Origin of the sequence: Chryseobacterium lathyri, from assembly GCF_003290185.1 — a bacterium.
GTDB lineage: Bacteria > Bacteroidota > Bacteroidia > Flavobacteriales > Weeksellaceae > Chryseobacterium > Chryseobacterium lathyri.
In genome coordinates, this window is record NZ_QNFY01000004.1 from 115,344 (window position 1) to 173,014 (window position 57,671).

The following is a 57,671-nucleotide window of genomic DNA, read 5'->3' on the forward strand; positions in this document are numbered from 1 at the left end:
AGAAAAACTGGTTTTCAAAATAGACTGGAATTATAACATCCCCAACAGGATTAAGATGGGCGGTCGTGGCGGCTATGAAAATTTTGCTGAAGACGGAAATGATCTGTACACCATGACACAATGGTATCCGAGAATGTGCGTATACAGTGATTTTCACGGATGGCAGAATCACCAATTCACAGGGCGTGGTGAATTTGCATTGGTATTCGGAAATTTTAAAGTTTCAATGAATGTACCCGCAGACCATATTGTGGGCGGAACCGGAGAATGTAAAAATTATGAGCAGGTTTTAACTTCGGATCAGATGGCAAGATACCGAAAGGCTGAAAATGCTGCTGAACCTATAGAAATAGTAACATTAGACGAGGCGAAAAAAGCTGAAAAAAATCATTCTAAACAGAGAAAAACATGGAGCTTTGAAGCCAGTGATGTAAGAGATTTCGCATGGACCTCATCCAGAAAATTTGTCTGGGACGGAATGCGTGTTACCATTCCAGAAAACAACAACAAAGTAATGGCAATGAGTTTCTATCCAAAAGAAGCTTATGGACTTTACAGAAAATATTCAACAAAAGCAGTTGCCCATACCATCAAAACCTATTCAGAATTCACGATTCCTTATCCATATCCTGTAGCGCAGTCTGTAGAGGCAGCCAACGGAATGGAATATCCTATGATCTGCTTCAATTTTGGCAGAACGGAAAAAGACGGGACCTATTCCGAAGGGACCAAAAATGGAATGATCGGAGTTGTGATTCACGAGGTTGGTCACAATTTTTTCCCCATGATCATCAATTCTGATGAAAGACAGTGGAGCTGGATGGATGAGGGATTGAACACCTTCACAGAATACCTTACAGAAGAAAAATGGGACAATAAATTCCCATCCAAAAGAGGCCCGGCCTGGACGATTACCGATTATATGAAGCTTCCTAAAGATCAACTGGAACCAATCATGAGTAATTCTGAAAATATTATTCAGTTTGGCCCGAATGCATACTCAAAACCGGCTACCGGATTAAATATTCTTCGTGAGACAATCATGGGAAGAGAATTATTCGATAAAGCTTTTAAAACCTATGCAAAAAGATGGGCATTCAAACACCCTGAACCTGCAGACTTCTTCCGTACCATGGAAGATGCCAGCGGTGAGGATCTCGACTGGTTCTGGAGGGGATGGTTCTACGGAACAGATCCTGTAGATATCGCTATTGATAAAGTAACTGTAGCAGTTCCGGACCTTAATACTCCTCCAAAAGAAGCTAAAGAAACAAAATATAAGATGGAAAAACCTCTTCAGAATACTTTTGAAGATATTTCTAAAATCAGAAATAAAGAGGATAAAAACATTACGTTCTACGTAGATAAAGATAAAGAGCTGCAGGATTTCTATTACCGATATGACAGAGGTCAGGAAAAATTAGATACTGAAAAAGAATACACCGTAAAAACGGAAGCAGGTATTCCTCTGGATGCTAAGGATAAAGAGAAGTTCAAAAATCTTACCGGCTACCAGATCGACTTTGTCAATAAAGGCGGACTCGTAATGCCAATTATCCTTGAATTCACTTTTGAAGACGGAACAAAACTATATGATAAATCATCTGCACAGATCTGGAGACAGAATGAACAGAAGGTTTCCAAGACTTATTATTTTGACAAAAAAATCAAGTCGATACAGCTTGACCCGATGAGAGAAACAGCGGATATTGACACTTCCAATAATGTATGGAGCAGTAACGGTACAGATACTCAGGTTTCAAAATTCCAGCTGTTTAAACAGAAACAGGGAGAAGGCCCGGTAAGAGGAGGTGCCAGCGGAAAGGTAAATCCGATGCAGGCCGGAAAAAAATCATAACATAAAACATAAAACATAAAAGGTTGTCCATATTTGAGGCAACCTTTTTTATTAAACTTAGCGGGTTAATCATTTTGGCTAAAGCCATTTTTCCGCAAAATTGTTAAGCGGGCTAAAGCCCTCTCCTATTGAATTATATAATTCCGAAAAAGAAAAAGATCTGCTTAATCTGCGAGCTTTTTTAAACGCAAAGTTTCATCTATATTCCGACAATTCAAGTTTGCAAAGGGTGAATCATTTTTTTAAATTGATTGATGAAGCTGTTGTTAAAATTAGTTCAGGTAAGCTTTCAAAGAATTTTTATAGGTCCTTCCAAGCGGAAGCTTCTCCCCATCTTTAAGATACACATGAGCCGTATCATACGAACTGATATGGGAAGAAAGAACAATATAAGATTTGTGAATTCTAATAAATCCCAAGTTCTGAAATTTCTCTTCAAAATTTGACATCCGATCAAGGATCATATACTTTTTAAGATGGGTCATCAGGATGATATATTCTCCAAATCCCTGTACCCACCGTACATCATCCAAAAGGACTTTATGCATCACATAATTGGATTTGAACATGATAAAGTCTTCCTTCTTCTGCTGTTCCGCAGAGTTTTTAAACTGAAGAAAATCCTTTGCCTTGTTAATCGCTTTCCGGAATGTTTCAAAGTCCACAGGCTTTACAAGATAATGTACAACATCCAGTTCAAAAGCTTTGACTGCATACTGCGTTTCCAGAGTGAGAAATATGCATAATGGTTTATAAGGTAACTGATGTAAAAGCTCAATTCCGTTGATGTAGGGCATATTGATATCCAGAATCACCAGGTCTACCCTGTTCTGCTTAAGATATTCCAATGCTTCTTCCGGATCCTGAAAAAACTTCAGCAGATCTACATCTTCCATTTGTCCGCAATATTTTTGAATAAGCTGAAGTGCCGGATATTCATCATCTACACTTACGATCGTCAGATTAGCCATTACAATTTTATTTTTAAAATAGTCTGATAGTTGTTGCTTTCCACAGGTTCGGAGATAAAAGTAAATCTTCCTGCATAGTTTTTTTCAAGAATATTGATAACGGCTTCGTTTCCCAAACCGCTGTCATTCATATTCCCGACAAGATTCTTCTTCCTGGATATAGAATTTATGATCTCAAATAAAAGTTCCTGATTCCTTATTTTATAGCTTACATGAATATGGCTCCCCTCCTCTATTCCCACCGCTGAATGTTTCAGGGCATTCTCAAATAGAGTAAGGCATACGGAAGGCGGAACATCAATCAATTCAAGGGTTTCTTCATCTTCAATCGTAAAAGCAATATTCAATACATTATTATATTTTAGCTGATACAAGCCTGCAAGAGAACGGATCGATGAAAGTTCCTGAGCCATGGAAATTTTCTCTTTACTGGTGTCATAAATTATATACTGAAGCAGTTTACTGAGCTGTAATATAGATTCTGAGGTATTTTCTGAGGGCTGGAAACTTTTGGAATAAATATTATTGAGGGTGTTCAGCAAAAAGTGGGGATTCATTTTAGATTTTAAAAGATCAAGATACAGCTGGTCTTTTTCTTCGCCAAGATCTTTAAAATCCTGTTCAATGAGGAATTTATCTTTTGTAATCCCCAGGAATGAGGCAACAAGTATGACAATTCCCTGCGCCGTATAGACATTATATAAAAATTTGGTATTGGACAGGCTTTCATTAAAACTCATATTAAAAACCGCCGGTTCCAGCAGAATTCTGAAAAGGCTGGAGACAAGAAAAGTGATCAGCGCAAAGAGAATGAACTCAGGATATTTATTGGAAAGATAAAATTCCGGGACCAGATAAAAATAGACAAGACTGTAAATTCCGACATTAAAAATAATCACAGATAAAACACTCCAGATAAGTTCCGGAACATCCAAAAAGTAGTTTTCGGTAAAAAAAGTGATGATAACGAAGATCAAAAGGAAAAAAATATGCTGAAACTTCAGTAAAAACCCCCAATGATATTCCATCAGTCTTTTCAAAACCTTTGCATTAAACAAAACCCTGAAAACCAACAATATAAATACAATATTGATAATTAAAAACATCTAAAAACCCCAATTTTCAATCTTTCAAATATACCATCTTTTTCTGCCCATCCTGCAGTTCACTGATAAAAACTGTCATTGATTGAAAAATAAATCCGCGGCTGGTTCTTATAAATATATTTGAGACATCAGGATGTTAACTCAATATTACATGAAAATTAAATTCAAATTAATCATTATTCTACTGTTTGGAATGATCCGCCTGGCAGATGCACAAAGCCGGGACAACTACAATATGTGGTTCCAGTATCTCATGTCGGCAAGGCTAACGGATAAAAGCACCTTGACCGCTCTATCCCAATACCGTTCTTTTGATTTCGCTTATGACACCAGGCTTTTTCTGGTATCTGCCTATGTAGATTACGAAGTAGCCCATGAAGTAAAGCCCGCTGCCGGATTTATGTTTCTGGTACTGGATTCCTATAAATCTGACAATACAAAGAAAGAGAGGTATGAAAAAAGGCCTTTCCAGCAGGTGACACTGGGAAGTAATATCGGGAGAACTTCGGTTTCACACCGTTTCCGTGTAGAAGAAAGATTCATAAGCAATCCTGATGAATTCATCGTCAGGCTGCGTTATCTGATTTCACTGAGAATTCCTTTTAACAGAGCGGGAGAAAAAGAAAAACTATACGGCATTCTGAAAAATGAAATAAGAATGAATGTAGTGAAGGATGAACCGTTTGACAGTAACCGCCTAACGGCCGGCATCGGAGTTAAAGTGGGGAAAAACTCTGCTATTGAAGTAGCTTTTATCAACCAGCTGGAGACCGGATCTACAAGCAACTACGGCTATATCGGCTACAGAAACAGCTTCGACTGGAGAAAAAACAAAAATAAATAACTATAAATCAAATCATCTATGCTTACTTTCCTTGGATTTCTCATGATCCTGATCTTTATGGTCCTGATCATGAACAAAAAAATGACTCCGCTCACAGCCTTGGTCATCGTACCCGTAACCATAGCCCTTTTTGCGGGTTTCGGTCCTGAGCTGGGAGATATGATGAAGAACGGTGTAAAAGAGATCGCACTTACAGGGGTGATGCTGATCTTTGCCATCCTATATTTCAGCTTAATGATCGACACGGGACTTTTTGAGCCCTTAGTAAATATAATCTTAAAAGCTGTTGGGGACAATCCTATTAAAACCACAATAGGAACCGCCATTCTTACGGCCCTGGTATCACTGGACGGTGACGGTTCTTCCACTTATCTGATTGTGGTGGCCGCCATGCTTCCGCTTTACAAAAGACAGGGTATGAACCCGTTAATCCTGACCTGCATCATTATGCTTGCCGGGCAAATCATGAATATTCTTCCATGGGGAGGGCCTACGGCAAGGGTAATGAGCTCACTGAAGCTTGGGCACACAGAAATTTTTGTCCCTATGATCCCCATTATGGCGATAGGCATTCTATGGGTGATTTTTGTGGCTTACATTCTGGGAAGAAGAGAAAAAATAAGGATTGAAAAGCATGGGAAATTTACCAATTACAACAGCAATGATATCATTGGCGAGGCAGATCCGAAGCTCCGTCGTCCGAAACTGATCCTGATCAATCTTGCCCTTACCATCACACTTTTAGTGGTCATGATCCTGGATATTGTTCCTTTGGGCATTGCTTTTATGATCGCGTTCTGTATCGCTTCCATTATCAATTACCCTAAACTGAAAGACCAGCAGAAAATAATCTCCAAACATGCAGGAAATGCTTTATCTGTGGCAGGAATGATCTTTGGAGCCGGAATTTTTACCGGAATTCTGAATGGTTCAGGTATTATGCAGGCAATGGGAAACAGTATGATAGAAATAGTTCCTAAAAGCTGGGGAGGCTATCTGAATATTGTAACAGCACTCTTCAGTATTCCGCTTACTTTTTTCCTTTCCAATGATGCTTATTATTTTGGAATATTGCCTATTATTGTGGCTACCGGGCATCAGCTGGGGATTTCACCGGAAATTCTGGGAAGAGCGAGTCTCATTGGTCAAGGTTCACATCTTTTAAGCCCGCTGGTTCCATCTACTTATCTGTTAGTATCATTGGCAGGTGTAGAATTTTCTGATCATTTGAAATATACTTTAAAATGGGCATTAGGATCCTCCATTGTGATGCTGCTGGCAGCACTGATTCTTGGAGTTATCTGATCATTAAAGATTGGAAGCCGGAAGAAGGGGGATGGAAGTTAATATTGGATGCTGTTATAAAATTAATGGGCAGACTTTTAAAGATTAATAGAAACTGGCTGGAAGCTTTTATTTCCAACTTCAATAACTTCGTTCTTCCAGCCTCACGTTTCCCTACCCTTACTATTTATTATATTTCAGATGTAAAAAAAACAACAGATCTTTGTACGGAAAGCATAAGCATATTCAGATGAACCTTTTTGAAACAAAAAAAACATTCACAGGAAGATATTTAAAAAATCTTACCTTATATGTATTTGCCGCAATTCTCGGTGGAGTGCTTACAGGATATTATGCGCCTGAGGCAAGCATTCAGCTGGGAATGGTAAGCCGGTATTTTTTCATGATTCTGGAAATGCTCATCCTTCCCATTATTTTCATGGCGATCATGTATGGTATCTGCCAGCTGTCAGGAATCAAAAATGCGAGCAGCATTGTATGGAAAACTATTCTGTATTTTCTTATCATAAGCTCTGTTGCTATTGTTTTAGGATTTATTTTCGGTTTTGCCGTAAAACCCGGAGCCGATACGGGAATTGATCCTGCGAGGATCAGTAAATCACTTCCCAGAACATTTGAAATTGACAATACAAGTATATCGGGTATCCTGTACCTCAACAGACACGGTATTTTTCTTATCGTGTCCATTGTCGCCGGGATTTTCATGAATCTTTCCAGTGCAAGAGAAAAATTCCTGAATCTATTGGACCGTGGTCTCAAGGTTTTTTATACGGTGATCAAGTATCTCTACCTTATTCTGCCCGTTATCATATTCTGCAACATTGCATACGGAGTTTCTGTATATGGCATCAATACGCTTCTACCGCTCAGTAAAGTTGTTGCAACAGTATATCTGGCTGATATTGTCTTTATTTTTGGGATTTTGGGAGTTGTCTCTTATCTGTTCAAAATCCGGCTTTGGAAGTTTTTACTTGATTTAAAAGAAGAAATTATCCTTGTAGTTACCACATCATCTTCCAAAACAGCATTTCCGCTCATCTTTGAAAAAATGGAATCTGAAGGCTACAGCAGAAAAATTTTAAGGTTTGTCATTCCTTTGGGATATAATTTTAATCTTTCAGGAGCCTGTATTTATATTGCCGTGACCTGCTGCTTTCTTATTCAGTTTTATAACATTTCTTTGACTGTCACCGATTATCTGTGGCTTTTCGTCATTATTTCCGTAACCTCGAAAACAGCATCAGGTGTTCCGGGCTCAGGATTTCTGGCCCTTATTTTCACTTTAAACAGGTTTGGAAAAATTCCGTTAACGGATATTGCTCTCCTTTACAGTGTGGACCGTTTTATGAATGAGGCGAGATCTGTCACCAACTTTATCAGCATTGCAGTTTCCGGGGCTGTGATTTCAAAAATAAATCAGAATCAGAAAAATAAAACCCACTCTATTTGAGTTACTGCATACTACTTTACTGACAAGGAAAAATAAGGCTGTAACTTTTTGAAAATGAGTAACACTTATTAATAAAAAATCATGAGGACATTTTTTGTATTGTTATTAATAAGCAGTGTTAATTTATTTTCCCAAAAACTGCTCACCCCAGCCAACAGCGCTATTGATCCTAAGCTGATCAAAGATGAAACATCAGAAGCGGTCTGGTATGCTGAAAATGCAGGAACAAAAATGGAAATTGGGAGCATTATTACAGAACTCAAAAAATTAAACAAAACGGATCTCCTCATCAAAACTACTGTAAAGCTGAAAAAGGCACCTGATGCTAAATGGACCGATTCTACCATCGTAAAAACTGCTAATTTCCAGCCAGTCTATCATTCGTCTTTTAATATGATGAGAGATATGGTTCTGAAATCAGGGAAGGCTAAGGTAACAGGATATTATCTGGATAAAAAATCCAAAAAAAAAGACCCTATCGAAATGGATGCTGCAGATTATTTTGACAGCAGCAGCTACCCTATGCTGATCAGGTTTTCTCCCCTGAAAGAAAATTATACTGCTGACCTCTCTATTTTCGATTATAACCCGGATGCTAAGAAAGGACTTATTAAAGCCTATATACTGGACGTAAAGAAAACAGATTACAACGGAAAAAAAGTATGGGCTGTAAAAACAACCGATGATATTAAAGATAAGACAACGATTGTTACTTATTACATAGATACCGAAACCCGGAAGATCCTGAAACAGGATATGGACCTCGGCGGTAGAAAAATGACATTGGAAACCATTCAATAATGGATCTACAAAGTTTACCGTAATGGTAAACTTTTACTTTTTAATGTTGAGTACTGCTAAGAAGCCTATGCCAGGAGCCTTTTACAAAGCAATCAATAAAACACTGAAAATCAAAATACAAACTCCATAAATAAATCTACAAACAGTGTATAATCTGATCATATTTTTTTTTATCTTTGACATACACTATCACATCAAATCGTCAAAATCCTGATTGACATTAAATGTTCAGGCATGTACAATAAACAAAATATTACCTATGAAAAACGCTAAATCATTAAGCAGAGAGGCTCAAAAATCCATCGTTGGAGGCGCAGCCGGAATTGTTTGCTGCGAATGGAACGATCAGGGAAAATGCATCCTTTGGATCGGGCCGGGACAGCACTGCCCTTAGTTTACTAATTATTAGAGTTAAATACAAAAGCCGGAGGTTTCCGGCTTTATTTTTTTTCATTTTTCTGCCAAATTTTCACACTGGGAAATAAAATTCTGCCATTTCATCCACAGATCTCTCATGGCATACATTTAGAGAATTATAACGGAGAATTAATTAAAAATAAATATATTATGTCAGTAAACTTTAAACCATTAGCAGACAGAGTTTTGATCGAGCCGATCGCTGCAGAAACTAAAACAGCTTCAGGTATTATTATTCCGGACACCGCAAAAGAAAAACCACAGGAAGGTACAGTAGTAGCAGTAGGTCCAGGGAAAAAAGATGAGCCTACAACTGTTCAGGTAGGTGACAAAGTTCTTTATGGAAAATATTCAGGTTCTGAATTAAAATTAGACGGAAAAGATTTCTTAATCGTTAAGGAAGGTGATTTACTTGGTGTAATCGGGTAAGATTTGTAAAAAGTACGATGTACAGAGTACAACGTATTTTAACAACGTTTAATCAAATTATTTAAAAATAAAAAAGTACATTTTACATTGTACATAATAATACAATAATACAGCAAAAAATGGCAAAAGAAATAAAATTCGATATTGAATCAAGAGACGCTTTAAAAAGAGGGGTTGATGCATTGGCTAATGCAGTAAAAGTAACGTTGGGACCAAAAGGTAGAAACGTAGTGATCGAGAAATCTTTCGGTGCACCTCACGTAACTAAGGATGGTGTTTCTGTAGCGAAAGAAATCGAACTTGAAGACAGAGTAGAAAATATGGGAGCGCAGATGGTAAAAGAAGTGGCCTCCAAAACCAATGATATTGCAGGAGACGGTACTACTACCGCTACTGTATTGGCACAGGCTATCGTAAGAGAAGGTCTTAAGAACGTAGCTGCAGGTGCTAACCCAATGGATCTGAAAAGAGGGATCGACAAGGCGGTAACTGCAGTTGTTGAAAACCTTAAATCTCAGTCTAAAACTGTTGGAGATTCTACAGAAATGGTGAAGCAGGTAGCTTCAGTTTCTGCAAACAACGACGAGACTATCGGATCTCTGATCGCTGAAGCTTTCGGAAAAGTAGGTAAAGAAGGGGTAATCACTGTAGAAGAAGCTAAAGGTATTGATACAACGGTAGACGTTGTAGAAGGTATGCAGTTCGACAGAGGATACCAGTCGCCTTACTTCGTGACTAACCCTGAGAAAATGGTAGCCGAAGTAGAAAACCCATACATCCTTTTGGTAGAGAAGAAAATCTCTTCCATGAAAGAATTGCTTCCAGTTCTTGAGCCGATTGCACAAGGTGGAAAATCTCTTTTAATTATTTCCGAAGAAGTGGAAGGTGAAGCTTTAGCTACTTTGGTGGTAAACAAATTAAGAGGTTCTCTTAAAATTGCTGCTGTAAAAGCTCCTGGATTCGGAGACAGAAGAAAAGCAATGTTGGAAGATATCGCGATCTTAACTGGCGGACAGGTGATTTCTGAAGAGCAAGGTTTCACTATGGAAAACATCTCTCTGGATATGCTTGGAACTGCTGAGAAAGTAACGATCGATAAAGATAACACGACTATCGTAAACGGTGGTGGTGATGAAGCTAAAATCAAAGGAAGAGTAGCTCAGATCAAAGCTCAGATGGAAACTACAACTTCTGACTATGACAGAGAAAAACTACAGGAGAGATTGGCTAAATTAGCTGGTGGTGTTGCCGTACTATACGTAGGTGCAGCTTCTGAAGTTGAAATGAAAGAGAAAAAAGACAGAGTAGATGATGCCCTTCACGCTACAAGAGCAGCCGTTGAAGAAGGTATCGTTGCAGGAGGTGGTGTTGCTTTAGTAAGAGCAATCTCTGCTCTAGAAAACCTTACAGGGATCAATGCTGACGAAACTACAGGGATCAGAATCGTGAAAAGAGCGATCGAGGAGCCATTAAGACAAATCGTTGCCAACGCAGGTGGTGAAGGTTCTGTAATCGTTGCTAAAGTAGCAGAAGGTACAGGAGACTTCGGATACAATGCTAAAACTGACGAGTATGTAAACATGCTTGAAGCAGGAATCATTGACCCTACCAAAGTAACAAGAGTTGCCCTTGAAAATGCAGCTTCTGTTTCAGGAATGCTTCTTACTACTGAATGTGTAATCACTGAAGTGAAAAAAGACGAACCAGCTATGCCAATGGGTGGTGGAATGCCGGGAATGATGTAACGGTCAGCGACCGAGGCAAATTAATATACTAACCGTTCTACTTTTTGTAGGGCGGTTTTTTTGTTTGGATTATGGTTTTCCGTAAGGAAATAGTATATTTATATTTTATATTTAATGATTAACAAATAGATAGCTAAAGCCAAAATAACATCAGCGCAATTTTATATATTATATATTAATGCAATTCGTAAATCTGGATGTTAGCTGTAATTTTATAAAAATTTCCGTTAAAATGAAACAACTTTTTCTGACCTTCTTTTTCTTAAGTCATCTTGTATTATTTTCACAGAAAAAAGACACTTCAAATGTAAATAATAGTATTGTTAATCATAAAAATGGAGTACAAAAAATTGAAATCAAAAATGAAGCATTAGAAAAATATTTTAATAATTTGTCTAATAAAAAAGAATCTGAAAATTCAATTTGGGAAACCTTGATTCCATTATTAATTGGTGCTTTTTTGACTTTAGGAACCCAAGTATTTTTTGATTTTAGAAAAGAAAAAAAAGAAAAAACAAATCAAATTCTTGAGTCTAAATCTGAGTTAGAAAAATTAATTTTTCTAATAAAACACAATTACGATGAACTTGCAATGCATAAAGCACATAAGCACTATTGGTATGCACAATATCAATATGAAGAAAATCTAGAGAAACCTAACGAAAATGATGTAATTAAGTTCTATAATTATCACATTGAATCAGGAAATAAAGCTATACAAACAGAAAATATAATTGCGGAAAATTTTTCTAATTTTACGAAAGAGATTTCAAAAATTCAACAGCTAACAAAACAAAATACAGAAATTAACGAGCTGTATACAGCATATCTATCTTTTCGCCCACAAAAACCAAAAGATATAATGTCCGTAAATAGAGCTGAATTATATGATTTAGGAAGCGACGAGGAAAGCAAGTTAAAACAAGAGTATGAAGAATACATTAAAATTTTAAACAAGATAAAGGCAAAAATATAAATTAACTTAGTGCAAGATTAAAAGTCTTGACTTTCTAATCCACCACTATCGCCAATCCGCAGTTCGTTACTTGCAATTTTAATACAACAATATGTCATTTGATTTTAAAAAATATATAAACCATCTAGCAGAAGAATTAATCAGGAATTTTGATTATGCTAGTAATGCAACAACACCGGTTTTAATTGGAAGTGCAAAAGAAAAAGAAGTTATTAGAAAATTAGAAATGTTATTACCTAATTCAGTGGGTATCGGTTCTGGTTGTATAATTGACAGTTACGGCAATTGTAGTAAACAGATAGATATAATAATATATGAAAAAGAATTCTGTCCTGTATTTTGTATTAATGAATCTCCAGAAACTACATATTATCCATGTGAAGGAGTTATTGCAGTAGGTGAAGTAAAAAGCTCTTTAACATCTAGAGAACTAGAAAATATCTTCGAAAAATCCAAATCAGTCAAAAAACTTATACGCCATTCGGAACTAAAAAAAAGCGGATTCCCTGGAAATGATAAAATGTATTATTCTTTTAGAAAATATAATTCAAAAACGTCATTCGAAGGCTCTAGAGATGAAAACTATGATCAAAAAAATAAATTTCTTGACCAAATCTTTTTCTTTTCTTTGTGTGGTAATCTAGAGTTAAATCCTGAAACTTTTGTCAATAAATTTGAGGAAAATCTTAAATTATGTAATAATAATGAGGAGATTAATTTAATTTCAATATTAAATAATGGGTTAATCTTTTACAGAAATAAAGAAGAAAATAAAATTGTTTATCTAAAAAAAGATGCTAATTCTTTTTATTTTTTACAACAAGAAAAAGAAAATTTTCAATTCTTATTACATACAATTATTAATTATATATCAAGTGGAAGAACTGTACCTGTACATGCATTCAATAGATACTTAAGTACTGGTAACAGTATATATATACTTGAAGGAATAAATGGGATAAATAGAAATATATAAATTTTCGGAATGCCTTTTTGCTTAAAGTCCCTTGGCCTTGGCCTAGATAAATAAAAACAAGCTCCGAAGTCTGAAGGCTTCGGAGCTTGTTTTTATTTATCTAATTCAGAATAATATCCTTCAAAATCAAAAACAATATCAAATAATTCCTTAGGATGTATTCTTAGTCCGGTTGCAATTTCAATAAAAGTACTAAGTTGACAATCAATCTTGTTATTAGCAACATCACTAATTCTTGCAGCTGTAACATTACATCTTTCAGAAACCTTAGAATAAGGAGTGTCTCCTTTTATTTCTTTTATTTTTTCTGAGACCATTCTTTTGATTTCATCAGTCTTAAACTCGTTCATAATCGCACTGTTTAGTGCAAATTGTAATTATTAGTATAAATTACCATTACCGAATTCGGTAATATTGAATATTTTTATTATATTTGGAAAAGATTACTCATTAGAGTAATTTTGCGATACTTCAAAGAAATATAGAAGCTATTGCTTAGAATCTCGACTTGAAAACTGGTAATTTAAAAGCAACGAGAAGATAAGCAAGAAGCTCACGACCTAGGCGTGGGCTCTCTTATCTGTTGCACGGTATACCAGTACCTCAAGTCGGATATTGTAGAGTCTCATGCCGTTTTTATTTTTCATGCAGTTCTCTTTTCTACAATCATCCTTTTCTAAGCCTGCTTTACATCATAAAGTATCATGATACGGTACAATGGGGTGTACAATCCATTGCGGCTTTAGGGCTTTTAGAAAAACACAAATTCTATCATATGCATTGGGCCTGTATGAGCAGGAAGTTCAGGCGCGCTTCCTCCTTTACGGCCAGTAAAATCGTACAGTATAAAAATACAAACTCATGAAAAAAAACAGAACAGACCTTCAATCCCGGCTTGGTAAAGACCGGAAGAAACATCGCGGCATACAGCTAATGGAAAACTATTTTCAGCTTAATGATCTGGCAACATCCAAAGAGCTGTTAAACGACATTATAAGTTATGCGGTAAAAAGAAATAGCTGGATAAAAGAACATCCGTCCGCCATATTTCATTTTCAGCAGGCAATGCAGTCATTCATCCGTGCAGGATACGTCATCACATTACAGGAAAAGAAAAGGGCCGTCAATGCTCCGTTGGAAGATGTTTCTCCGTTGTTTCTTGGCTTGCTTTCCGAGAAGGAATACCAAAATCCTCTGTTGGTCTTTAAAAAAGCATTCAAAGAATACAGCATCAAGGAATTCGATTATTTTATTTCTGGGATGGTCTATCTCTCACTGGGAGTCTATGACAATCTGCCGGAAAGGAATATAATAAGCCCATACATACATCTGACCAAAATGCTGGATGCAGCGTACCTTATTATTGAAAGAAAAAATAAAGATAACCCCACCTTAAGTTAACTGTTTCGCCATCAGTAGGGGCCTAATGGATAGCATTTCATTACAAACACTATTGCGGGAAACAAAACACAGTTGTATTTTGTTTCCCGCAAGTTGCGTAAGACATTCTGAGAACAGATTTTAATAAAAACAAAGTTGTTTGTAATCAACGGAGAAAGTATTTGATTACAAACAACCTTGTTTTTAAGATAAAATATATTGCATAGATTACAAACATAGCTGCGACAGGTTTCCGAAATTTTTGATTTTACTGCTTCGTAAAATCTGGAGACTTCGGAAAGCAAAAGCAGTTGATTCAGAAATAGCAACAATAATCCTCAATATATTTTTACAATATAGCACTACATTATAAAACAATTTTGTTTTATATAACGGTTTTTTATCAACCAATATATTATTCTAATTCGTAGATTTGATACCTAATAGTCGTAATATGACTGCTCAGGAATTTGAAATCTAATAGTTGGCAACCATATACAAAAAACACTATGATTAAAATGAACCTAAATTTTAGGAATACTAAAATTGATGAAGCAATCAGAGAAAACTCAAAAAGAAGTTCTATGATACTGGATTTAGTCAATACTACTTCGTGGATAACTGATGAAAAATTATTCTTTGGCAGAGAGTTTAAAAATAGACTTGAGGTTACAAGAATAAAAACTCCTTTCACGACAATTCTTCCTACTCTAATTATTGTTTTTAAAAAGAAAGACCTTCAAAACCCTAAATTGAGATTAAGCTTTTTCGGATATGCATGGTTCTCTATTCTCTTGTTGATATTTTTGTTTGTTATCATCAAAAAAATTATTGATCCTGATTTTCAAGGAGACCTTGCATTTACTATACTTTTAGTATCATTTTTTTTCTTACTATTCGCAATAGAATTCTATATCACCAAAAAAACTTTTAATCGGCTAAAATTAAGAATCAAGGAATAGAATTTTAAGATAGTTTTAGTTTTAGAGCTACTCCAAAGTCAGAAAAAAAGCCATATTCTATTATAAAAATTGATAAAATGACACATCTCCCGATCGATAAAATTAAAGATGCATGGACAAGTGAAAATATAAAATTGAATCCACCAGCAACACCAGAATCCATTAAAGCAACCGAAGAAATGATCAACTTCCAGTTTCCAGATGATTGTAAAGAATTTTATTTAAAACTGGATGGTTTTGTAGATTGGGACTGGACAAAGAATATGTTTTCCATCTGGCCCCTAGCAAGAATTCTGGAAAATTATCACAACGAAAGCGATAAGAGCTTCATTGTATTTGCTGACTACCTGATCAATTCGCATCATATTGGCTTTGTGAAAGGGAAAAGTGGAGTGTTTAAAAATATTGCTGAAACACCTGAACATATCGCAGACACTTTTTCTGAAGCTATTTTTCTTATCCATTCAGATGCAGATATTTTGTATTGATATAAATTAAGTTATAAACAAAACCAATGGCCAAAGAAAAAAAATTAAATATGCAGTATTGTAAAACACTATTTTTATATTTCATTCTTCTCCTAATTCCCATAAATATCACATTCGCCCAGATAAACAAAATCAGCCAGATAGATTCCCTGATGAAATGGTCAAATCAGATTGGAGTATTTAATGGAAACGTTTTGGTATCAAAAAATAATAAAATCATTTACAACGCTTCTTTTGGCTTTACAGATGCCACAAAAACGAAAAAACTAACGCCTGATTACAGGTTCCATATCGGTTCCATTACCAAAGAATTTAGTGCCGTGGCATTGATGCAGTTACAGGAGCAGGGCAAATTGAACATAGAAGATCATGTTTCCAAATACATTCCGGAGTTACCAAAATGGGCCAATGAAGTCACTATAAAAAACCTATTACAATACACAAGCGGCATTCCAGATGTAAACTGGAAAAAGATTAAGAATGATAAGGATCTTTTTGATGGCTTAAAGCTAGTGGATTCACTGGATTTCAAACCCGGCACCCATTACGATTACACCATCAATAACCTGTTTTTACGCCAGTTCATTATTGAGCGGTTAACCGGAGTGGGCTTTAAAACGTATGTAGAAAAATTCATTTTCAAACCCTGTAAAATGACTTCTTCCGTGATGACCCTTTTTGAAAATGAAAAAAACATAGCCAAAGCATTTGATAATAATTTGGTGGCAGACAAAGAAGAATTACCAATAACAGGCGGAACCTATTTAACCACTAAAGATTTGCTGAAATGGGGAGATTGCCTTCATTCCAATAAAATAATCAGTGCCAACTCAGTGTTTGAGCTGGGGCAGCATTTTGATCTGCCGGATACCCAATCAGCTTTGGGACAGGCAAAATACAGAAATAGAAAATTAATTGAGCATGTACACGATGGAAGAGCCGGAAGATATGAAGCCCTTTTAGTTTCTGATCTGGATCAAAAATTTACAATTATTCTATTGGGAAACAACTACAACGGAAGATTATTTGAAATTTCCGATGCCATTACAGCCATTCTGAAAAACGAGAAATATAGTCTTCCTCAAAAAAACAATCCATAAAACAAAAAGACCTTTGAATTCCTTAAACTACTTTGCTTTTAACGATAATAATTAAGTTGAATTTTGAAAAAAATAATTGCGATAAGCTGTATCATTTTAGCATTGATTTTTCTCAACTATCCTGTTTTTGACAGTGAAGGAATATCTTATCTTATTATTTTCACCTGCTTTGTTGCTATTTGTTTTTCAGGAGCAAAAATATATTCTCCCAGGGCTGAAAATTATGACTCTGTTGAAAAAGAAGCCGATCAACTAGAGAAATATGATGGTGATTTCCAATATACAAATGAAGGATTTTACAATAAACAGAAAAAACCGGTAGAGCTTATAAAGTGGGATGAAATTATTTCAGTATATTCATTTAGTATTCCAGTTTCAAAACATAAAAGAGAAACAGGCCTGGAAGTAATTACCTACAAAAATAGTTATGAATTCAGTAGGTCTACACCCGGAATCAAAAAGTTAACCAATGAAATGTATAATCATCTCCCAGATTGGCAATTAAATTCTCCAACTATTAGAATCAATAATCACGGACTGGAAAAAACAAAACTGTATGAAAGACACCATGAAAAAAACCTTTGAATTCCTAAAACACTTAGAAAAAAACAACAACCGTGAATGGTTTACTCAGCACAAAGCGGAATATGATTCAGTGGTAAAAGAAAACAAAGTTTTTTTTAATCAGGTCTATACTGAACTTCAGGAACACGATAATTTAAAAGGAATCCATATTTTCAGGATTTACAGGGATGTTCGCTTTTCCAAGGACCCTACTCCGTATAAAACCAATTTCGGGGTTGGCTATTCCCGTTCAAAGCCAATGCTGAGAGGAGGATATTATATTCAGCTGGAGCCCGGTAACAGTTTTGTAGGTGGCGGTTTCTGGGGACCTGAGGCTAAAGACCTGCTCCGTATCCGTAAAGAATTCGAGCTCAATACCACAGAAATTGAAAAGATCACTTCTGATGAAACTTTCATGCAATACTTTGGAGAAATTAAAGGCGATGCTGTAAAAACAGCTCCGAGAGGTTTTGATAAAAATCACCCAGCCATAGATCTAATCAGGAAAAAACAATATGTAGTAATGCGGAAATTTACCGATAAAGAAGTTCTGTCTGATGGTTTCCAGAAAGAAGCGGTTCTCACCTTATTGGCCATGCGTCCTTTTTTTGATTATATGAGTGAGGTGCTGACTACGGACTTAAATGGAGAACCTTTATATTAAAACATAAAGAAAGATCGTTTAGGAATTTTCTGTTCTCATAAAATCCGGTTAATATTTTACTTATTTTTATAACACTAAATCACCAAACAAAATATTAATCATCATGAATTTAAAAACATTAATCACGCACAGTGTTCAGTACAACAATTGGGTAGTTAACAAATATATCGACTGGCTTTCCACAAAATCTGATGAGCAGCTTAACCAAGAGGTTATTTCAAGTTTTCCGACGATCTTAGCAACCCTGCATCACATCTGGCAGACCCAGCAATACTGGTGGGCTTATATTGCCGAAAACGGCGATTTTGATTTTGCTGAAATTTCAGCTGCAGTGACTAAAGAAGAGATTTTCAATGGCATAAAAAACAACTCCCAAAAGTTGATGGATTACGTGGAAACCTTATCAGAAGAAGACCTGGCAAAAAACGTAAAAATTGAATCCCAATGGTTCCAGTGTGACTTTTCAAAATTTGAATATATTCAGCACGTGATCATTCACGGGACTTATCACCGGGGACAGATCGTTACTATGGGACGGAATGTTGGAATAACAGATGCTCCAATGACGGATTACAACTTCTGGAATGTCTATAAAAATTCAGAAGCAACATCCGAAGCATAGCTAAATAACCTAATATCTGTAATTGTTAAATTATAAAACATCTACTAAAACATGACAGATCCTGAACTCTGGGAGGAAGAATTAACAACAATATGGAATCAGCTGGGAAAAATATCCAATGATGATTTTATTGAAAAAATAAAACGACATACGGATAAGATCTCTGATGATCATCCTGCCATTGCAGATTTTGAAAGAGCGTGTGCCTACGATTCTACAGGATTTGAAAAACATGCAGAACCCCTTTACAGATCTGCTTTAGAATTGGGTCTTGCAGGATTGCGGAGAAGAAGGGCAAGAATTCAGCTGGCAAGTACTTTAAGGAATAATGGAAAATTCCATGAAAGCATAGAAATACTGAGAGAGGAAAAGGAAAACTATTCCGATGAGCTGGATGATGCTGTCAATGCATTTTTGGCGCTGTCGCTTTCCTCGGTCAATAATGATAAGGAAGCATTGTCTTTAGTTCTGGAATCACTATCCGCACATTTGCCGAGGTATAATAAATCGGTGTATCATTATTCAAAAGAACTCATCAAATAAACAATAGACGTAAATACGCAAATAAGTGCAGGTTCTGTTGTAAATTTAACTGTTAAAAGCTGGAAGATCCTAAATCACTACAGCCTTAATATTCTTTGTCATTTATAACGTAAAACGTTCGGTCTTCAGAACGTTTTTCTTTATTTTTACAGGGATTCAACGATAAACCCATACTATCATATGAGAAAAATAATCCTGGACCTGGCTGTCACTTTAGATGGATTCATTGAAGGTCCCAATGGCGAAACAGATTGGTGCATCATGGATGATGACATGAATTTTGACGGATTTCTGAACAGTATCGATACTATTTTTTATGGCCGGGTAAGTTATGATTCCTGGGGAACCTATCAGCCGGAAGAAACCGCTGATCCTGAAGAAAAAGAGTTTTGGAGATCTATACATTCTAAAAATAAGTATGTTTTTTCAGGACAGGACAGAAAAGATCCGGGAGCCATTTTTATCAGCTCCGATATTGCTGGAAAAGTAGCTGAAATTAAGCAACAGGAAGGAAAAGATATCTGGTTGTATGGCGGAGCGGGTCTTATCAACACTTTTATTAATTCAGATCTTATTGATGTATACAGAATTTCCGTTCACCCCGTTGCTCTGGGAAGCGGAAAACCTTTGTTTGAAAACCTGAAAGAAAGGCTGGAGCTGAAATTGATCACTACAAACGTTTTCAGGTCAGGAGTGGTACAGCTTATCTACGAGCCAAAAAACCAATAAATTAAACCTCAGAAAATATATTAATCATGGAAAAATATGCACAGTCTTCGGACGGACAGAATATTCATTATAAAGAAAGCGGACAGGGAAGCCCCTCTCTCCTATTTGTACATGGGTGGCTCGGCAATGCAGAATGGTGGAACAGCCAGCAGGAGTATTTCAAGGACAGATATCATATCGTACAGATGGATCTTGCCGGGCACGGAAAATCTGATGCTTCCAGAAACGAATGGACGAGTACATTGTATGCAGATGATATCAAAGCAGTAGCTGACCAGATAGATTCTTCAGAAATCATCCTGGTAGGACATTCTATGTCAGGAGCCTATGTCCTTGAAGCTTCTTTAAAAATTCCCCAGGTAAAAGCACTTATCCTGATCGACACCGTAAAAGATCTTGACGAAGCGATCACAGAAGAAAAGGCTGAAGAGTATTTATTCGTGCATTACCGCAATGATTTTAAAAATGCCGTTGAAAATATTCTTCCTCAATATCTTTTTGCGGAAAAAACGCCATCCGAAGTGAAACGTAGTCTTCAGGATGAGTTTCTTCAAAATACTTCAGAAAAAGCTATTGATCTGCTCAGACCTTTGTATAAGAAAGATTTCAGAGAAGAGGCGTCACAAGTTCAGGTTCCGGTAAGGGCTATTAATTCCGATAACTTCCCGACCAACATAGAGCATAACCGGAAGTATTTGAAAGATTATAATTATACTGAAATAGCCGGAACAGGCCACTATCCTATGCTGGAAAATCCAAAAGAATTTAACCGTATTCTTGATGATATTCTGAAAGAAGTCAATGAGGAACGTCAATAGTACTAAGTGAATATTAATTAAAAAGTCATGCAGAACACCAGAATTTATACTACCGCTTTTGCCAGCGTTTATCCTCATTATATTCAAAAAGCAGAAAAGAAAGGACATACAAAATCCGAAGTTCATGAAATTATATTTTGGCTTACAGGATATGATGAAAAAAGCTTACAAGAGATTTTAGATAACAGAACAGATTTTAAAACATTCTTTGAACAGGCCCCACAGATCAATCCCAATGTTTCACTGATCAAAGGGGTTATTTGTGGATACCGCGTGGAAGACATTGAAGATGAGCTGATGCGAAATATCCGTTATCTGGATAAACTGATTGATGAATTGGCAAAGGGAAAGAAGATGGAGAAAATATTAAGGGAATCATGATTTGTGAGATGTACCAGAAATAATAAAAAGAGCTAACAAAAACTATTCAAAAAAATGAGCTGACTCTGGTAGAATGAATCTACTTTGAAAGTCATGATAACAGTGAAATCATTATGTCAGTATCCTTGTCAAGGTTTAAAACCTTGACAAGGATACTCCTAGAGACTTTGCTTCTGGATAGCTTATTATAATAACTGACCTACAGTTGCTTTTGTCTTAATAACTTACTATTCCAGCTTCTGATAACATTAAAAAAACTGTCTTTATCCGGATCAATAAATACGATAAAACCCCTTTCCGGATTCAAAAAACTTTCCGAAATTTGTAATCTGTGCGTTAAATATAATCAATGAAATAAAAATTTTAAATCAGAACATACAGTAAAACTTAGTATAAGTTTTCTTCGGGGCAGGGTGAAATTCCCTACCGGCGGTTACAGTCCGCGACTCCTTTCTTATGAAGGGACTGATCTGGTGAAATTCCGGAACCGACAGTTAAAGTCTGGATGGGAGAAGAAAATGAGATGACCAATAAGATTCCTTATGGACTCTTGTTGCGTTGTATTTCATTTCCATGTACCGAAGACTATTTTAACTTTTAAAAGTAAAATAACATGGAAAAATTATTAGAACAATTCGGAGCAAGCTCCAAAGAACGTGTAGAAAAAGCACTTCAAACACTACAAAAGGGAAAAGGTATTCTTTTGGTAGATGATGAAAACCGTGAAAACGAAGGTGATATCATCTTTCCCGCTTCCACTATTACAGAACAGGATATGGCACTTCTGATCCGCGAATGCAGCGGTATCGTCTGCTTATGCATTTCTGAGGAAAAAAGCCGCCACCTCAACCTTCGTCCGATGGTGGAAAACAACAATTCAAAAAATCAAACCGCATTTACCATTTCCATTGAAGCCAGAGAAGGTGTGGAATCCGGTGTTTCTGCAAGAGACCGTGTAACAACGATCAGAACTGCTGTGGCAGCAGGTGCCCAGGCAGAGCATATTGCAAGTCCCGGTCATGTTTTCCCTCTGATTGCCAGAAAAGATGGTGTATTTGCAAGACGCGGTCATACCGAAGGCAGTGTAGATCTTGTAAAAATGGCCAATCTGGGTGACGATGCCGTACTTTGTGAACTGACGAATGAAGACGGTTCTATGGCAAGACTTCCTGAAATTGTGAACTTTGCTATCAAAAAAGAGATGAGCGTCGTGACCATCGAAGACATTTATGCTTACCGTAAAATGGTAATGAGCAATTAAACGTAAACATTTTTAACGCACAAAGTCGCCTGCTGATGCTATCAGCAGGCGTTTTTATTAAAAAGTTAACTAAAAACAAATAAAATTATCATTTCAATACTATTTTTTGATTATTTTTAACAAAAAAATCTTAACCATGAAAAAATCTTTACTCCTCTTATTAGGAGCTTCTGCAATGTTTTCTGCGCAGATCACGCTTACAAAAGCAGCCAATGACCCTATTTCCGGAAACGTTATCAATTACAATCATGTAACCGGAGCCGTAAACAACTCCGCAACAGGAGCTAACACTGTGTTTTCAAACGGAGGTCTTACAATGGGAATTTCGTCAGTAACGACTTATTCTACTCCTACTTCTGCTGAAATAACAACATTTCCGGGTTCTACCATTAAAATGATAGACGGAGCAACAACCATTTATTATAAAGCTTCTACAACTAAACTGGAAATTACAGGAATTGTAAATCCACAGCTTACCTTAAATTTCAGTGTAGATAATGGTACTTATAATAATTATCCTACCACTTATGGACCAGCACAAAATGATACGGCTAAAGGGACTTTCTCGTCATCTGCTGCCAACGGATTATTCAGTGGTACAATGACTGCCCAGGCTGATGCATACGGAACTCTGATTATTGGCAATCAAACATACAGTAATGTTCTTAGAGTAAAATATACACAGAACCTTAATCTATATGCATCTTTTGATGTTATTTATGCCAACCCTATCGGAACAGCTACCAATACATCCTATGCTTATTACGATGCTTCTCACAGATATGCTCTGCTAAGTTCTACAAGCGGAAATGTCAGTGTTCCATTGTTGAGTATCAACCAGACAGTAGGCACTGCATTAGCTTTAAACGAAGCATTTCTGGCAACCAGCAATACAGTGAAAAAAGAAAACTTAGTGGTTTATCCTAACCCTGCACAGGACTTTATCGGTTTCAAAGGAAATACAGATAATTACTCCAAAGCAAATATTTACAGTCTGGATGGGAAACTGGTTAAAACATCAGATGTAAAATCCGGAAATATTCAAATCTCAGATCTTCCACCAGCGTCTTATTTCATAGAGATCAGTGGAAAAAATGCTACAGATACAAAGAATACAAAATTTATCAAGAAATAATAAAAAATCCCCGCTCAATTGAGCGGGATTTTTTTTTAGAAAGAAGCTGGATGTTGGAGGATGGAAGCTATTTCAGCCTAAGAACAAATACAGTTCAATTTTATTCTATTTTTTAGCCAAAAATCTGGTGTAATAGTTTACACAGCGTAAGCTCCCATCTTCCAGCCCTGCTTCCATCCTATTTTATGATTAAAAAGTAGCTGCAGGAGCTGTTTCGTTGTTAAGCTTTCGCTGAATTTCCGTCTTTTTTCCTTTGGAGAAATCATAACTCAGTCCTAATACAAACATTGACTTATTATTCATAATCTGAGTATGAACTTTATAATCAACTAAGCTTTCCGGTAAACTTTTTGTTTTGTACTCTGAAGGCATTCCTATCCAGTACATGCCCGTGGAAAACGTCCAGTTCTTGTATTTATAGCTTACAAAAATATTATTCTGATTTTCGTTCGTGTTCATGAAAGCACCACTAAGACTATACACCGGAATATTGAACTGATACTGAAGTGAGAAAGATTTATATTCTGAGGAAAGCGAAAAATAATTTCCTAAATAATCATTCTTAATCAAAGCGCCGGTACTGGTTTTTACTGTTTCAGAAGTAGGTGTAATCACAGCTTTTATTACAAACAGGCTATTCCCGAAAGGCTTATAAGATCCTGTAAGCTGTACTCCGTATCGCTGTCCGTTTTTCCCGTTTTCATAAGTCAGTGCATAACCTCCCAATACATTATCCTGAACATAATACTGATTGATTACCCTGTTGGTATATCGGTAAAACAAACCTGCATTAAAATCAAAATATTTGTTATTAAAAGAATAGGTCAGGTTGTTAGAAAATACCTGCTGAGATTCTAAAAAGGGATTTCCTCTTTGGACAATATTAGGCGCCAACTGCAGCACGTTACTACTCAAGGCATTACTCCATGGGCTTACCGGGTTATAGCTTGCTGTAAAACGAAGGTTGTGATTATTTTTAAGTTGATAGGCTAAAATAACCTTCGGAGTAAAAGTCCATTCATCAAAAGTATTCTCTGCACTTTTGTTGTGAATATTTGTAAGACCAGCTCCGATGCGGTAACTGAATTGATTTACCTTTCCAGCAAATTCGGTATAAAAATACTGTTCCAGATAATTGACACTGTATTGAGAATATCCGGCAAGGTTATTCAGATCATTGGAAATAGAAGACCTTGAAATACGATATCCGGATGATAGTTTTCCTGCTTTAAAATCATGAGTATGGGCAAGCTCTCCTACCAGGCTCGTTTGCTTTGCCTTTAAAACCATATCATTATCATATACCGAAAGTCCTGAGCCTACAATCCATTCCCTGGCAGTTTCTGAAGTATTGGTAGTATAATGAGAACCTACTACATTAATGCTTAGTTCGTCTTTTTCACCAATCTTTTTGGAGTAATAAAGATCCAGCTTAGGAATCATATAATCCGAACCATTATTTTTAAACATCGCATGTTCTTCCTTCAGATGATCTTCACTAAAGATACTTTGCCCTACTCCTTTTGAAAATCTGCTGAAAGTATCCATATTCAGTTTGACCTGAAAGGCATAATTATCGGGAACAAGTCTTGTATAACGTAAAGCAACATTCTGGAAAGTATATCCAAAATGATCTTTCCTGTTTTCATCAGAACGGTAATGCTTTCCATTCAGCTGGTAATCATAAATGCTGTTTACTCTTCTGTCATCATAATCTCTGAGGTTTAGAGAATATTCAAGTCCGAAATTATTTTTCCCTTTTGTATAATTAGCGTAAGCAGAACCATTCACGAATCCTGTATTCAAAGCTGTAGAAACATCAGCCCCGAACACATATCCTGTTTCTGTGGATCTCGTCAGAATATTAACCACAGTATCTGCCCTTGTTGCCCATCTTGCCGGCGGAATATCATAATACTCAACTTTCACAACCTCACTGGGTGCAACACTTCGTATCTGCATATCTGTAGCTTCAATCCCGTTGATAAGAAATAGTGTAGTTCCTCCTTTCGTACTTGTGATGGTATTGGAAACGGGATCCAGCTGCAGCTCAGGCAGCGTCTGAAGTAAGTCTTTTGCATACCTTGCTTTCTCCAGAGCTTCTTTATCAAAGGTATAAACGGACTTATCTGCAAACTGCTTTTTACGTTGAGCCTTTAAGATCACTTCCTGGATTTCCTTTGTACCCGACTGTTCTATCGTATCATTTTTCGTGCTCTCCTGCGAAAACACCAAAATCCCACAAAGAAAAAATACAGAATATATCGTTTTTTTCATATTCAGAAATAAAATTGTATTGATGAAAATAAGACAGTCAATATCCAGCATTCGTTACATGTAGTCAAGTTTCTGCAGGAAATAAAGACAACCGGTTAAGTTGCAAAGACTTGTCTGCTCCTTCATTATCCACGGAAATAAACAGCACGAATAACAATTAAATCACTAATTAAAAATTAAAAACGAAACCATATTGAATTATTATTGATTTTTTGCCCGTTTTTTGCTGCTACCTTTTTAAACCACAAAATATAAAGTCATGAAAAAGCTCCTCATCTTAATCCCTTTTTTGCTGCTTTCAGAAGCAGGCGCACAGGAACTACAGGCTGTTCCCACGGAGAAAATGAACATTATTAAGACCAACGTTACAGCTTATGCATTCAGAAATATCAACCTGTCTTATGAAAGGGCCATCAACCAGTGGTTCTCTCTCAATATAGGTTTTGGAACAATGACGCAGGGAAAAGTACCTTTCATTAATGCATTTTTAAAAGACGAGGACGAAAAAAGGTTCCAAAATCTAAGAGTCAAGGCAACCAACTTCACTATCGAACCCAGATTTTACATTGGGAAAGGCTATGGCAGAGGATTTTACTTTGCACCTTATTACCGGTATTCAGATGTTTCGTCCAATAGCTTTGACTTCTATTACGATTATGATGCTATCGACGGAAATACCTACCAGATTCCTCTCAAAGGCCAGGGAAGCACCAGCGGAAACAGCGGTGGTCTGATGGTTGGCGTACAGTTCTTCCTTACCAGAAGCCAAAACCTGGTTCTTGATTTCTGGATTGCAGGCGCCCATTATGGAAGCGGAAAAGGTGATTTCACCATGACCAGCAATTATGTGCTGACTCCTGAAATGCAGGCACAGCTTAAACAGGAAATTGAAAATCTTGATATCCCTTTTGTAGATTATACTGTAGAAACGAATGCCAATGGAGCAAAAATAAAAGTGGACGGACCGTGGGCAGGCTTCAGAAGTGGATTATCGATTGGATATAGGTTTTAAAATGATATTTACGTTATTAAACCGTTCTTAAAAGAGCGGTTTATTTTTTTTTGCAAAATTTGTATCTTGCTTTTCTTTATACTTCTTTATTATCTACAAATACATCTATGAATTCATCATCCATAACTACTGCCCAAAGAATCAAAGCTATTGTGGGCGGATCTATCGGAAACCTTGTCGAATGGTACGACTGGTATGCCTATGCTGCTTTTGCCATTTATTTTTCTCATTCATTTTTTCCGGATTCGGATCTTAATGCACAATTAATGAATACAGCGGGAATCTTTGCCGTAGGATTTTTAATGAGACCGATCGGAGGCTGGATATTCGGAAGTATTGCCGATAAGATTGGAAGAAAAAAAGCGATGACCTTTTCTGTCTTGTTGATGTCTTTCGGATCGCTTCTTATTGCCCTTACCCCAACCTATAAAACGATTGGGATTCTGGCACCTGCACTGTTGCTACTTGCAAGATTACTGCAGGGATTAAGCGTTGGCGGAGAATATGGTGTTTCTGCAACCTACCTCAGTGAAATGGCATCAGAAAACCGGAGAGGCTTTTATTCAAGCTTTCAGTATGTAACGCTTATAGGCGGACAGCTGATTGCATTAGGCATTCAGTTGATTCTTCAGAAACTTCTTCTAACGGAGACCCAACTTGAAGAATGGGGCTGGAGAATTCCATTCGTAATCGGAGCCTTACTTTCTGTTATTGCTTTATATTTAAGAGCTAATCTTCATGAAACTGAAGCGTTTGAAAACAAGAAAGAAATCAGTGAAAAGAAAAAAGGAACAGTTACCGAGCTGCTCAAACATCCCAAAGCTTTGCTTACTGTCATAGGACTTACTTTAGGCGGAACCCTGGCTTTTTACACCTATACCACTTATATGCAGAAATTTTTGGTGAATACGGTACATCTTACCAAAGAGCAGTCTACCCTTATTTCTTTTATTTCATTATTTATATTTGCCTGCCTGCAGCCTGTTTTCGGAGCATTATCGGACAGGATCGGAAGAAGACCGCTTCTTTTAGGTTTTGGAATTCTGGGTACATTGTTTACAGTTCCACTTCTTACAGCCTTAAGCACAACCACCTCGATGTGGACTGCATTCTTCCTTATTATGGCCGCCCTAATCATTGTCAGCGGTTATACTTCAATCAATGCCGTTGTAAAAGCAGAGCTTTTCCCTTCTGAGATCAGAGCTCTGGGAGTGGGACTTCCTTATGCCCTTACGGTAGCTATTTTTGGAGGGACTGCAGAATATATAGCCCTGTGGTTTAAAAAAGCCGGAACGGAAGAATATTTCTACTGGTATATTACCGGATGTATATTATTCTCGCTGATCGTTTACGCCGGAATGAAGGACACCAAAAAAACCTCGACACTGGATAAAGATTAATAATCAGTCATAAAAAACGGGCGCCGCAGATTCTCTGCGGCGCCCGGTCTATATTTTAATGGTAAGCCTTTTTAAATTTCTCCACCATACTGTCCAGATTATGACGTTGGACATACACACTCTTCACTTCCTGGTATCTTGGTGATTTATAAAAAACCTCATGGAAATCCATACTTCCGTTTCCTACCTTCACTACTTTCTGTACGTCGATATTCAGTTTTTTCAGTTCGTCTTTAAAGACTTTAAATTCATCTTGTATATTGCTCATTTATATTTTTGGGTTTTTAATTAAAAATTAATTTTATCCTTAACACCCTTCAATTATCTGGGGCAGGCTATAAATTTGTAATAAAAATAGTGAATTTTTCAATATAATCATCAGTCAACCTCTACTTTTTTACTTAAATTAATGATTTTATATGGATTTTACATTTTTTCATGATTGTAAAATAATTTCAGCTTTTTAAAATTTTCCAGAAAACACATTTGAAAAGCCTATCAATTCAGGAAAAATTACCAATTTGTCATTTGACTGATATATATATGTACGGTTTTACTCCAAATTCAAAATCACAAGCAAACGAGACAAAAGTTAATGGATTAATTTATAAATTCGAAGAAAGAAAGAAGCTACTAAAAGGGTAACGATCAAAAAACATATTAAAATGAATGATATCAACAAGGAACACTGGGAAAACGTATATGCGACTAAAAACCCGGATCAGGTAAGCTGGACCCAGAAAGAACCACAAACATCCCTTGATTTTATTCATTCTTTCGGTTTGGGAAAAAACGCCAGCATCATTGATATAGGAGGTGGAGACAGTAATCTTGTTGATTATCTTCTCGAGGAAGGCTATGAAAATATTACCGTCCTTGATATTTCCGCAAAAGCTCTGGAAAGGGCCAGAAAAAGGTTAGGAGAAAAAGGTGATAAAATAACCTGGATCACTTCAGACATTACAGCATTTGAGCCCCGGGAAACTTATGATATCTGGCATGACAGGGCTGCTTTCCATTTTTTAACGACTCCACAGCAGGTTTCCCAATATATTAAAACAGCAGGTAAATGTGTAACCGGGTTTATAATTTTAGGGACTTTTTCGAAAGAAGGTCCTGCAAAATGCAGCGGACTGGATATTCAGCAATACGATTCCGAATCGTTGCCTGCAAAGTTTGAAGCAGATTTTGAAAAAATAAAATGCCTTACAGAAAATCATATAACACCTTTTGGTACAGTACAGAATTTTGTTTTCTGCAGTTTTAAAAAAACTTAGGATGTTGATTTTAAAGAGTCATTCAGTAAAATGATTTCTCTTTTAAAATTTTATTATAAACAGACGTACTTGTAAACCTGATCTATTTTTATATTTATATTAATTATTCTATTTTACTGTTTTCCTCAATGAGAATTAACAATATTTAGCCAAATATAATAGAAAATATAGTTTTTTGTTATTTATTTTATTATTTTTATTACACCACAATTTAATAATATAATATATGAAAAAACTACTATTAATCATTGTTTCGGGCTTAGCCTGTTCAAATTTTTATTCACAGAAGTTAGAATTCCAGGAGTGCGGGACTGATGAATTGATGCGAAAACATTATGAAAGACATCCGGAAGAGAAAGCTCAGGATGATGCTTTTAACCTGGAATTATCCAAGCTGATCAAAAGCGGAAAATTATCCAGCACATTAAACAAAAACCAGGTCTATGAAATCCCTGTTGTTGTTCATGTGATAGGTGACGGAAGTGCCGTTGGGACAGCCAATAACAAATCTGATGCTGATATTATAGCATGGGTGAATTATACGAACGGAGTATTTTCCGGAAGTACAACCAGCGGAATGTCAGGTACCAGTGCTATATTGCCTGTAAAATTTGTTTTTGCCAAGGTCAATCCAAGCTGTAATCCTACCAACGGGATCAACAGAATCAATGCGTCTCATCTTCCAAAGTATGTGAGCGGAGGGGTAAATAATGATAATACAACGAATGCTGTAACCGCTTCTGAGATCACTGCTCTGGGAATGTGGGATACCAGTAAATATTACAATATATACGTTGTTAAGAAACTGGCATCCAATGCAGGGACTTTGAACGGATTTGCCTATTATCCCGGAGGCAGCAATGATTATTCTTTTATGTCTACAAGTGCCTCGGCAGTGAATGCACAGACGTTGGCCCATGAATTTGGACACGCGCTTGGCCTTCGCCACACACATGAAGGTTACAGTGAATCTACCGGAGCCTGCCCTACGAATACAGACTGTACTCTTCAGGGAGACCTGGTATGTGATACTGAACCCATGAAAAGCCTTTATCATTCGTCTGTTCCTTATACCTGCCAGACAGGACAGATTAATCCGTGTACCAGCCAGATATATGCGGGCGGTGAAAGAAATGTTATGGCTTACACATTCTGTTTCAGGAATTTATTTACCCAGGGACAGTCTGATAGGGCTACTGCACAGCTTCTCCAGTACAGACAATCGCTGATCAATTCTCCGGTAGCCTCTTCAACTACACCTAACAACAGCTCTGTTTTAACCACAGCATGCACTCCAACCTCTATGACGAATCCCGGAAACTTTAATATCGGAGTTACTTCTGTAAAATTCGGAAACATCAATAACTACTCTGCCAATTACAAACAGGCTTCCAATAATTTCTATGAAAACTTTACTGAAAATTACTGTTCTGGGATTTCAAAAACTACAATTCCGTCGAATACCGCAACGGTACTTACGGTTACACCGGGAACCAGTAATCCGCATATTATTAAAGCTTATATAGATTACAATAATGACGGACAATTTAATGAGACCACAGAACTTGTACTTAATCAAAGTGCAATAAGCAGCGGTTCTGTTGCCACTGCATCAGTAATTCCTCCTGCAGGTGCGGTCACTAATACGCCATTAAGAATGAGAGTTATCGGTGAATTTAACGGAACAGCCGTTACGGCCTGCTACACTCCAAAATATGGGCAGGTAGAGGATTATTCTGTGATCATTACACCTCAGAATTTATTGGCTGCTGAAAGTGTAAACAAATCAAGCATGACACAAATTATCAAGGATGAGGGTTTTGTACAGGTAAAAAGTGATCTTAAAATTTCCACCGTTCATATCTATGATGCTTCCGGAAGACTTTTGACCAGCAGAACAGACATAAAATCCTCTGAATTCAGATTTCCTGTCAATGTAAAAAATACCGTCATCACGGTAACAACAGTTTTGGAAAACGGGAAAGTGATCAATAAGAAATTAAAATTTTAAAGACACATTTCAAATACAAAAAAGAGAGCCCAGAGCTCTCTTTTTAAGTTTTATAAAATAAGGTTAATCTATGATTTTTGCTTTTCTTCTTCCAGTTCTACTTCATGTCTCAATTGGGCTTTGTAAAGTGTTGAGTAATATCCGTTACGGTCAAGAAGTTCCAGATGCTTTCCTTCTTCTACAATTTTACCATACTCCATGACAATAATTTTGTCTGCCTTTTCAATGGTAGAAAGCCTGTGGGCAATAATGATAGAAGTTCTGTTCCTGGTAATTTTTTCTGTTGCTCTCTGGATCAGCTTTTCACTTTCATGGTCTATGGAAGAAGTGGCTTCATCCAGAATAAGGATTTTAGGGTCTGATAAATAAGCCCTCAGGAAGGATAAGAGCTGCCTCTGACCTAAGGAAATAGAAGAACCTCTTTCACTTACCACAAAATCATATCCGCCAGGAAGCTGCTCGATAAACTGATCTACTTCAATTTCTTTTGCTCCGGCTTTTATTTTTTCTAAAGTAATGCTTTCATCTCCAAACGCAAGGTTTTCGAAAATGCTCCCGTGAAAAAGAAATACATCCTGAAGAACAACTCCGATATGACTTCTCAAGTTATAAAGCTCATAATCTTTTACATCTACATCATCAATTATAATCTTCCCGGAATTAATATCATAAAGCCTTGTGATAAGACTTATAATGGTAGATTTTCCAGCACCGGTCGCCCCTACAATAGCAACGGTCTCTCCCGGATTTACTTTAAAATCAATTCCTTTCAATACTTCCTGTTTCTCATCATAAGCAAAATGTACATTCTCAAATTCAATTTTGCCATCAAAATGATCCTTCTTTACGGTTCCTGTATTCGGCATGGCATAATCTTCATCCATGACACCCAATACCCTTTCTGCTCCTACAATACCTCTCTGGATATTATTGAAACGGTCTGCAATCTGCCTCAACGGGCGGATCAGCATGGAAATATACTGGATAAATGCAATAACAACTCCTGCACTGATTGTGATATAACCGCCATAAAACAGGATAAATCCGATAAATAAAGAAGATATAAGCTCTACAACCGGAAAAAATAATGAGAAGATGAATACTGTTCTCAGTAAGGCACTTTTCAGGGTAATATTAATATCATCGAATTTTTTAAATTCTGCATCCTGTCTGTTGAAGACCTGAATAATTGACATTCCAGCCAATCTTTCCTGAACAAAAGAATTCTGATTGGCCGTCCACGTTCTTTCATCCCCAAATGCTTTTTTCAGTCTTTTCTGGAAAAATCTGGTAATCATAACCATTAAAGGCAGGATTGCCAATGTGATATAGCTCAGATGCACATTGGTATTGAACATCATGATCAGGACAAATGCAATTCTGAGAATATCCCCGAAAACCATAAGAAAACCGTCCGTATACACTGTAGCAATAGTCTCTACATCACCTACAGCACGGGTTACAAGCTGACCGATAGGTGTTTTATCAAAAAATGATGTCCTGAAATAGATCAGCTTTGCATAAAGTCTTTCGCGGATATCACGGATAACATTCTGCGAAATAAAATTTGAAAAGTAAACTAAGAAAAAGTTTAAAATAGTTTCTGCAAAGACCAACCCTACCAGGATATAGATATGCTTCATCATTAAGGCATTATCCTTCAGTTTAGTGATGTCATTATCGACCACCTCCATGGTAAGATAAGGCCTGTAGGTAGAAACTACGGACAGTAAGACAGAAATAATTAAAGTAAGGATGAACCAGGACCGGAATTTCATTCCTATAAAGAACAGCCTCTTAACAATTCCCCAGGTATCTTGTTTTTTCATTGTACGAGTTGAAGAAAGAATTTAAAATTCTATGCAAAAATAAGACTTTAAAATTTGACAGCCTTTAGAAGTTGATCAAATCGTCATAGAAAATTTCAGATAAAGGTTATTTACAATATGAATATATTAAGCCGGATCTTATCTTAAGTACTTCTGAAATACTTTAATAAACCCATTATAAATTCTTATCCCCAATCTTTTCAATTTCCAGAGAAGGTTTATTCACATGCTCTTTCACAAATTTCCTTTCGAGAAGCTGATAAACCCCATATACGACTGCAATTGAAATGATCCAGCTAATCATATTGATCAGGGAGAAACCTGTATAGTTCATATTATCTACAGCGTCAGGGTCTGTAAGTCCTTTATAAACCCCATAAGAAAAACCAAAGAGCAGCTGGGTTCCAAAATACACTCCAATGGCTAAAAGGCCATAATGCCATTTTGTTTTCCCGAACTTTTCAGCAAGCTGTGCATAATACCTGTAAGCTCCGATAAGAATAAAAATTGATAACATAATTTGTGTTTTATATATTTAACATTCAGAATATCCTATTTTATGAAAATAATGCAATAATTTCCACAGAATAGTTACTGATTGCTAAAATAACTTTTTTTTCAATACTGTAAAACAAAAGAACATCCGTAAAATCACTGAAATTTTGTCACTGGATTAAAATTCGTATCCTACATCTACAAGGAATAATCCATGGCCCGGAGCTGAAGTTCCGGCAGCATTACGGTTTTTATCTTCAATAATTTTACGCAGGTCTTCGGGTTTTATTTTACCGCTTCCAATTTCTACCATAGTTCCCACAATGGCACGGACCATATTTCTGAGAAAACGATTAGCTGAAACCGTAAACTTAAGTTCAGTTCCTTCCTGTTCCCATTCTGCCTTATAGATTTTGCAGATATTGGTTTTATTATCGGTTTTTAATTTGGCAAAGCTTGTAAAATCCTCATATTCAAATAAAATTTTACAGGCTTCATTCATTTTATGGATATCAAGCTGCCTTTTCCAGTGCTGCCATGCCGATTCCTGGGTAAAAGGATTTTTCGCCAGGGAAATATAATATTCGTAGGTTCTGTACGTAGCATCAAAACGGGCATGAAAATCATCTTTAACCTTAAAAATCCGCTTTATAGAAATATCGGGAGGTAAGAAACTGTTTAATTTATAAGGAAGATTCATTTCATCCACAGGTTGTTCCGTATCAAAATGGGCAAATATTTTTTTAGCATGAACACCTGTATCCGTCCTTCCGGCACCTGTCGTTTTGACTTCTTCTCTTAATATCGTGGAAAGTGCTTTTTCCAGTTCCTCCTGTACAGAAACGGCATCCGGTTGTATCTGATAACCGAAATAATTTTTTCCGTTGTAAGAAAATTCAATAAAGTATCTCAATGTAGTATAATAACTCAACAAAAATACTTTAATTTAATGAAATATTTATTGAAAAGTCTTTGAGAATATTACTTAAAATCCTTATGAAAATTCCTATTTTTGCAGACGTATGAAAAGATGGTACCTTTATCCTTTTTCCCTCGGTTATCATTTGGTAACGGGTATCCGAAACACAATGTATGATCTGGGCGTTTTTAAGGCGACAAAATTCAAAACTCCGATAATCAATGTCGGTAATCTTTCTGTGGGCGGAAGCGGAAAATCGCCTATGGTGATGTATCTTGCCCAATACCTGTCCAAATACTACAGAACAGGGGTTCTTTCACGCGGTTATGGCAGACTGACGAAAGGCTATGAAGTGACGAATTATGAAAGCAACTATAAAATTGTAGGTGATGAAGCCATGCAGCTTTTTGAACGTTTCAAAAACCGATTCGTCATCGCAGTTTCAGAAGAACGAGTTCCCGGAGCCAAAAAGGTAATCGGAGATATGGATCTCGACGTTCTTGTTCTGGACGATGCCATGCAGCATAGAGCCATCAAAGCAGGATTCAATATCCTGATGACAGATTTTAACGATCCTTACTTTAAAGACCATCTGCTTCCGGCCGGAGATTTAAGAGAATCCAGAAACGGAGCTAAAAGAGCAGACATCATCATGGTCAGCAAATGTCCTGATGAACTTACTGAAGAAACCAAACGCTATTATATTTCAAGGATCAGACCTTCTTATAACCAAAAGGTATTCTTTTCATCCATTGGTTATGACGAAAATGTGTACGGAAAAGATAAAATGCTTCCGGACAATAACCTGAACTATTATGAAATCCTTCTGATTACAGGAATTGCTAACCCCAAACCGCTTCTGGAGCATCTGGCTAAATTTTCGCAGCGGGTTAAACATTTAAAATTCAGAGATCATCATAATTTTACGGATGACGACATCAAAAATATCATTGCAGAATATAAAAAATTAGGCGAATACAAGCTGATCCTGACCACGGAGAAAGATTATGTACGTCTGAAAACTTTTGACTATCTTAGAGACATTGTTTACTACTGGCCTATTAATGTTATCATTGATAAAAAGGAAGAATTCAACCAAATCATCTTAGATTATGTTAGAAAAAATTAAGCAGACCGCCGATTTTATCAAAAGTACAATCAAAGAAATCCCCGATTTTGCTATTGTTTTGGGATCCGGACTGGGAAAACTGCAGGATGAAGTGGAAGCCCTCCATATTTTGGAATATCCTGAGATTCCCAATTTTCCTCAGACCACTGTTGTTGGGCACGGAGGAAAATTAATTTACGGAATTCTGAACGGTAAAAAGGTTCTGATGATGAGCGGCCGATTTCATTATTATGAAGGCCACTCCATGGAAACAGTAACTTTCCCGATAAGGGTTTTCCATCTGTTAGGTGTTAAAAACCTCATTCTTTCCAATGCCTGTGGCGGTGTAAATCCCGCTTACAAAGTTGCCGATATCGTTATTTTAAAAGACCATATCAATATGATGCCTGAACATCCGCTTCGTGGTAAAAATATTGAATCGTTCGGACCGCGTTTCGTGGATATGAGCGAACCTTACAACAAAAAAATGATAGAAGCTGCCGAAAAAGCTGCCGCCGAAAACAATATTAAAATCCACCAGGGAGTATACGTCGCACTACAGGGACCAACTTTTGAAACTCCTGCAGAATATGGCATGATCAAAGCCATCGGTGGTGATATGGTAGGAATGAGCACTGTTCCGGAAGTAATTGTTGCCAGACATATGGGAATGGATGTTTTCTGCATTTCCGTAATTACAGACCTTGGCGGACCGGATATTGCCTTTGCCGTTTCTCACGAAGAAGTTCTGGATGCCGCCAATAAAGCCATGCCGAATGTAATCGCTGTGGTAAAAGGCGTGATCAAAAACTATTGATATGAAAAATGAATTCATCGGTTTTTATAATCCTACAAAAGAAGAAACAGAACTTTCTTGGAATGAAGGTATATTTTGTTTTGATGCAAATTCTATTTTAAACCTATATCGTTATACTGAAAGTACCAGAGTAGACTTCTTGAATGCTTTAAAATCATTACAAAGCAGAATATTTATTCCATACCAAGCTGCTTATGAATTCCACACTAATAGATTAAGTGTCATAAATGGTGTCAAATCAACCTATAATGACGTTAATAATTTTTATCATAAATGCTTTGAAGAGAATATAAATAATTTACTCAATCAATTTAAAAAACATCCGGCTTTAAATCTGGATTCAATTAAAAATTTAAATGATGAATTTTTATCCAAAATTTCAATAGAATTAAAAGCTCAAAAAAATACACATCCCGATTTTGAATCAGATGATTCTATTTTATACTCTATCACAGAAATATTTGAAAATTCAATAGGAAAAGATTCTTCAGAAAGTGAACTATCAGATATTTATAAAGATGGAAAAATTCGGTATGAAAAAAAAATCCCACCAGGCTATAAAGATTTAGAAAAAAAGAAAAAAGGAGAAAGAAATATTTACGGAGATTTAATAATATGGAAACAGCTAATTGAATATACAAAAAGAGCAAAAAAACCAATAATCTTTGTCACTGATGATAGAAAAGAAGATTGGTGGACGATCGAAGGAGGTAAAACAATAAGACCACGGGAAGAATTAATAAAAGAATTCTATGATTTAACTGATATTAGAATCTTAATTTACAATACAGACAGCTTTCTTCATTTTGCGAAAGAAAGAAAACTTCTTCCTGAAATAACGGATAAAACATTAGAAGAAATAAAAGAAATTCGAGTTTCTGATGAAAAAACAAATTCAAAATCAGAATTAGCCTTTCCTCAAAGATATATTAAATCAAAGATTTTACGTTTACCCAATAAAAATAATATTGAACGATTATTAAGTGAAGATGAAAGAAGAAAAATTCATGATTTAGTAGCTAACGATATATACAAAATAATTAATGAGAATTTAAAAAGCAATTCTGATAAACCTACAATTGAATAAGTATTTATAGAAATTTTCAATCTCATAAATTTTTCCTAATTCATAAGAAATCAATCTCCAATTACGTTTCATTGCTTAGATTTGTATAAATGAAATTGAAAGAATGAAAAAGTTAGCATTCATTTTTATGATCGGTGTTTTCGGGTTAAGCTATGCACAGCAGCAACCGAAAGTACTTAAAACCTCTTTCTCCAAAGGAGCTTTAATACAGAAGCTGGAAGATGAGGAAGGAAAAAATATTACTATTCAGCAGATCCTTGATGAACATAAAGGAAAAATTTTAGTGATTGATTTCTGGGCAGGATGGTGCAGAGATTGTTTAAAAGCACTTCCAAAAGCTGAAGAGCTTGAAAAAAACAATCCGAATGTAGATTTCGTATTCCTTTCCCTGGAAAGATCAAAAGAAGGTTTTGACAAAAGCCTCGACAGGTTCAATATGAAAGATAAGGATAATTACTGGTTTGCTTCAGGCTGGAAAAATGATTTTAACAATTATATTGATCTGAACTGGATCCCTAGATATATGGTCATAGACCAGAAATCGTCTATCGCGAAATATTACGCTATTTCGCCTGAAGATCCGGAAATACAGGAAACCATTAACCGTCTTTTACAATAATGATTACAAGAGAAGCCACAGAACAGGATCTGAAAGTCCTTTTTGAATTTGAACAGGGAATCGTTACCGCAGAAAGGCCATTCAACAGTACTCTTATTGATGGAGAAATTCATTATTATGATCTGCTTAAACTGATACAGGCTGAAGATGCATTTGTACTCGTAGCTGAAGAAAATGATGAAATCGTAGCATCTGGATATGCAAGGATTAAAAAACCGGATGCCAATTATTATAATTTCGACCGCTATGCTTACCTGGGCTTTATGTATGTAAAACCCGAACACAGAGGAAAAGGAGTCAACAAATTAATTCTTGATGAACTGATGAGTTGGGCAAAGTCTAAAGATATTTCAGAGGTCAGGCTCGATGTTTATTCCCAAAATGAATCCGCTGTAAAAGCCTATGAAAAAGCAGGGTTCCAGTCATTACTCACTACGATGAGGATGAAAATATAATCAGAACTCAATTCAAAAATAAATGAATCCATATCTTTGCGGTATGGATTCTTCTTTTCCCACCCGTAAGATTATTCATGTCGATATGGATGCATTTTATGCTTCTGTGGAACAGCATGACAATCCCTCACTTAAAGGGAAGCCTATTGCTGTAGGAGGAGAGCACCGGGGTGTAGTTGCAGCAGCAAGTTATGAGGCAAGAAAATACGGAGTCCGTTCTGCAATGCCCAGCAAAACAGCTAAAGAAAAATGCCCTCATATTATTTTTGTGCCTCCACGCTTTGCACGTTACAAAGAAATATCACGACAGATCCGCGAAATATTCCATGAATATACCGATCTGGTAGAACCTTTGTCACTGGACGAAGCATATCTTGATGTCACTGAAAATAAAAAAGATATAGAATCTGCCAATCAGATTGCCAGAGAGATCCGCCAGAAAATATTTGAGCAAACGGGACTGACAGCTTCTGCAGGAATTTCTGTAAATAAATTTCTTGCAAAAGTAGCCTCTGACATCAATAAACCGAACGGCCAGAAAACCATTCATCCCGATAGAATTGAAGATTTTCTTGAGAAACTTCCGGTTGAAAAATTTTACGGTGTAGGTAAAGTAACCGCCAACAAAATGTTCAGCCTGGGAATTTACAAAGGAAAAGATTTAAAGAAAAAAACTCTGGAAGAATTGGTAAGGCTTTTTGGAAAATCCGGAACGTACTATTACAATGCAGTACGTGGCATTCACCATTCTGAGGTAAAGCCACACCGGATCCAGAAAAGTGTTGCCGTGGAGAGAACTTTTTTTGAGGATCTTTTTGATGACCAATCGATTAATGAAAAACTGGAACATCTAAGCCAGGAACTTCACCAGAGACTGCAAAAGAATAATATTCTGGGAAGAGCCTTAACTTTAAAGATCAAGTATAAAGATTTCTCGCTTTTTACAAGAAGCTTTACAAAAGAAGAGTATTTCACTTCTCCTGAACAGTATTTCAGCACCGGGAAAAAACTTTGGGAACTAAGGCCGTTTGATAAGCCTGTAAGATTGCTGGGGTTATCTCTCTCCCACCTCAACACCGAGGAAAAAAAACAGGTTTCTATTCAACTAAAAATTCCGTTTGAAGAATTTGAGAATTAACAGGTAAAAAAATTTCACTACCTTGTAATAACCAAATTACAGCCTATGAACCCGACAATGATTCAATTTTTCCACTGGTACTCGGAAGGGAATGGAAAATTATGGAAAGAAGCAGAAAAGCAGGCCGCATATCTGGCGAAGTTAGGAATTACTTCAGTATGGTTTCCCCCTGCCTATAAAGGAACAAACGGAGGCTATTCTGTAGGATATGATGCTTATGACCTGTATGATCTCGGAGAGTTTGACCAGAAAGGAAGCACACCAACCAAATATGGCACCCGGAATGATTATATCAAAGCTATTAAAGCTTTAAAAAAACAAAATATAGAGGTAATTGTAGATATTGTATTGGGGCATAAAGCCGGCGGAGACGAACTGGAAAAATTTAAAGCCGTAAAGGTAGATGAAAACAACAGGGAAAAGGTTATTTCCGAAGTTATTGAGATAGAATCTTACACTAAATTCACATTTCCCGGAAGAAATAAAAAATATTCTGATTTTGAATGGAACTTCACTTGTTTCAGTGGTGTGGATTATGCCGAAGGTATGGATTCCCATATCTTTAAAATACAGTCTGAATACGGAAACGACTGGGAAGAGATGATTGACGATGAGAAAGGGAATTACGATTACCTGATGTACAACGACATCGAGCACCGGAATCCTTTTGTGCGTGAGGAGCTCAACGGCTGGGCAGAATGGTATTTCAACCTGACCGATTTTGACGGAGTAAGACTGGATGCTTTAAAACATATTTCATTTGATTTTTATAAGGAATGGCTGACCATGCTCCGCTCCAATTCCGGAAAAAACATTTTTGCAGTCGGAGAATACTGGGCCCCGGGACAGCTAAATCTTCTGCAGAAATATATTGAGGTAACAGAAGGATGCATGAGCCTTTTTGACAGCTCGCTGCAGAATAATTTCCATACTGCATCTAGTGAAGGCAGCTCCTATGATCTCCGCAGGATTTTTGACCAAACTCTTACCGAGGCAGATCCTATGCACTCTGTAAGCCTTGTGGATAATCATGACACACAGCCTCTTCAGGATCTTGAAGCTCCGGTACAATCATGGTTCAAGCCGATAGCTTATGCGTTAATTCTGCTTCGCGAGAATGGATATCCCTGTGTTTTTTATCCCGATCTTTATGGCGCCCATTACGTTGATACTGGCAGAGATGGTAATAGCCATGAGATTTTCCTGCCGAAAGTGGATGGTATAGAAGAGCTTCTGGTAGCAAGAAAGGAACATGCGTACGGAACACAGAAGGATTATTTTGAAGATACCAACTGTCTGGGCTGGACACGTGAAGGTGATGGTGAACATTCCGGATGTGCCGTAGTTCTCAGCAATAAAGATGCCTACAGCAAACCTATGGAAATGGGAAAACAGTATGCAGGCAAAAGTTTCAAAGATTTACTTAAAAGATCTGAGGAAACGGTAATCATTGATGAAAATGGATGGGGAGATTTCCCGGTTCCTGCAGGAAATGTAAGTGTATGGGTCTCTGAGTAGGCTTTGCAATATATATAAAAGGCATACATAACCTACAGTCATGTATGCCTTATTAGTTTTACTGACAAAATAATTAGCAGTAGATATACCGGCAATTCTGTATATTAATGGCCCATTCGCAGCAATAGCCATCCTCGTTGGAGGTACAGCATACACCGTTCCGGATGATCCCTTCTCCTTTTAGATTCTTAAGTTCCCTTCTGTCAAGTTTTCGTACGTTAGCAAAAAGTTTTGTTTTCATAATTAATAGATTTTTTGGTTTGGTTAGCCTAATATACTTAAAACATCATAATATGCCAAATACGAATTACCAAAAGACTATCTATTTCATAAGCTAAATACTCCATTGCACGTTCCTTCCAATTACTTAAAATTTAATTTCCTGATTTTTAAGATTTCCGGCCTTTCCGAATCGTCAGAAATATGACTGCTTCTTGCAAATTCTGCCCAGAGCGCTCTGAGTTTTTTGCCATTCTCGTCAATGTACTTCCATGGAATATCTTTTACCATTTCAGAGGATTTCCAAGCCTGTTCATTTCCGAAAATCAGCGGAAGATCAATACAGTGCGGAGCCCCGATAGGGCTGTTTTCTGGTCTGGAATGAATTCTAAATAAATAAACGTTCCCCCCTGCCTTTGCATAGTTTTCCGCAAAGACCTTTGCCGGAGTCCCATAAATAAGTTCAGTCGTCTTTTCAACGGCTTTATCCAAAACCCTCAATCCAAAACCTTTCCCGAAATATTTATTTAAAGCATCGGAAGTTTTAAGGTAAAATGCGGTTTCATCATTATTCAGACCAATCAGAACATCGTACTTCCGTGCGTTTGCCTTCCATTTCTCTATAGATTCCTCTTCTTTGCATAAGGGCGGAAATCCATACTGAATACCGAAAGGCATAGCGGCCTTCAAGCCATATTTAATGACGGACGGCACATGTTTCTTGTATTCATCCATCATTTTAAAAACATCTGTTTCGTATTTCAGTCCTTCGGTTTTCTTTAGAAATTCGGCGGACATTTTTTGTCTTTTATAACGTAATCCCAATGGGGCGCTCTGAATAATCACTCTTTGAAACAGGCCCTCTACCCCTTCGGAAATCATAAGATGTGCAATAGCATCACCACCTGAAGATTGACCTAAAAGAGTAATATTTTCAGGATCCCCTCCAAATTCTGAAATGTAGGCATTGATCCATTTTAATGCTTCTATGATATCGAACAGCCCCAAATTAGGCAGCCTTTCATCACCTCCCAGAAATCCGAAAAGCCCGAGTCTGTAGGAAACGGTAACAACAATAATCTGCTGCTCCCGCACCCAGTCACTGGGGTCAGAGGTAGGAAGATCACCACATCCGATTTCATGGGAACCTCCATGGATCCAGACTACAACAGGCAGCTTTTCACTATCTGTAATGCTGCCGGGACGGAAGACTGAAAGATACTGTGTAGATTCATCAGGAGCAAAGTTTTCAATATGAGTAGGGCCAATCATTTTTTCTACTAACGGACTAATGGCCTGCGGACAAACGGGAGTCTTATCCGGGAAAATAATTTCTGAAGGTGAAGGCTGCTCTGCAACAGGTTTTTGAAATCTTTGAGAACGGGCATACCGGATGCTTCTGGCTCTGATAACACCGTTGTTCTTTAATGCAATAACTTTCCCGAAAGAAGTCTGAAAAATGTGGGTTGTGGTCTGCTCAACGGTCATTTTAAAAACTTTGAAAAATTTTATCCTATTAAAATTAATTCAGTTTTTTGAAATGAGAAAACTTTCCATTGATTTTAACGTTAAAAAACGCCGACTTATACAGTTAATCTATAAAATAGTTTAAAAAGGGTACTAATTCTAAACGCTAATTTCCACAAACAATTCAAAGTAAAAAAATGTAATGAAATATTAGTGTTACTTGTGTTTAAAATGATCAGTTCAATGTTTTGTATTCACTGGGAGAAACACCAACTTTAGCTTTGAACAGTCTTGTAAAATGCTGTGGATATTTAAATCCAAGATCATAAGAAATCTCACTGATTGATTTTGATGGATTCAGTATCTGTTCTTTGGCTACATCGATCAGTTTATTATGGATAAATTCCTGCGCGGAAACCCCCAATTCTTTTTTGATCAGGTCACCGAAGTAATTAGCAGATAGGTTCAGCTTTTCTGCAAAGTAATTAACCATCGGGAAGCCAATATTTTTAGGATTATCCGATTTAAAATAATCATCCACCAGATTTTCAAATTTCCCGATAACGCCCTGATTGACATGGTCTCTTGTGATAAACTGACGATCATAGAACCGCATACAGTAATTTAAAAACAACTCAATATTGTTAACGATTAACGATTTGCTGTGCTTATCGATAGACTGTTCGAGCTCAAGTTTTATATTTTTAAAACATTCAAGAACAATTTCCCTTTCTTTTTCTGAAAGATGCAGAGCTTCGTGCACGTCATAGGAAAAGAAGCTATAATCTGTGATATTCTTGCCAAGATTGGTTCCTTTGATAAGGTCCGGGTGAAACAGCAATGCATATCCGCCCGGCTGTATAGATTTCCCATCGTTTGTAACTCCGCTCACCTGCCCCGGAGCAATAAAAACCAGCGTACCTTCCTGATAGTCGTAGCTGTGCTTTCCGTAATGCATGTCGCCACAGATTACATCTTTCAGAAAAACGGTGTAAAAAGTATAGGTTCTTTTGTACTGGCATATAGGATCGGATTTTGCAAAATCTACCACACTTACCAGCGGATGCAGCGTTTCATGATTTACCATTTTATTGTAATCTGAAATACTGTTTACTTTTTCAACTTCCTGATCTTCCATTGACTATCTTTTTTAAGCTTATTCAAAATTACCACTTTCCTGCGGACCTTTTTATGGTGTCTGTAAAATTGGTAAGTATTCCGGTAATCTGTATAAGTTATGTTTACTTAAAAGTGTCGACTTTTGTACTGTTATGGAAACATTTAATACAAATATCTTCCCGAAAGGAGAAAAAGCGCCGGAAGCTTATTTTTCTGGAGGAACCGCATGGGTCCAGATTTTAAAACCTAATGTAGATGATCTGAACTGCCAGATCGGAAATGTTATTTTTGAACCCGGATGCAGAAATAACTGGCATTCTCACGGTGGCGGCCAGATTTTAATTGTAACTTCAGGAACAGGTTTTTATCAGGAGAAAGGAAAGCCTGCACAGGTTTTACATCCTGGAGATGTAGTCAATATTCTTCCTGGTATTATCCACTGGCATGGTGCGTCTGCAGACAGTGAGTTCACGCATATTGCCATCAATCCCAATACTCAAAACGGTATTGTGGATTGGCTGGAACCTGTAAGTGACAACGAATACAATAATTTATAACTGAACTTAATATAACTTAAATTAAATAAACCAATGAGTACAATCACAGTAAAAGCCTATGGGGCCGAGTCTACTACGGCAGACCTGAAAGAAATGACTATTGAGAGAAGGGAAACAACACCTAAAGATGTAGAGATTGAAATTCTATACTGCGGGGTTTGTCATTCTGATCTTCATACGGCAAGAAACGACTGGGGCGGATCTTTGTATCCTGTAGTTCCGGGACATGAAATTGTCGGAAGAATTACTAATGTGGGAAGTGAAGTTTCTAAATTTAAAGTAGGCGACCTGGCTGCTGTGGGATGCATGGTAGATTCATGTGGACACTGCAACAGCTGTAAAGAAGATCTGGAGCAATACTGTTTAAATGGATTCACAGGAACCTATAACGGAAAAGACAAACATTTGGGGGGCCATACTTTTGGCGGATATTCTCAGAAAGTAGTGGTAGACGAACATTTTGTTTTAAGCGTACCTGAAAATTTGGACCTGGCTGCCGTAGCACCCCTTTTATGTGCAGGTATTACCACCTGGTCTCCATTGAGACACTGGAATGTTGGACCGAACTCTAAAGTGGCGGTTGTTGGATTAGGCGGACTAGGACATATGGCCATTAAATTAGCAAAAGGATTAGGTGCAGAAGTGACTTTATTCTCAAGAACTCCGGGAAAAACAGATGATGCCAAGCAGCTGGGAGCTGATCATGTTGTAATTTCTACTGATGATTCACAGATGGATACAGTAAAAGGAAAGTTTGATCTGATTATCGATACGGTTCCTTATGAGCACGATATCAATCCTTATATGCAAACGCTTACTCTGAACGGGACTTTGGTTCTTGTAGGATTTGTAGGTGAATTTCAGGAAACTGAAATGAGTACAAGACCTATGATCTTCCAACGCCGTTCTGTTGCAGGTTCATTAATCGGTGGTATAGCTGAAACTCAGGAATTACTGGATTTCTGTGGAAAACATAATATTGTATCAGATATTGAGCTGATCAAAATTCAGGATATCAATCAGGCATATGAAAGAATGATCAAAAGTGATGTGAAATACCGTTTCGTTATTGATATGAAGTCTTTGTCATAATTTCAAGATTCAAAATAAAAAAAGACTCTTCTTCGCTGAAGGGTCTTTTTTATTGATGTTTAATATGCTTTTTTCATATCCTGAAAAGCCCAGTCTGCCATTGCATCGATAACAGGAGCCAGCTTGAGGCCTGCTTTACTGAGTTCATATGTGACATGCGGAGGAACCACAGGCTTTGCTGTTCTGATAACCAGTCCATCAGCTTCTAATTGCTTCAGATGCTGAATCAGCATTTTTTCTGTCACCTCAGGAATGGCCCTTTTTAACTCGCTGTATCTCTTCTCTCCCGTTGAAAGATTGAATAGAATAATAGGTTTCCAAAAACCGCCTATCTTTTCCATTACATACATTACAGGGCACTGGTCCAAGATATTTTTCCTGTTCTGCTGGATGGTAGAACTTTCTTTAATTGCTGTCATGATACATACTTTAGGGTAAGTACTTGTATAAAAGTAAGTACAAATATAACTTTGTATAAAGAAATAAACAACATTTAATATGAAAATTATTGTAACAGGTTCTTTAGGGAACACCGCAAAACCGTTAGCACAGCAATTAATTGCAGAAGGACACGACGTTACTGTAATCAGTAGCAGCGAAGCAAAGAAAAGTGAAATTGAATCTTTAGGAGCGAAAGCTGCTATCGGCTCTATTACTGATGTCAATTTTTTAGTTAAAACATTTGAAGGTGCTGATGCCGTATTTGCAATGACTCCTCCGATTATAGGTGAGACGAATATTGTCGAAAATACTGTGAATGCAGGAAAAAATTATGCTGAAGCCATTGCCAGAACAGGAGTAAAAAGACTTGTCATGCTAAGCAGCGTGGGAGCTGATTCTCCGGTTGAAAATGGTCCCATTAAAGGACTTCACCATATTGAAAAACTATACAACGAGCTGGAAAATACTTCTGTTACTTTGCTAAGAGCAGGTTATTTCTACATTAATTTCTTCAATGATATTCCATTGATTAAAAATGCAGGGATTATCGGCGGAAATTATCCTGGAAATATAGATATTCCATTGGTGCATCCCACTGATATTGCTAAGGCTGCAGCTGAAGAACTGGTAAAAAATACAGCAGGAAAAAATATCCGTTATGTGGTAAGCGATTCGCGACCGCCTGCAGATTTTGCAAAGGTTTTAGGAGCCGCTGTTGGGAATACGGAATTACCCTGGGTAGAATTTACAGATGAGCAGTCTTTTGAAGGAATGGTGCAGGCAGGTCTTCCAAAGGAAATGGCTGAGCTTTATGTTGAAATGGGAAAAGGAATGAGAACCGGTGTTGTTCAGAAGGATTTTACTGAACAGGGATCTCCGGTTAATGGCTCAGTAAAACTTGAGGATTTTGCCCGTGAATTTGCTGATCAATTTTAAGTTTGATTTTTTCTGAGACTAAAAAAATATGTAAACAGTTTCGGCGCACCTGCGGTGCGCCGAAACTGTTATTTTAAATCAAATCCTGAATGATTTGTATAGTAAAGCTCAACTTATTTCTTCTCCTTCAGAGTTTTCTTTAAAACCTTCAGTTTCCCATCAATAGGCTGATTTGTTTTCAATCCTAAGATTTCAGTGACTAAAGGATAAACATTAATATTGGCAAATTCATTGATTACCAGATTATTTTTAAATTCAGGTCCCCAGGCATAGAATGTTGCCTTCATTTCAGGAACAATTTTCGGATTATAGCCGTGCTTTCCTACGGATGTTTTCTTTCCTTTTTCTAAGAATATTTTTGGAGCTTTTGGAATCAGAAGAATCTGTCCTATCCTGTCATATTTGTCATCTTTGGTCGAAAAGTGAAGATATTTGGGCAGTTTTTTGTCCAGATATACTTCATAATCATCTGTTTTGTTTGCTTTAAGTTCTTTATAAACGGCTTTAACCTCATCAGGATTTTTGACATATACTCTGAGTAAAGTCTGGGAATTGTAAAAATCGAATCTGTTTTTATCAAGAAGCATAACCGGAATTTCCAATGGAGTTCCGCCATCCACTTTTATCATTCCATGATCGGAAACAAAAATAAAGTTGACATTATTAAGTCCAAGGTTATTAACTTTCTGAACAAGCTCACCAATTGCACCGTCAATTAAATGAACAGCATTTTCTGTTTCCTGGCTATCCGGTCCGTAATGATGGCCGCTTCCGTCAACTTCCGGGAAATACAGAGATATAAAATGTGGTCTTTTCTCTTCAGGGAGCTTCAGCCAGTTCACGACCTTATCTACTTTTTCGGAAGGCTTAAATTTTTCATGATATGGATAATAATAGGAAGGTCTCATTCCTCCTGCATCGCTTGCAGAGCCAACCCACATAAGGGATGCAGAAACCATTCCCTGCTTTTCAGCCAATGCCCAAAGCGGGGTTCCTCCATACCAGCTTCCGTCTTCAGCATTCTTCTTATTGCTCATTGCATAAGGCTCTTTTCTTTTGTAATCATAAAAGAAATTATCGATCAGCCCATGATGGGAAGGATAAAGTCCTGTGATCAGGCTCCAGTGATTGGGAAACGTAATGCTTGGATAGCTTGGGATCATTGCATCGGCCTGGACCCCATTAGCGGCTAGCTTCAGAAGATTTTCGGCATTATATTTTTTAGCGTAATCATACCTAAAACCATCGGCAGAGATCATGATCACATAAGGTTTTGTCTGGGCTTCAGCACTGTTGGCACGGCCGGAAATAACTACCTGGGCCGTATCCATATGTGTTTCCTGAGCACAAATAGCTAAAGAAAAAAACAGTAACAAAATTTGTATTCCTCGCTTCATTATTAAAATTTTTGGCAAAGTTACGGCCTATACTGCTCCCGGAAAAGTTTATAAGATTAAAAGTATATTAAAACAGATTAAAATTTTAAATATCCCTCTTCATTTCAAACTGGGACACCCAATTTTTAAGTCCGGCTGCATGTAGAAAGACAGAAGTATTTTCAGAAGTATCATCTACATTGTTTACAGAGATGGCCTGTCCTCCATTCATCTTCTCTATTGTGCTCAAAAGCTTTGTACCGATCCCCTGTCTTCTTGAATATTGATCAACAGCAATCTGATAAACTTTCTTAACGGCAGGATTGTAAATGACATATCCTTTAAGCTGCTCATCTTTGTACGCTCCTAAAATTGTACAGCTTTGACGAATATTCTCAAGTACTTTTATTGAGCTTTGCCATGACGGCTGTATATCCCAGAAAGACTGCAATTTTTCCCACTGTAAGTTTTCAATCTCTTTTATCGAAATATTGATATCCTTTTCTTCAAGATTAATAATTCCGTTAAAACACAACAGCTTCCGTACGATTTTGAAGCCTAAATTTTCGTACGCTCTGATAGCAGAATTATTACCTTCGATTACTTCCAGGGTTAGCACATCGGTTTTTATTTCTTTGAGTGTGGGAATAATATAATCATACATTTTTCTTACCAACCCCTGGCCTCTGTATTCAGGGATGATGCCGGTTCCTCCATTATATGCTATGTGCTTTCCATTTTCCTTTTTTTCAGCATTAAGGATAAATCCTACCAGCTTTCCTGATTCGAATGTTCCTACAGACAGATTCATATCAATTTTATCCGCTATAATTTTCAATTCAAGCTGTTCCAATGATAGGTGAAAGGGAACAATATAATCTGAAAAGGCTCTGTTAAAAACAGATAAAAGCTCATCTGTCGTCATATTCTTTAAATTTCTGATCTCCATAGCTTATTTTTTATCCGAAAACCATCAAAGGTATAAAAACGTTCAGTTCTATATAGAAATAAGGCATACAATTTTTAATGCAGGTTAATAGAAAATGCCTCCGGTATCAGAGGCATTTTGATGAGTTATTTTTATAAATGATTATTCTTTAATCAGTTTTTCATAAGAAAGGTTTCCATCTTTCAGAGTGATCTCAAGATAATAAATACCAGGCTTCAGATCTCTGACATTAATGCTTTCTCCTTCAGGTTTTACAGATCTTACTTTTCTTCCTGCTGATTCATAAATATCAATAGATTTTATTTTATCTACATTTTTGATACTTACGGTTTCTTTTGCAGGATTTGGATAAAGAACAGTCTTTTTACTTTCCGATGCATTAACATCATTTACGCCTAATACTGTGTTAAAAGAAACTGCAGTAGTACCACAACTATCTGCACCATGATAACCAACAGTAAGACTGCCTAATCTTCTTGCATAAGCAATATTCAATGGACTGTTTGGTGGAAAATTAAATACATAATCATTAGCATCACCAGTATTTAAAGCTCTTGTTCCTATTACGGTCCGCACTCCTGATACTACTGTATTAGATGTTACTGTCCAGTTTTGAGTTGCATCTGTTGCAGGTGCTGTAAAACTTCCAGTAAAATTTCTATCAGTAAAATTTGTACCATCAAAAAGAATAACATCTCTGCCTGCATCAGACATACCTGTAGCATTAAACGCCAAGCCAAGCCAACTTGTTGATGGGCCTATAAGTGTAACCGTAACCAACGTGCTTGTTACATCTATTTTAGCAGAATATGTTAAATCTGTTCCTCCATTAGAAAAGAGAGATACAGTTCCTGTTGAATATGTTTGACTTTTTATATTAGAAAAGGCAAAAAATCCAATTAGTAATAATGTAATTTTAAGTTTCATATGATCAATTTTTTAGTAGGTTAATAATATCCTGGTTTTTTGAAAATAAAGCGTATTCAAAAATAGTTTTCCCCTGTTTATCAGATAATGTTTTATTGGCTTTGTTCTTTAGTAACAGCTCTACTATTTCCTTGTTCTGGGACTGAACAGCGTAGATCAGCGGAGTTATTCCATTGGTATCCGCAATGTTCGGGTCAGCCTTATTTTCCAGCAATTTTTGGGTAAGGTTCTTATCTCCTTTAAAGACAGAAGCCGTTAAGGCCGTTCCTTCCCCGCTTGCATAGTTTATGTTTTTAACGTGGGTAATCAAAAATTCTGCAACAGGGGTATTTCCCCGGTAACATGCTAAAATAAGTGTTGAAAAACCATTTTCATTGGTCTTGTTGATGATATCCGGATCCTGTTTAATAAGCTCCTTCACTTCAGCTACCGTTCCGCTTCTGGCAATATCAAATATTGATTTTACTTTTTCCTGGGCAGACAGTGCAGAAAAGCTCAGGAAAATACTTATGATGAAGATAATATTTTTCATTATTTTGTCATTACATAATTGTATTCTACATTGACATTTTCAGCGATCTTTTTAGTTACTACTTTTGGGATAGTCACCTTGTGATCAGCAGGTTTTGCCACAAAGCTTCCCTGCATATAGATCTTCCCGTCTTTGCTGTAAATGGTAGCAGCAGAAGAAACAGCCTTATCTACACCATGAAAATTCAGGGTTCCCTGAACGGTATACTTTTGTGGCGAGGCTGTAAGTTTTGTTTTATCAAAATTCAAAATCTTTCCTTTGAAGGTTGCCTTAGGATATTTTGCTGTTTCAGCATAATTTTCATTAAAATGCTCTTCCATTAGTTTGGTTTTAAAATGAAAGTTTTTCACGGCAGAAACTGAAGCTATTTCCCCGTTATCTGTATTGATGACAACAATATTGTTATCATCTTTAGCATATACGTCTTCGAACAGCGGCACGGATGCCTCAAAGGTTACACTGCCTGTTTTGGAACTGTACTTCTGGGCTGAAGCAAAACCTGTAAAAAACAGGACACTAGTTATTACTATTAATCTTTTCATATCGGATATTTTAATTTTCAGCAAGCCCGTCGGCTTTCCATTTTATAAAGGTGTTAATCTGAGTCTGAGATAAAGATCCGCCCTGCGGCATTTTTCCCGGATCTCCGTTGGGTCTCTGTATCCTGTCTAAAATGCCATCAATATTATTTTTTACATCTGTATAGGTTGTAAAAGGCTTAAAACTTCCTGCAGAATGGCATCCGATGCAGTTATTATCAACAATTGATTTTACGTCAGAGTTATATTTTACAGTCACTGTAATTGGGGTATTATCCGAAATCTCCTCATAGGTCCTGCTGTCACAAGCAATAAACAGGGCAGCTGATGATAATAAGTATAGTATCTTTTTCATCTTAAAAAACTCTGTAAAGGTTAAACCCAAAGAAAATCTGTCCTTTCCCCCATTTTCCTACTGCATTGGAAAGATATCCTATATCTGAATTGATTTGGGAATTGGTAAATAAAAGCTGGAATACATGTCCCCCGGTTTCTATATCCATCCCCAATGAGAGAGGATTTTTATAGAAGCTGTGATCATCGAAATTCACAAAATATTCTGCATTAATAGAAATTCTTTTAGAAATTTTATAGCGGCCGCCTAATCCGGCCAAAAACTGGTTTTTATCTTCAATAGCGGGATCATAAAGATTTTTATGAATATATGACGGAGTCAGTTGTAAAGAAAATTTATCATTGAATCTTCTTGAGATCAAAGCCTGCGTAAGATAGGAAAGCCTGTCACTGAATCTGAGATGGGGATAATTGTCTTTATCCAGGTCTGTATTTAAAGCCATTACATTATAGCCTACGATCTCTGCCGGAAAACTTTCAGTCTGCTTTACAAGCTTGTATTTTACAGCGCCTTCGAATGTTTTCATGTTTGTCTCCCTGGAAAGACTGACTGAAATATCGTCTGTAACACCGTAAATAACCCCTAGTTTGGTAGAAGCATCGTCCAGACCGAAAAAATTTTTAAATCCTGTACTGATGTCTCCGAAACGGTGAGCCACCACAATGTACCATTCATTTTTGGCAGAGAGTTTTGTGGATTGTCCTGTGACGATCTGCAGGGCTTTAAAAGCTGGCTGTGAAGTTGATGTGGTTGTTTTGAGAGTGTCAATATCTTTTAGCAGATCTTCCTGTGCTGAGACAAGACCTGAGGCCAATACCGACAAAAATAAGAGAGTTTTTGTCATATACAATTTGAATTAAATTATGATATGACAAACTTATTGAGTTATCGATCTAAAAGTGTGTGATAAAAGTCACCATAAAAATTGTTTTTATCAATGATAAAAACAATTTAATTAAAATATCATATATTAGACAGGTCTAACATTTTCATTAACAAGGATTTTGATTCCTTCCTTAGTCTGAAGAATTTCACCTTCGTTTTCAATCTTTTTAAGAACCCTGCTTATAACTTCTCTGGAGGTACCTAAATTGTTGGCTATTTCACGGTGTGTAATTTTTAAAGGACTGTTTCCTGTGGCTGAAATCTGCTGGCGAATATAGTTCAGAACTCTTTTATCAAGTCTGTGAAATACAGCATCATTTACCATATTCATGACGTCTGAGAAACGTTTATCATATTCATGATAAAATACCTTGTTGATTTCCGGAAAACGGATCAGCCAACTGTGTATAACAGATACAGGAATGAGAATAACTTCAGATTCTTCTTCTGCAACAGCATATACCCTGCTGGTATAATCTGTAAAAATGGACGAAAAAGTCATCAGGCAGCTATCATTGGGTCTTATATAGTAATAGATCAGTTCTCTGCCATCATTGAGGGTAAAGACTTTTATAGAACCTTTAATGAGAAAAGGAACGTATTTATTTTTTTGCCCTTCCCTGATAACTTCTGTTTTTGATTTTATTTCAGTAATAATCGCATTTGCATGCATTTCATTTAAAAAATCATCTCCTAAAAATCCAAATTTATTGAGAATAAATTGATTATTTATCATATCTGTTATATCATATCTAAAAACAAATTTAGAAAAATATAAATATAAGAATGAATAAAATTATTTTAACAATTGATTATTTTAAAAAAACTGCTTCACTTTTGTGAAACAGTCTTTTGTAAAATTTATATTGAGTTTTGAAATAGTGATACAATCATTATTTAGCTTCAGATGCACAGACCATCAGAAATCATACACCTATAAAAAGTAAAAAACATTGATCTGCATCGGGATTTTTCAGAACTAGTCACTATAATCTGTATTTTAAATTCAAGCCATAAAAGAAATACGATTTGTTTGGACCAGGATTAAGATCCGTGGCGAGTCCTTTTGGGTAACCATTACCTGTATCCGAATCATTAATACTGTTTCCTAAGAACAGGAATGTATAATTGATTTGATTGGTTAAGTTATTTCCCATTATATAAGCATCCACATCAAATTTTCCAAAAGTTTTTTTATAACCTAATTTAGAATTAAGTAAGCCAAAACCTTTTACGAGATTGGTATTTGCAAAATCTGTGTATACATTGCCCAGGTAATTATAAGTATTTACGAGATAAAAGCCAGGTTTTGTATATAAATCCAAACCGACAGCATATTTATTTCTAGGAACCCCGACAACAGTTTTATGATCGTAAGTTTGTTCACCGCCCAATAACCTTGTTTTAAAATCTTTATATTTTGCATCGTAATAAGAAAGATTTACAAAGGGAGCGATTCTGTTAAGGAATGAGTTATCATTTTTATACAGGTAACCAATACTTACTTCCAGACCACTATTTTTCTGACTTCCTGTGTTTGCCCAATAGGTCTGGTTATTAGAATTAGGTATCGTCAGCTGAGTTAATTTATTAGAATAATCTATTCTGAACAAAGAAACCTGATAATCCAGCTTGGTATCTAATAAAAGTCCGTGTACACTGAAATCTACCATTTTAGCACGTTCTGCCTGCAGATCATTATTAGCGGTATTCGTATAATTTATAAAAGATGAACTTGCAGTAGGGGCATTGTATCCTTCACTATAGCTTAGGTTAAAAATCTGATGTTTCCATTCTTTTTGTAAAGCAAAATGCGGAGTATAAGCCGTCTCATATTGTTTTCCGAAAGACTGATCTTTTTTTCCTGCAATTAATCCGGGAAGCGCATACAAATCTTTTCTGTCATAATTAGTTTTATTCGCGCTTACTCCTGCAAGTAATGTTAAGCCCCAAGGTTTGTATGTTAAATAATCTATTGCAAAATAAGTGGCCTGATTATTATTGTATTTAAAATAAGTGGCTCCGGATATTCCCGTAGTTTCCAGCGGATTTGTAATCGAGCCTGTAAAACGGTAGCTTGATGCAGTAGACATTGAATTCTGAATTTCTGCCCCAAAATCCAGCCTGTTCTCGAAGTCTTTGAATTCATTTTTTAGGGTAAATGTGGAACGCAATCCTACATTTGGTGCGCTTGATACTCCGTAAGCTCCTGCAGAAATACTTTCTGTATTTCCATTATAGTAAAATATCGTCGTGTAATTTCTAAGGTTTGGAAGAATATTAACAGAGTTGCTAAGCCCCACTCTGGTAGATTTTATTTTTGTTCCTGAATTTTTACGAATATAGGCAGGGTTTCCGTTATCGATTCCTGCATAATAATCGTCATAAGAAATCTGTCCCGACGTGTGCTCGTAAGAATAGGCCTGGCTTCCAAAAAAACTTAACTGATCATTTTTTCCAAGCTTTACTGTTCCGTTTACGTTAAAAAAGTTTTTTAACCCACTTCCGTTCGGTCTGTAACCATCAGTTTCAAGATGACCGTAAGCTGCATTAACCGAATAGTTTTCATCAGCAACATTCAGCTGAGTACGGGACTGAAATGTTTTAAAAGCACCTACCAAAACATTTTCGGAAACTGTAATGCCTTTTGTAAAATCAGGACGTGTATAAAACCGAACCACTCCGCCTACTCCGCCACCATACATTGTTGCTGCAGGACCTTTGATAACCTCAACATTATTGACGTACGCAAAATCCAAATCATCCAAAATGGTAATTCCTTCAGCATTTGTTAATGGCATATTATTCCAATAAGCTTTAACCCCCCAGTTGTTAAACTTCTGATCGTTTCCATACCCACGAACAACTAATCTCTGACCTCCAAAATTAGTCCGTTTATCAACTTGTAATCCGGACATTGTAGATAATGTCTGTTCAATTGCAGCAGGATTGTTCCTGTTTAATTCTTCTTCCGAAAGTGTTTCTACAGATTGTCCATGTCTTTTAAATTCTGCACGTTCCTGTTTTATTTTTTTTCTTCCCTGGATAGCAACTTCTTCTATATTACTTCCTGATGATTGTTGGGCATTTGCAATTACACAGCTAAGCAAAGCTGCAATGCATATATATTTTTTCATTGATTAAAAATTAATTATTTGTCGTTTAAATGTTTTTATAACAGGTTAAAAACATCTTCCGGAGGCGGAATTATAATTGACAAACAAGATGTACTTTTTAATCTTTTTAAATATTCTGATCTTTGTTTTAAATGAAATATGTTGAAAACCCGCAATTCTCCACCCTCAAAAAAAATAAAAGAGTTGGAAATTTTTACGATCTTCTTCCCTTGTAAAGGCACACCGACATGTCGCCATGCAACTATTTTCTTGGTAACGAAAAAGACAGAGAAATTCAATATAGAATTAAGAATGATGTCTTTTTTATCCAGATAACAATAAAAATATTTAGTCCCGTTTATAAAATTAATGTTGATCACATCATAAGAAAAACCATTGAGGATAAATTCTTTTTCCTCTTTCCATTCGGCTTTTACTAAATCTTTTTCAGAAAAACAGATCGTTTCAGACGTATTAAATTTACGTTCTAAAATATGAGATTGTGTTTTTTTGTATACTTCAGTTTTAATATAAGAAATGACAGGATGAATCATATTAAAAAATACGATTACTAAAGGAATAAATAAAAATATAAAGAATAGTTTTTTATGCAAATGAAGAAAATTATTGTCTTTGAGGAATTAATTCTCCCTCAGGTTCTGCCGAAACAAATCCTGAAATATATATTCTGTGAATTTTTTTGGAATTGTTTGCCGTGTACTCTATCCAATTATCTTTTGAATCTGGAATAAGAGATTTTTTAGGACTTTCTACAGGTGTTCCGGAAGGTTTATTTTCAAAATTATCTGCCTGATCTGTACTTTGCAAATTACCTTTTATAGTAATTAAATTGCCAGAATTGGTTTGAGTAAAATTGATGGTATTTCCTTCTGCTTTCAAAGATTTAACACGGATATTATCTTTGTTATTTTTTGATTTTAATATAACTGTATAAACCGTTCCTCTCACTCCTGGCCTTCCTCCAAACCAGTCTTTTTTTTCTGCGGAAACTAAAATTACACGATCCTGATATAATGAGGAAACCGGCGCTTTACAGGAAAACGCCAGTATCCAAAATATGATTATAAATAATTGGTTATTCATTTTTAATCGTCTTCTCCATCATCAGTTACTTTGCCTAAAACCAAATAGTTTCCACTGTAAATAACTTCACCTTTGGATTCAGCTTTCAGTACGTAATTTCCAGGAGTTAATCTTTGACCAAATTCTTCATCAGATTTTACATTTTTCTTACTGTAAATCACTCTTCCCGATGCATCAAAAATACTGATGTCTACAAAACTGTATTTAGCAGAATCAAATCGTAAATGCGAAATTCCTTTTGAAGGATTCGGATATACTTTTGTTTCGTCTTTTTTAGATTTTACCTCTCCTGTTGCTAGTGCAACTATTGTGTTTTGAGTAGTCCAAGCCCCTCTTCCGTAAGTAGAAACCAAAACTGTTCTTGTTGCAGGCCGGTAATCTAAATTGGTAATTCTTATATTCCCAATATTTCCGCTAATGGAAGCCCAGGTCGGCGATGCAGAAAGGAAATTGGTTGTTCCCCATACTCCCATTTCTGTTCCTACGATTATTTCATTGGCATCGTCAGGATTTCTTAAAACCGTTCTTACCGGCATATCAGGAAGATTCCCTTCTTTATTCTGCCATGTT

At 36.5% G+C, this 57,671-nt stretch carries 61 protein-coding genes and 1 riboswitch (2 of these 62 cut by a window edge); of the genes, 38 read left to right on the plus strand and 23 right to left on the minus strand.

The annotated features are described in order from the left end of the window. Window positions 1–1,858: the 3' portion of a M1 family metallopeptidase gene (locus tag DRF61_RS06475; protein ID WP_111955257.1), read on the plus strand. It extends 530 nt beyond the left edge of the window; only the last 1,858 of its 2,388 coding nucleotides appear in the window; the start codon falls outside the window, past its left edge; the stop codon is at window positions 1,856–1,858. Window positions 1,859–2,130: 272 nt separating this feature from the next. Here DRF61_RS06475 and DRF61_RS06480 read toward each other — a convergent pair whose 3' ends face one another. Together DRF61_RS06480 and DRF61_RS06485 are read right to left on the minus strand one after the other, a co-directional pair. Further along, window positions 2,131–2,829, minus strand: coding sequence for a LytR/AlgR family response regulator transcription factor (locus tag DRF61_RS06480; protein ID WP_111955259.1), 699 nt, complete (start codon window positions 2,827–2,829; stop codon window positions 2,131–2,133). After that, window positions 2,829–3,935, minus strand: coding sequence for a sensor histidine kinase (locus tag DRF61_RS06485; protein WP_228452671.1), 1,107 nt, complete (start codon window positions 3,933–3,935; stop codon window positions 2,829–2,831). The genes DRF61_RS06480 and DRF61_RS06485 overlap by 1 nt, the downstream gene beginning before the upstream one ends. A 151-nt stretch (window positions 3,936–4,086) precedes the next feature. On the opposite strand from DRF61_RS06485, the gene DRF61_RS06490 reads away from it, so the two are divergent. From DRF61_RS06490 to DRF61_RS06530, 10 genes are all read left to right on the plus strand, one after another. Continuing rightward, complete coding sequence (locus DRF61_RS06490) at window positions 4,087–4,779, plus strand: DUF2490 domain-containing protein (RefSeq protein ID WP_111955261.1); 693 nt, start codon at window positions 4,087–4,089, stop codon at window positions 4,777–4,779. An 18-nt stretch (window positions 4,780–4,797) separates the two neighbouring features. Then, on the plus strand, window positions 4,798–6,084 hold the full coding sequence (locus tag DRF61_RS06495; RefSeq protein WP_111955263.1) for a CitMHS family transporter: 1,287 nt from the start codon (window positions 4,798–4,800) through the stop codon (window positions 6,082–6,084). Between the two features lie 65 nt (window positions 6,085–6,149). Continuing rightward, a complete protein-coding gene (locus DRF61_RS22590) occupies window positions 6,150–6,317 on the plus strand; it encodes a hypothetical protein (protein WP_157963367.1) in 168 nt (55 codons plus the stop codon). Continuing rightward, entirely contained in the window at window positions 6,314–7,534 is a 1,221-nt protein-coding gene (locus tag DRF61_RS06500; protein ID WP_111955265.1) for a dicarboxylate/amino acid:cation symporter, read from the plus strand. Before DRF61_RS22590 ends, DRF61_RS06500 begins: the two co-directional genes overlap by 4 nt. Before the next feature lie 81 nt (window positions 7,535–7,615). Next, the gene (locus tag DRF61_RS06505) at window positions 7,616–8,335 is read left to right on the plus strand and encodes a DUF3108 domain-containing protein (RefSeq protein ID WP_111955267.1); all 720 of its coding nucleotides are present in this window, start codon (window positions 7,616–7,618) and stop codon (window positions 8,333–8,335) included. A gap of 259 nt (window positions 8,336–8,594) precedes the next feature. After that, complete coding sequence (locus DRF61_RS23015) at window positions 8,595–8,729, plus strand: hypothetical protein (protein ID WP_262510822.1); 135 nt, start codon at window positions 8,595–8,597, stop codon at window positions 8,727–8,729. A gap of 173 nt (window positions 8,730–8,902) precedes the next feature. Beyond that, entirely contained in the window at window positions 8,903–9,181 is a 279-nt protein-coding gene (locus DRF61_RS06515; protein WP_034723531.1) for a co-chaperone GroES, read from the plus strand. A gap of 119 nt (window positions 9,182–9,300) precedes the next feature. Then, window positions 9,301–10,926, plus strand: a complete 1,626-nt coding sequence (groL, locus tag DRF61_RS06520) for a chaperonin GroEL (protein ID WP_111955271.1) — start codon at window positions 9,301–9,303, stop codon at window positions 10,924–10,926. A 232-nt stretch (window positions 10,927–11,158) separates the two neighbouring features. After that, on the plus strand, window positions 11,159–11,902 hold the full coding sequence (locus DRF61_RS06525) for a hypothetical protein (protein ID WP_146897141.1): 744 nt from the start codon (window positions 11,159–11,161) through the stop codon (window positions 11,900–11,902). Window positions 11,903–11,993: 91 nt separating this feature from the next. After that, window positions 11,994–12,878, plus strand: a complete 885-nt coding sequence (locus DRF61_RS06530) for a DUF6602 domain-containing protein (RefSeq protein WP_111955275.1) — start codon at window positions 11,994–11,996, stop codon at window positions 12,876–12,878. 92 nt (window positions 12,879–12,970) lie between these two features. Here the strand turns inward: DRF61_RS06530 and DRF61_RS06535 are convergent, their stop codons facing one another. Further along, a complete protein-coding gene (locus DRF61_RS06535; RefSeq protein WP_111955277.1) occupies window positions 12,971–13,228 on the minus strand; it encodes a helix-turn-helix transcriptional regulator in 258 nt (85 codons plus the stop codon). Between the two features lie 511 nt (window positions 13,229–13,739). Here DRF61_RS06535 and DRF61_RS06540 point away from each other — a divergent pair. The 13 genes from DRF61_RS06540 (at window position 13,740) to DRF61_RS06600 (ending at window position 23,525) form a co-directional block, all read left to right on the plus strand. Continuing rightward, window positions 13,740–14,279 carry a hypothetical protein gene (locus DRF61_RS06540; RefSeq protein ID WP_111955279.1) on the plus strand — a complete coding sequence of 180 codons (540 nt, stop codon included), beginning with the start codon at window positions 13,740–13,742 and terminating at the stop codon, window positions 14,277–14,279. A 488-nt stretch (window positions 14,280–14,767) separates the two neighbouring features. Further along, window positions 14,768–15,220: a hypothetical protein gene (locus tag DRF61_RS06545; protein ID WP_111955281.1), complete on the plus strand. Its 453-nt coding sequence runs from the start codon at window positions 14,768–14,770 to the stop codon at window positions 15,218–15,220. A 77-nt stretch (window positions 15,221–15,297) separates the two neighbouring features. Then, on the plus strand, window positions 15,298–15,708 hold the full coding sequence (locus tag DRF61_RS06550; protein WP_111955283.1) for an SMI1/KNR4 family protein: 411 nt from the start codon (window positions 15,298–15,300) through the stop codon (window positions 15,706–15,708). Between the two features lie 152 nt (window positions 15,709–15,860). After that, entirely contained in the window at window positions 15,861–16,808 is a 948-nt protein-coding gene (locus tag DRF61_RS06555) for a serine hydrolase domain-containing protein (RefSeq protein WP_228452669.1), read from the plus strand. Between the two features lie 63 nt (window positions 16,809–16,871). Continuing rightward, the gene (locus DRF61_RS06560; RefSeq protein WP_167409406.1) at window positions 16,872–17,393 is read left to right on the plus strand and encodes a hypothetical protein; all 522 of its coding nucleotides are present in this window, start codon (window positions 16,872–16,874) and stop codon (window positions 17,391–17,393) included. Further along, a complete protein-coding gene (locus DRF61_RS06565; protein WP_111955285.1) occupies window positions 17,365–18,036 on the plus strand; it encodes a DUF2461 domain-containing protein in 672 nt (223 codons plus the stop codon). The genes DRF61_RS06560 and DRF61_RS06565 overlap by 29 nt, the downstream gene beginning before the upstream one ends. 103 nt (window positions 18,037–18,139) lie before the next feature. Then, window positions 18,140–18,658: a DinB family protein gene (locus DRF61_RS06570; RefSeq protein WP_111955287.1), complete on the plus strand. Its 519-nt coding sequence runs from the start codon at window positions 18,140–18,142 to the stop codon at window positions 18,656–18,658. 51 nt (window positions 18,659–18,709) lie between these two features. Next, a complete protein-coding gene (locus DRF61_RS06575; RefSeq protein WP_111955289.1) occupies window positions 18,710–19,201 on the plus strand; it encodes a tetratricopeptide repeat protein in 492 nt (163 codons plus the stop codon). A gap of 180 nt (window positions 19,202–19,381) precedes the next feature. Next, window positions 19,382–19,930: a dihydrofolate reductase family protein gene (locus DRF61_RS06580; RefSeq protein WP_111955291.1), complete on the plus strand. Its 549-nt coding sequence runs from the start codon at window positions 19,382–19,384 to the stop codon at window positions 19,928–19,930. Window positions 19,931–19,956: 26 nt separating this feature from the next. Then, complete coding sequence (locus tag DRF61_RS06585; protein WP_111955293.1) at window positions 19,957–20,748, plus strand: alpha/beta fold hydrolase; 792 nt, start codon at window positions 19,957–19,959, stop codon at window positions 20,746–20,748. A gap of 27 nt (window positions 20,749–20,775) precedes the next feature. Then, window positions 20,776–21,129 carry a DUF2200 domain-containing protein gene (locus tag DRF61_RS06590; protein ID WP_111955295.1) on the plus strand — a complete coding sequence of 118 codons (354 nt, stop codon included), beginning with the start codon at window positions 20,776–20,778 and terminating at the stop codon, window positions 21,127–21,129. 395 nt (window positions 21,130–21,524) lie between these two features. After that, window positions 21,525–21,650, plus strand: a riboswitch (FMN riboswitch). A gap of 92 nt (window positions 21,651–21,742) precedes the next feature. Then, entirely contained in the window at window positions 21,743–22,390 is a 648-nt protein-coding gene (ribB, locus tag DRF61_RS06595) for a 3,4-dihydroxy-2-butanone-4-phosphate synthase (RefSeq protein WP_111955297.1), read from the plus strand. A gap of 136 nt (window positions 22,391–22,526) precedes the next feature. After that, complete coding sequence (locus DRF61_RS06600) at window positions 22,527–23,525, plus strand: T9SS type A sorting domain-containing protein (protein ID WP_111955299.1); 999 nt, start codon at window positions 22,527–22,529, stop codon at window positions 23,523–23,525. Between the two features lie 189 nt (window positions 23,526–23,714). On the opposite strand, the gene DRF61_RS06605 is transcribed toward DRF61_RS06600, so the two are convergent. After that, the gene (locus tag DRF61_RS06605; protein ID WP_111955642.1) at window positions 23,715–25,802 is read right to left on the minus strand and encodes a TonB-dependent receptor domain-containing protein; all 2,088 of its coding nucleotides are present in this window, start codon (window positions 25,800–25,802) and stop codon (window positions 23,715–23,717) included. Window positions 25,803–26,061: 259 nt separating this feature from the next. On the opposite strand from DRF61_RS06605, the gene DRF61_RS06610 reads away from it, so the two are divergent. Beyond that, the gene (locus tag DRF61_RS06610; RefSeq protein ID WP_111955301.1) at window positions 26,062–26,814 is read left to right on the plus strand and encodes a DUF3575 domain-containing protein; all 753 of its coding nucleotides are present in this window, start codon (window positions 26,062–26,064) and stop codon (window positions 26,812–26,814) included. Between the two features lie 107 nt (window positions 26,815–26,921). After that, a complete protein-coding gene (locus DRF61_RS06615) occupies window positions 26,922–28,214 on the plus strand; it encodes an MFS transporter (protein ID WP_111955644.1) in 1,293 nt (430 codons plus the stop codon). Window positions 28,215–28,269: 55 nt separating this feature from the next. Here the strand turns inward: DRF61_RS06615 and DRF61_RS06620 are convergent, their stop codons facing one another. Then, complete coding sequence (locus DRF61_RS06620; RefSeq protein ID WP_034702111.1) at window positions 28,270–28,482, minus strand: hypothetical protein; 213 nt, start codon at window positions 28,480–28,482, stop codon at window positions 28,270–28,272. Between the two features lie 397 nt (window positions 28,483–28,879). On the opposite strand from DRF61_RS06620, the gene DRF61_RS06625 reads away from it, so the two are divergent. Together DRF61_RS06625 and DRF61_RS06630 are read left to right on the plus strand one after the other, a co-directional pair. Further along, window positions 28,880–29,491 (plus strand): class I SAM-dependent methyltransferase, encoded by a 612-nt coding sequence (locus tag DRF61_RS06625; RefSeq protein WP_111955303.1) that lies wholly within the window; start codon window positions 28,880–28,882, stop codon window positions 29,489–29,491. Between the two features lie 226 nt (window positions 29,492–29,717). Further along, complete coding sequence (locus DRF61_RS06630) at window positions 29,718–31,502, plus strand: M43 family zinc metalloprotease (RefSeq protein WP_111955305.1); 1,785 nt, start codon at window positions 29,718–29,720, stop codon at window positions 31,500–31,502. Between the two features lie 68 nt (window positions 31,503–31,570). On the opposite strand, the gene DRF61_RS06635 is transcribed toward DRF61_RS06630, so the two are convergent. The 3 genes from DRF61_RS06635 to truA form a co-directional block, all read right to left on the minus strand. Next, window positions 31,571–33,331, minus strand: a complete 1,761-nt coding sequence (locus DRF61_RS06635; protein ID WP_111955307.1) for an ABC transporter ATP-binding protein — start codon at window positions 33,329–33,331, stop codon at window positions 31,571–31,573. 175 nt (window positions 33,332–33,506) lie between these two features. Beyond that, window positions 33,507–33,848, minus strand: a complete 342-nt coding sequence (locus tag DRF61_RS06640) for a hypothetical protein (protein ID WP_111955309.1) — start codon at window positions 33,846–33,848, stop codon at window positions 33,507–33,509. 156 nt (window positions 33,849–34,004) lie between these two features. Beyond that, on the minus strand, window positions 34,005–34,760 hold the full coding sequence (gene truA / locus DRF61_RS06645) for a tRNA pseudouridine(38-40) synthase TruA (RefSeq protein WP_223560294.1): 756 nt from the start codon (window positions 34,758–34,760) through the stop codon (window positions 34,005–34,007). A gap of 88 nt (window positions 34,761–34,848) precedes the next feature. Here truA and lpxK point away from each other — a divergent pair, with 88 nt between their 5' ends. The 7 genes from lpxK to DRF61_RS06680 all read left to right on the plus strand — a co-directional run bounded on the left by lpxK (window position 34,849) and on the right by DRF61_RS06680 (window position 41,487). Then, the gene (gene lpxK, locus DRF61_RS06650; RefSeq protein WP_111955313.1) at window positions 34,849–35,874 is read left to right on the plus strand and encodes a tetraacyldisaccharide 4'-kinase; all 1,026 of its coding nucleotides are present in this window, start codon (window positions 34,849–34,851) and stop codon (window positions 35,872–35,874) included. After that, entirely contained in the window at window positions 35,858–36,670 is an 813-nt protein-coding gene (locus DRF61_RS06655; RefSeq protein ID WP_111955315.1) for a purine-nucleoside phosphorylase, read from the plus strand. Before lpxK ends, DRF61_RS06655 begins: the two co-directional genes overlap by 17 nt. A 1-nt stretch (window position 36,671) precedes the next feature. Beyond that, window positions 36,672–37,757: a PIN-like domain-containing protein gene (locus DRF61_RS06660; protein ID WP_111955317.1), complete on the plus strand. Its 1,086-nt coding sequence runs from the start codon at window positions 36,672–36,674 to the stop codon at window positions 37,755–37,757. 103 nt (window positions 37,758–37,860) lie between these two features. Beyond that, a complete protein-coding gene (locus DRF61_RS06665; RefSeq protein ID WP_111955319.1) occupies window positions 37,861–38,376 on the plus strand; it encodes a TlpA family protein disulfide reductase in 516 nt (171 codons plus the stop codon). Continuing rightward, window positions 38,376–38,831, plus strand: coding sequence for a GNAT family N-acetyltransferase (locus tag DRF61_RS06670; RefSeq protein WP_111955321.1), 456 nt, complete (start codon window positions 38,376–38,378; stop codon window positions 38,829–38,831). Before DRF61_RS06665 ends, DRF61_RS06670 begins: the two co-directional genes overlap by 1 nt. A 43-nt stretch (window positions 38,832–38,874) precedes the next feature. Then, window positions 38,875–39,969, plus strand: a complete 1,095-nt coding sequence (gene dinB / locus DRF61_RS06675) for a DNA polymerase IV (RefSeq protein WP_111955323.1) — start codon at window positions 38,875–38,877, stop codon at window positions 39,967–39,969. Between the two features lie 45 nt (window positions 39,970–40,014). Then, entirely contained in the window at window positions 40,015–41,487 is a 1,473-nt protein-coding gene (locus tag DRF61_RS06680) for an alpha-amylase (RefSeq protein WP_111955325.1), read from the plus strand. 73 nt (window positions 41,488–41,560) lie between these two features. On the opposite strand, the gene DRF61_RS22595 is transcribed toward DRF61_RS06680, so the two are convergent. The 3 genes from DRF61_RS22595 to DRF61_RS06690 form a co-directional block, all read right to left on the minus strand. Further along, window positions 41,561–41,728, minus strand: a complete 168-nt coding sequence (locus tag DRF61_RS22595) for a hypothetical protein (RefSeq protein WP_157963368.1) — start codon at window positions 41,726–41,728, stop codon at window positions 41,561–41,563. Window positions 41,729–41,850: 122 nt separating this feature from the next. Then, a complete protein-coding gene (locus DRF61_RS06685) occupies window positions 41,851–43,194 on the minus strand; it encodes a carboxylesterase family protein (RefSeq protein ID WP_111955327.1) in 1,344 nt (447 codons plus the stop codon). A gap of 214 nt (window positions 43,195–43,408) precedes the next feature. After that, window positions 43,409–44,311: a helix-turn-helix domain-containing protein gene (locus DRF61_RS06690; RefSeq protein ID WP_111955329.1), complete on the minus strand. Its 903-nt coding sequence runs from the start codon at window positions 44,309–44,311 to the stop codon at window positions 43,409–43,411. Window positions 44,312–44,444: 133 nt separating this feature from the next. Here DRF61_RS06690 and DRF61_RS06695 point away from each other — a divergent pair, with 133 nt between their 5' ends. Both DRF61_RS06695 and DRF61_RS06700 read left to right on the plus strand, forming a co-directional pair. Further along, window positions 44,445–44,849: a cupin domain-containing protein gene (locus tag DRF61_RS06695; protein WP_111955331.1), complete on the plus strand. Its 405-nt coding sequence runs from the start codon at window positions 44,445–44,447 to the stop codon at window positions 44,847–44,849. Window positions 44,850–44,882: 33 nt separating this feature from the next. After that, entirely contained in the window at window positions 44,883–45,941 is a 1,059-nt protein-coding gene (locus DRF61_RS06700; protein WP_111955333.1) for an NAD(P)-dependent alcohol dehydrogenase, read from the plus strand. Window positions 45,942–46,000: 59 nt separating this feature from the next. On the opposite strand, the gene DRF61_RS06705 is transcribed toward DRF61_RS06700, so the two are convergent. Next, the gene (locus tag DRF61_RS06705; protein WP_111955335.1) at window positions 46,001–46,360 is read right to left on the minus strand and encodes a winged helix-turn-helix transcriptional regulator; all 360 of its coding nucleotides are present in this window, start codon (window positions 46,358–46,360) and stop codon (window positions 46,001–46,003) included. Between the two features lie 79 nt (window positions 46,361–46,439). Here DRF61_RS06705 and DRF61_RS06710 point away from each other — a divergent pair, with 79 nt between their 5' ends. Beyond that, window positions 46,440–47,318, plus strand: coding sequence for an NAD(P)H-binding protein (locus DRF61_RS06710; RefSeq protein WP_111955337.1), 879 nt, complete (start codon window positions 46,440–46,442; stop codon window positions 47,316–47,318). A gap of 113 nt (window positions 47,319–47,431) precedes the next feature. On the opposite strand, the gene DRF61_RS06715 is transcribed toward DRF61_RS06710, so the two are convergent. The 11 genes from DRF61_RS06715 to DRF61_RS06770 form a co-directional block, all read right to left on the minus strand. Continuing rightward, complete coding sequence (locus DRF61_RS06715; protein ID WP_111955339.1) at window positions 47,432–48,715, minus strand: alkaline phosphatase family protein; 1,284 nt, start codon at window positions 48,713–48,715, stop codon at window positions 47,432–47,434. Window positions 48,716–48,800: 85 nt separating this feature from the next. Next, window positions 48,801–49,643, minus strand: coding sequence for a GNAT family N-acetyltransferase (locus DRF61_RS06720; RefSeq protein ID WP_111955341.1), 843 nt, complete (start codon window positions 49,641–49,643; stop codon window positions 48,801–48,803). 141 nt (window positions 49,644–49,784) lie between these two features. Next, the gene (locus DRF61_RS06725; RefSeq protein ID WP_111955343.1) at window positions 49,785–50,570 is read right to left on the minus strand and encodes a T9SS type A sorting domain-containing protein; all 786 of its coding nucleotides are present in this window, start codon (window positions 50,568–50,570) and stop codon (window positions 49,785–49,787) included. A 4-nt stretch (window positions 50,571–50,574) separates the two neighbouring features. Next, window positions 50,575–51,102 carry an ankyrin repeat domain-containing protein gene (locus DRF61_RS06730; RefSeq protein WP_111955345.1) on the minus strand — a complete coding sequence of 176 codons (528 nt, stop codon included), beginning with the start codon at window positions 51,100–51,102 and terminating at the stop codon, window positions 50,575–50,577. Continuing rightward, window positions 51,102–51,644: a YceI family protein gene (locus DRF61_RS06735; RefSeq protein ID WP_111955646.1), complete on the minus strand. Its 543-nt coding sequence runs from the start codon at window positions 51,642–51,644 to the stop codon at window positions 51,102–51,104. The genes DRF61_RS06730 and DRF61_RS06735 overlap by 1 nt, the downstream gene beginning before the upstream one ends. 10 nt (window positions 51,645–51,654) lie before the next feature. After that, on the minus strand, window positions 51,655–51,996 hold the full coding sequence (locus tag DRF61_RS06740; protein WP_167409407.1) for a c-type cytochrome: 342 nt from the start codon (window positions 51,994–51,996) through the stop codon (window positions 51,655–51,657). A gap of 1 nt (window position 51,997) precedes the next feature. Continuing rightward, on the minus strand, window positions 51,998–52,840 hold the full coding sequence (locus DRF61_RS06745; RefSeq protein WP_111955349.1) for a DUF5777 family beta-barrel protein: 843 nt from the start codon (window positions 52,838–52,840) through the stop codon (window positions 51,998–52,000). Window positions 52,841–52,966: 126 nt separating this feature from the next. Next, window positions 52,967–53,617, minus strand: coding sequence for a Crp/Fnr family transcriptional regulator (locus DRF61_RS06750; protein WP_111955351.1), 651 nt, complete (start codon window positions 53,615–53,617; stop codon window positions 52,967–52,969). A gap of 250 nt (window positions 53,618–53,867) precedes the next feature. Further along, a complete protein-coding gene (locus DRF61_RS06755; protein WP_111955353.1) occupies window positions 53,868–56,018 on the minus strand; it encodes a TonB-dependent receptor in 2,151 nt (716 codons plus the stop codon). A 603-nt stretch (window positions 56,019–56,621) separates the two neighbouring features. Next, window positions 56,622–57,101 (minus strand): hypothetical protein, encoded by a 480-nt coding sequence (locus tag DRF61_RS06765; protein WP_111955357.1) that lies wholly within the window; start codon window positions 57,099–57,101, stop codon window positions 56,622–56,624. Between the two features lie 2 nt (window positions 57,102–57,103). Continuing rightward, window positions 57,104–57,671 carry the 3' portion of a T9SS type A sorting domain-containing protein gene (locus tag DRF61_RS06770; RefSeq protein ID WP_174772320.1) on the minus strand. The gene runs 2,285 nt beyond the window's last position, so 568 of the gene's 2,853 nt are visible here — the last part of the coding sequence; its start codon lies off the right edge, out of view — the gene reads right to left on this strand; the stop codon is at window positions 57,104–57,106.

Coding starts and splice junctions, on each gene's coding strand:
- DRF61_RS06630 (WP_111955305.1), top strand. CDS start 29,718: ATGAAAAAACTACTATTAATCATTGTTTCGGGCTTAGCCTGTTCAAAT.
- DRF61_RS06535 (WP_111955277.1), bottom strand. CDS start 13,228: ATGAACGAGTTTAAGACTGATGAAATCAAAAGAATGGTCTCAGAAAAA.
- DRF61_RS06730 (WP_111955345.1), bottom strand. CDS start 51,102: ATGAAAAATATTATCTTCATCATAAGTATTTTCCTGAGCTTTTCTGCA.
- DRF61_RS06590 (WP_111955295.1), top strand. CDS start 20,776: ATGCAGAACACCAGAATTTATACTACCGCTTTTGCCAGCGTTTATCCT.
- DRF61_RS06605 (WP_111955642.1), bottom strand. CDS start 25,802: ATGAAAAAAACGATATATTCTGTATTTTTTCTTTGTGGGATTTTGGTG.
- DRF61_RS06500 (WP_111955265.1), top strand. CDS start 6,314: ATGAACCTTTTTGAAACAAAAAAAACATTCACAGGAAGATATTTAAAA.
- DRF61_RS06525 (WP_146897141.1), top strand. CDS start 11,159: ATGAAACAACTTTTTCTGACCTTCTTTTTCTTAAGTCATCTTGTATTA.
- DRF61_RS06570 (WP_111955287.1), top strand. CDS start 18,140: ATGAATTTAAAAACATTAATCACGCACAGTGTTCAGTACAACAATTGG.
- DRF61_RS06690 (WP_111955329.1), bottom strand. CDS start 44,311: ATGGAAGATCAGGAAGTTGAAAAAGTAAACAGTATTTCAGATTACAAT.
- DRF61_RS06485 (WP_228452671.1), bottom strand. CDS start 3,935: ATGTTTTTAATTATCAATATTGTATTTATATTGTTGGTTTTCAGGGTT.
- DRF61_RS06565 (WP_111955285.1), top strand. CDS start 17,365: ATGAAAGACACCATGAAAAAAACCTTTGAATTCCTAAAACACTTAGAA.
- DRF61_RS06685 (WP_111955327.1), bottom strand. CDS start 43,194: ATGACCGTTGAGCAGACCACAACCCACATTTTTCAGACTTCTTTCGGG.
- DRF61_RS06530 (WP_111955275.1), top strand. CDS start 11,994: ATGTCATTTGATTTTAAAAAATATATAAACCATCTAGCAGAAGAATTA.
- DRF61_RS06700 (WP_111955333.1), top strand. CDS start 44,883: ATGAGTACAATCACAGTAAAAGCCTATGGGGCCGAGTCTACTACGGCA.
- DRF61_RS06585 (WP_111955293.1), top strand. CDS start 19,957: ATGGAAAAATATGCACAGTCTTCGGACGGACAGAATATTCATTATAAA.
- DRF61_RS22590 (WP_157963367.1), top strand. CDS start 6,150: ATGGGCAGACTTTTAAAGATTAATAGAAACTGGCTGGAAGCTTTTATT.
- DRF61_RS06620 (WP_034702111.1), bottom strand. CDS start 28,482: ATGAGCAATATACAAGATGAATTTAAAGTCTTTAAAGACGAACTGAAA.
- DRF61_RS06625 (WP_111955303.1), top strand. CDS start 28,880: ATGAATGATATCAACAAGGAACACTGGGAAAACGTATATGCGACTAAA.
- DRF61_RS06480 (WP_111955259.1), bottom strand. CDS start 2,829: ATGGCTAATCTGACGATCGTAAGTGTAGATGATGAATATCCGGCACTT.
- DRF61_RS06615 (WP_111955644.1), top strand. CDS start 26,922: ATGAATTCATCATCCATAACTACTGCCCAAAGAATCAAAGCTATTGTG.
- DRF61_RS06720 (WP_111955341.1), bottom strand. CDS start 49,643: ATGGAGATCAGAAATTTAAAGAATATGACGACAGATGAGCTTTTATCT.
- DRF61_RS06515 (WP_034723531.1), top strand. CDS start 8,903: ATGTCAGTAAACTTTAAACCATTAGCAGACAGAGTTTTGATCGAGCCG.
- DRF61_RS23015 (WP_262510822.1), top strand. CDS start 8,595: ATGAAAAACGCTAAATCATTAAGCAGAGAGGCTCAAAAATCCATCGTT.
- DRF61_RS06725 (WP_111955343.1), bottom strand. CDS start 50,570: ATGAAACTTAAAATTACATTATTACTAATTGGATTTTTTGCCTTTTCT.
- DRF61_RS06665 (WP_111955319.1), top strand. CDS start 37,861: ATGAAAAAGTTAGCATTCATTTTTATGATCGGTGTTTTCGGGTTAAGC.
- DRF61_RS06765 (WP_111955357.1), bottom strand. CDS start 57,101: ATGAATAACCAATTATTTATAATCATATTTTGGATACTGGCGTTTTCC.
- dinB (WP_111955323.1), top strand. CDS start 38,875: ATGGATTCTTCTTTTCCCACCCGTAAGATTATTCATGTCGATATGGAT.
- DRF61_RS06575 (WP_111955289.1), top strand. CDS start 18,710: ATGACAGATCCTGAACTCTGGGAGGAAGAATTAACAACAATATGGAAT.
- DRF61_RS06695 (WP_111955331.1), top strand. CDS start 44,445: ATGGAAACATTTAATACAAATATCTTCCCGAAAGGAGAAAAAGCGCCG.
- DRF61_RS06705 (WP_111955335.1), bottom strand. CDS start 46,360: ATGACAGCAATTAAAGAAAGTTCTACCATCCAGCAGAACAGGAAAAAT.
- DRF61_RS06610 (WP_111955301.1), top strand. CDS start 26,062: ATGAAAAAGCTCCTCATCTTAATCCCTTTTTTGCTGCTTTCAGAAGCA.
- DRF61_RS06680 (WP_111955325.1), top strand. CDS start 40,015: ATGAACCCGACAATGATTCAATTTTTCCACTGGTACTCGGAAGGGAAT.
- lpxK (WP_111955313.1), top strand. CDS start 34,849: ATGAAAAGATGGTACCTTTATCCTTTTTCCCTCGGTTATCATTTGGTA.
- DRF61_RS06670 (WP_111955321.1), top strand. CDS start 38,376: ATGATTACAAGAGAAGCCACAGAACAGGATCTGAAAGTCCTTTTTGAA.
- groL (WP_111955271.1), top strand. CDS start 9,301: ATGGCAAAAGAAATAAAATTCGATATTGAATCAAGAGACGCTTTAAAA.
- DRF61_RS06545 (WP_111955281.1), top strand. CDS start 14,768: ATGATTAAAATGAACCTAAATTTTAGGAATACTAAAATTGATGAAGCA.
- DRF61_RS22595 (WP_157963368.1), bottom strand. CDS start 41,728: ATGAAAACAAAACTTTTTGCTAACGTACGAAAACTTGACAGAAGGGAA.
- DRF61_RS06555 (WP_228452669.1), top strand. CDS start 15,861: ATGAAATGGTCAAATCAGATTGGAGTATTTAATGGAAACGTTTTGGTA.
- DRF61_RS06735 (WP_111955646.1), bottom strand. CDS start 51,644: ATGAAAAGATTAATAGTAATAACTAGTGTCCTGTTTTTTACAGGTTTT.
- DRF61_RS06505 (WP_111955267.1), top strand. CDS start 7,616: ATGAGGACATTTTTTGTATTGTTATTAATAAGCAGTGTTAATTTATTT.
- ribB (WP_111955297.1), top strand. CDS start 21,743: ATGGAAAAATTATTAGAACAATTCGGAGCAAGCTCCAAAGAACGTGTA.
- DRF61_RS06540 (WP_111955279.1), top strand. CDS start 13,740: ATGAAAAAAAACAGAACAGACCTTCAATCCCGGCTTGGTAAAGACCGG.
- DRF61_RS06655 (WP_111955315.1), top strand. CDS start 35,858: ATGTTAGAAAAAATTAAGCAGACCGCCGATTTTATCAAAAGTACAATC.
- DRF61_RS06495 (WP_111955263.1), top strand. CDS start 4,798: ATGCTTACTTTCCTTGGATTTCTCATGATCCTGATCTTTATGGTCCTG.
- DRF61_RS06550 (WP_111955283.1), top strand. CDS start 15,298: ATGACACATCTCCCGATCGATAAAATTAAAGATGCATGGACAAGTGAA.
- DRF61_RS06715 (WP_111955339.1), bottom strand. CDS start 48,715: ATGAAGCGAGGAATACAAATTTTGTTACTGTTTTTTTCTTTAGCTATT.
- DRF61_RS06750 (WP_111955351.1), bottom strand. CDS start 53,617: ATGATAAATAATCAATTTATTCTCAATAAATTTGGATTTTTAGGAGAT.
- DRF61_RS06640 (WP_111955309.1), bottom strand. CDS start 33,848: ATGTTATCAATTTTTATTCTTATCGGAGCTTACAGGTATTATGCACAG.
- DRF61_RS06710 (WP_111955337.1), top strand. CDS start 46,440: ATGAAAATTATTGTAACAGGTTCTTTAGGGAACACCGCAAAACCGTTA.
- DRF61_RS06635 (WP_111955307.1), bottom strand. CDS start 33,331: ATGAAAAAACAAGATACCTGGGGAATTGTTAAGAGGCTGTTCTTTATA.
- DRF61_RS06745 (WP_111955349.1), bottom strand. CDS start 52,840: ATGACAAAAACTCTCTTATTTTTGTCGGTATTGGCCTCAGGTCTTGTC.
- DRF61_RS06755 (WP_111955353.1), bottom strand. CDS start 56,018: ATGAAAAAATATATATGCATTGCAGCTTTGCTTAGCTGTGTAATTGCA.
- DRF61_RS06660 (WP_111955317.1), top strand. CDS start 36,672: ATGAAAAATGAATTCATCGGTTTTTATAATCCTACAAAAGAAGAAACA.
- DRF61_RS06580 (WP_111955291.1), top strand. CDS start 19,382: ATGAGAAAAATAATCCTGGACCTGGCTGTCACTTTAGATGGATTCATT.
- DRF61_RS06740 (WP_167409407.1), bottom strand. CDS start 51,996: ATGAAAAAGATACTATACTTATTATCATCAGCTGCCCTGTTTATTGCT.
- DRF61_RS06600 (WP_111955299.1), top strand. CDS start 22,527: ATGAAAAAATCTTTACTCCTCTTATTAGGAGCTTCTGCAATGTTTTCT.
- DRF61_RS06490 (WP_111955261.1), top strand. CDS start 4,087: ATGAAAATTAAATTCAAATTAATCATTATTCTACTGTTTGGAATGATC.